Raw genomic sequence first — 56,449 nt, forward strand, 5'->3', positions numbered from 1 at the left:
CCGGGTGGGGGGGGGGGGGGGGGGGGGGGGGGGTGGACGTGCCCTTACGGGGCTGACCTCTTCGCGGTGCCTGCCACTTCGGTGCTGGTTGCCCCGTACTTGGCTCCAGCGGCGAAGAGCTCTTTACGCCCCTACCAGGACCCATCCACCCCACCCCGCCCCCTCACGTCACTACCCGGGGGGCCGGGGCCGCCCCTCAACGCCCGCCCCACCCGCGCCCCTTACCCGGCCAATCCGTGCCGGGCAATCGGGCGGGCGGGTGGGCGAAACCCGCGCCGAAGGCGCGGGCACCCCCACGGCGGGGCAGCCGGAAAGCTACCCTCGCCCTAGGGGCGCCGCTCCGGCTGACGTGCCGGTCACCGTCCGGCGGTGACCGCCGGCTCCGGGTGGTCCGTCCGTTCCGTGGCGCGAGCGCCACGCATGGCGGTAACCGCCACGGCCGCGCCCAGAACCAGGACGGCCGTGGCGCCGACCGCGGCGACATGCATCCCGTGGACGAATGCGTCGCGGGCCGCGGAGGCCAGGACCTCGCCCGTCCGGCCGGGCAGCCCGGCGGCCGTGGAGACGGCTCCCACCAGGGTCTCCCGCGCCGCCTCCAGCGCGCCGTGCGGCAGGCCGGCGGGGGCGTCCCGGGTGACGTCGTGGCGGTAGACGGCCATGCCGACGCTTCCGAAGGCGGCCATGCCCAGGGCGCCGCCGAACTCCTGGCCGGCCTCCACCAGGGAGGCGGCCGAACCGGCCTTCTCCGCCGGGGCGGAGCCGAGCGCCATGTCGGAGACGAGGGCCATCACGGTGACGATGCCGCAGGCGATGACGGCGCAGGCCACCAGCGTCAGGGCCAGTGAGTCCGTACCGGTGCCCAGGAGGACGGCGAAGCCGGCCGCGGCGGTGAGGAAGCCCGTGGCGATCACATAGGCCTTGTTCACCTTCTGGCCCATGACGGTGGCCACCGGGCCGGCGACGCCCACCGCGAGGGAGGGCAGCGTGCCCCACAGCGCCGCCTCCAGCGGGCCCTTGCCCAGCACCGCCTGGAGGTACTGCGTGGTGAAGTAGGTGGAGCCCATCATGCCGAACATCGCCAGGGAGTTGAGCGCGATGCCCGCTCCGAAGGCGCGGTGCCGGAACAGCTCACGGCTGATCATGGCGTCCCGTGTGCGGCGCTGACGGAGGACGAAAGCCGCGCCGACCAGCAGGCCGGCCAGGACGCAGAGCAGCAGGGGGACACTGAAGCCGTCGGCTGCCATGCGCTTGACGCCGTAGATCACGGGGAGCACGGCGCCCATCGACAGCGGCACGCTCAGCAGGTCGAACCGGCCGGGCCGGGGGTCCTTGAACTCGGGCACCAGCAGCGGCACGAAGACGAGCAGCAGAAGCATCGCGGGGACGTTGACCAGGAAGACCGAACCCCACCAGAAGTGCTCCAGCATGACCCCGCCGAGCACCGAACCGAGCGCGATGCCACCGGCCATGGCGCCGGACCAGATGCCGATGGCCTTGGTGCGCTGCGCGTCGTCCCGGAACATGTTGCGGACCAGCCCCATGGTGCTGGGCATCAGCGTCGCGCCGCCTATGCCCAGGACGAAGCGTGCCGCGATGAGCATCTCCGCGTTCTGGGCGTAGGCGGCCGCGATCGAGGCGGCGCCGAAGGCGGTGGCCCCCAGCATCAGGAGCTTGCGGCGGCCGATCCGGTCGCCGAGCGACCCCATCGTGATCAGCAGCCCGGCCAGGGCGAAGGCATAGCTGTCGAAGATCCACAGCTGCTGGGTGCTGGTGGCCGCCAGGTCCTCGGTGATGGCCGGCACGGCGAAGAAGAGGACGGAGACGTCCATCGAGACGAGGAGGAGGGGCAGCAGGAGGACGACGAAGGCCGTCCACTCCTTGCGCCCGGCGCGGGTGCTGGGATGCGTCATGGCAGTGACTATACGAGCGTCTTAAACGCTTGTCTATGACGGTTGTTTAAGACGTGCGTCTGGGACGCGTGTATGGCGGCGCGTTAGGGTGCCCGTATGGGACATCGCGAAGATCTGCTCGAAGGTGCCAAGCGCTGCCTGCTGGAGAAGGGCTGGGTGCGCACGACCGCGCGCGACATCGTGGCGGCCTCCGGCGCCAACCTCGCCTCGATCGGCTATCACTACGGGTCCAAGGACGCGCTGATGATGGAGGGCTTCCTGAGGCTGACCGAGGACTGGGGGGAGAGGATCACCGACACGCTGGCGGGCGCCGTAGGGGCCGCCGCCTCGCGCGAGGAGCGGCTCGCCGCCGTTATCGACAGCATCGTCGCCAACTTCCCGGAGGATCAGCGGTTCTGGTCGGCGCAACTGGAGGTGATGGGTCAGCTGGGCAACCACCCCGAGCTCAAGAAGCGGTTCGCCGAGATGCTGCCGTATGGGCGCGAGGGGCTGGTCGCGGTATTCGAGGGCGTCGACGACACGGAGGTCCCCGACGAGGCCACGCGGACCAGCGGCCACGTGTACTACTCCCTCTTCACCGGGCTGTGGGTGCTGTGGCTGATCGACCCCCGGCAGGTGCCGTCGGGCCGGGACGTCGTCGAGGGTATGAACCGGGTGGTCTCGGGCACCGTGCTGACGCGGAAATAGCGTTGCGTGGAGGGGTGTTGAGGGAGCGTACTGGACGTAACCGGAGGTATCCGCTGTACTGGTTGCCCGAGGATACTAGTTCCCGTCTGGGAGGTCGCCCATGTCCGTGACCAGTTCCCCCGCCACCGCCTTCCCGCAGGCCCGCACCTGTCCGTACCACCCGCCGGCCGCCTACCCGGAGATGGCCGCCCAGGGCCCCCTGGCCCGGGTGACGCTCTACGACGGCCGTGAGGTGTGGGCCGTCACCGGGCACGCCGAGGCCCGGGCCCTGCTGATCGACCCCCGGCTCTCCGCCGACCGGCAGAATCCTTCCTTCCCGGTCCTCGTGCCGCGCGCCGAGCGGCAGGACGATGTCGAGCTGGCCCTCCTCGGGGTCGACGACCCGCGCCACTCCCGGCAGCGCCGGATGCTGATCCCCGCGTTCGGCCTCAAGCGCATCGCCGCGATGCGCCCCTGGATCCAGCGGACCGTGGACGGCCTCCTGGACGCGATGCTCGCCGCGGGGCCGGGCGCCGAGCTCGTCTCCGCGTACGCGCTGCCCGTGCCGTCGATGTCCATCTGCTATCTGCTCGGCCTGCCTTACGCCGACCACGACTTCTTCGAGAGCGCCTCCCGCGAGCTGATCGGCGCGCCGGGCCCGGCGGAGGCCCGTGCCGCCCGGGACAAGCTCACCGCGTATCTCCACGGGCTCGTCGCCGACAAGGAGAACGGGGCGGGCGGCCCCGACGGCCTGCTCGACGAGCTCATCACCGGACCGCTGGCCGAGGACCGGCTCGACCGCGACGAACTCGTCATGCTCACCCTGCTCCTGCTGATCGCCGGGCACGAGACCACGTCCAACATGATCTCCCTCGGCACCTACACCCTGCTCGAACACCCCGACCAGCTCGCCGCGTTGCGCACCGATCCCGCCCTGATCCCCGGCGCCGTCGAGGAACTGATGCGCTATCTGTCCGTGGCGGACGGGATGGTGCGCGTCGCCACGGAGGACATCGAGGTCCACGGCGAGACGATCCGGGCCGGCGAGGGCATCATCTTCCCCGCGTCGGTGGTCAACCGCGACGCCGCCGTCTACGCGGACCCCGACGCCCTCGACGTCCGGCGCTCGGCCCGCCACCACATCGCCTTCGGCTTCGGCGTCCACCAGTGCCTCGGCCAGAACCTCGCCCGCGCCGAGCTGGAGATCGCGCTCGGCACCCTCGTCACCCGTATCCCCACCCTGCGGCTGGCCGTTGCTCCCGACGAGGTGGCCGTGAAGCCCGCGGGCTCCCTGCAAGGCCTCTACGCTCTTCCTGTCACCTGGTGACCGGCCTCCGACTGTCGATGTGACCGAAGAACGGAGCACTGCCATGCGCGTCAGTATCGATTCCGGCATCTGCATCGGTTCGGGCATGTGTGCCCTGACCGCGCCTTCCGTCTTCGAGCAGGACGACGACGGCTTCGGCGTCGTGCGGGACGGCCGCGAGGACGGCGGGGGCGATCCGCTCGTCAAGGAGGCCGTCCGGGGCTGTCCCGTACAGGCCATCCAGATGGATTAGGCGCGCCGCAGCCGGGACGCCTTGAGCGTCATATGGAGCAGCAGCCGGTCCTCGCCGTCGTCCAGGTCGAGGCCCGTCAGCTGCTCCACCCGGCCCAGCCGGTAGTAGAGCGTCTGCCGGTGGATGCCCAGGGCCGCCGCCGCGCGCCCCGCCTGGCCCGCGCAGTCGAGGTACACCTCGGCCGTACGGGCCAGTTCGGTGTGCGCGCGCTCCAGCAGCGGCAGCACCGCCGGATCCGCCGCACTCCCCGGGGCGAGGCCCGTCAGCACCCGGTACGGGCCGATGCCGGTCCACTCCGCCACCGGGCCCAGCCGGCGCTCCGCCGCGGCCGCGCGGGCCGCGGACAGCGCCTCCGACCAGGCCTCCGGCAGTTCCACCAGGCCACGGCGGGGCGTGCCCAGGCCGGCCGCCGCGAGCCCGTGCGGCGTGCCGGCGGCAGCGTCGGCCGGCGCGGGCCGTCCCGCGCGCGGTGAGCGCAGCAGCCGGTCGGCGGCGGCCCGGGCCGGGGCCGGCGAGGAGGTGGCCCGCAGCCGGATCAGGGCCGCGAGGGCCGCCGAGCCGTCGGGGAGCGAGCCCGGCACCGCGCACATCGCGGCCACCCCGGACTGCGCCGCGAGCGCCGAGCCCGAACCCTCCGGGCCCGTTTCGCCGTCACCCGTCTGCCACGGGGCGACCGCGACCACCGCCAGCGGCCCGTCCGCCGCCGGGCCCAGGGCCTCCCGCAGCGCGCCGCGCGCCGCCTCCACCGCCGCCGGCCGGGCGGTCAGCAGATCCCGCAGCAACTCGCCCAGCTCCGCGCCCGCCCGGGCCTCCGCCGCCAGCAGGGCGCCGATCCGGTTGGTCGTCTCCACCGCCTGGGCGAGCCGGGGGTCGGCGAAGGGGACGCCGAGGTCCAGCCCCGCCAGATGCTCGTCGTCCAGCAGCCAGACATAGCCGTGCACCACCCCGCCGTGGCGCACCGGCAGGCAGATGCGGCCGGTGAACACCCCCGCCGCCGGGTCCGGCGGGATGCGCAGCGGGGCCTGCGCGCGGGCGATGCCGAACGCCTCGAACCAGGCCCGTACCGCCGCCGTGGAGCGGCGCTGGAGGATCGAGCGGGTGCGCACCGGGTCCATCATCAGGTCGGCGTCGTCGTCGCCGTGGGCGCCGAAGGCGATGAGGCCGAAGTCGCGGTCCTCCAGCGTCGCGGGCACGCCGAGCGCCGCCGAGATCTCGTCCACGAGGTGCTGATACTCGCCACGCATGCCGCGCCCTGCTCCCTTCGGGTATTCGTCGGCCATCATTGTCATACATCTGTCTGAGATCCCGGCCACGAATGCGTGACAGGTGTCGATGGCCGCAAGATGGCGTGAACTCTACGTTTCACGATGAGTCACTTATGTGCCGTCTCCCCAGGTGGGGACGGCCTTCATCGTGGAGGTGCCCATGCTGGGTCCCGTGATCCTCGCCGCGTCCCGCAGCGACAAGATGCGCCGTTTCGTCTCGGCCGCTCCGGGCACCAAGCAGGTCGTCGACCGGTTCATCGCCGGCGAGACCGTCGGTCAGGTCGTCCCCGTAGTGGAGGACGCCGCGGCGAAGGGCCTTGAGGTCACGCTGGACGTGGTGGGCGAGGACATCACCACGGTCGAGCAGTCGTACGCGGCGCGTGACGCCTATCTGGAGCTGATCGACCGGCTCAAGGAGCTCGGCCTGGGCGCGAAGGCCGAGATGTCGGTCAAGCTCTCCATGTTCGGCCAGGCCCTGGAGAACGGCCATGAGCTGGCCCTCGCCAATGTCCGCCCGGTCGTCGAGGCCGCCGACGCCATAGGCACCACGGTCACCCTCGACGCCGAGGACCACACGACCCTCGACTCGATGTTCGCCATCCACGAGGAGCTGCGGAAGGACTTCCCGAAGACCGGCTGCGTCATCCAGGCGTACCTCTTCCGCACCGAGGACGACGCCCGCCGGCTCGCCGCGGCCGGCAGCCGGGTGCGTATCGTGAAGGGTGCGTACAAGGAGCCCGCCTCCGTCGCGTACCAGGACAAGGCCGAGATCGACAAGGCGTTCGTGCGGATCGTCAAGATCCTCATGGCGGGCTCGGGCTATCCCATGATCGGTTCGCACGACCCCCGTCTGATCGCCATCACCCAGGAGCTGGCCAGGCAGGCAGGTCGCAATCTGGACGAGTACGAATTCCAGATGCTCTACGGCATCCGCAGTGAAGAGCACGTCCGCCTGGCGGCCGAGGGCCACCGTATGCGTGTCTACACCGCGTATGGCACCGACTGGTACGGCTACTTCATGCGCCGCCTCGCCGAGAAGCCGGCCAACCTGCTGTTCTTCGCGCGCTCGATCCTCACCAAGGGCTGAGCCCCCCTACACCCCCGTCACGCCCCGAAGGAGACACGGAATCATGGACGCTGTGACCCAGGTCCCCGCGCCGGTCAACGAGCCGGTGCACGCCTACGCCCCCGGTTCCCCCGAGCGCGCCCGGCTGGAGGCCAAGCTCAAGGAGCTGGCGGCCAACCCCATCGATCTGCCGATGACGATCAACGGCGAGAAGCGGATGGGCGGCGGCGAGGCCTTCAAGGTCGTCCAGCCGCACAACCACGCCGCCGTGATCGGCACCTACAACAACGCCACCGAGCAGGACGCCCAGGACGCGGTCGACGCCGCCCTGGCCGCCGCCCCGGCGTGGCGCGCGATGTCCTTCGACGACCGCGCCGCGATCATCCTCCGCGCCGCCGAGCTGCTGGCCGGCCCCTGGCGCGAGACGCTGGCCGCCTCCACCATGCTCGGCCAGTCCAAGACCGCCCAGCAGGCCGAGATCGACACGCCCTGCGAGCTCGTCGACTTCTGGCGCTTCAACGTGCACTTCGCGCGCCAGATCCTCGCCGAGCAGCCGGTCGCCAACTCCGCCGGCGTGTGGAACCGCAGCGACCACCGGCCGCTGGAGGGCTTCGTCTACGCGATCACGCCCTTCAACTTCACCGCCATCGCCGGCAACCTGCCGACCGCCCCGGCCCTCATGGGCAACGTGGTCGTCTGGAAGCCGTCCCCGACGCAGACCCACTCCGCCGTGCTGCTGATGAAGCTGCTGGAGGAGGCCGGCCTGCCCAAGGGCGTCATCAACCTGGTGACCGGCGACGGCATCGCCGTCTCCGAGGTGGCCCTGAACCACCCCGAGCTCGCGGGCATCCACTTCACCGGCTCGACCAAGACCTTCCAGTACCTCTGGAAGACGGTCGGCACCAACATCGAGAAGTACCGCTCCTACCCGCGCCTGGTCGGCGAGACCGGCGGCAAGGACTTCGTCGTCGCCCACCCGAGCGCCGACCGCGCCATCCTGAAGACCGCGCTGACCCGCGGCTCCTTCGAGTTCCAGGGCCAGAAGTGCTCCGCCTCCTCCCGCGCCTACGTCCCGCGCTCCATCTGGGAGGACGGCTTCAAGGAGGAGTTCGCGGCCGAGGTCGACGGCATCACCATGGGTGACGTCACCGACCTGTCGCACTTCATCGGCGCCGTCATCGACGAGCGTGCCTTCGCCAAGAACAAGGCCGCCATCGACCGTGCCAAGGAGGACGCCTCCTGCACGATCGTCGCCGGTGGCACCTACGACGACTCGGTGGGCTACTTCGTCCGCCCGACCGTCATCGAGTGCACCGACCCGGAGAACGAAGTCTTCACGACCGAGTACTTCGGCCCGATCCTCGCCGTCCACGTCTACGAGGACGCCGACTTCGACGCGATGCTCGCCCAGATGGAGTCCGTCTCGGCCTACGCCCTGACCGGCTCGATCATCGCGCAGGACCGCGCCGCGGCCGCCGACGCGATGGAGAAGCTCCGCTTCGCCGCGGGCAACTTCTACATCAACGACAAGTCGACGGGCGCCGTCGTCGGCCAGCAGCCCTTCGGTGGCGGCCGCGCCTCCGGCACCAACGACAAGGCCGGTGCCGCGAGCAACCTCCAGCGCTGGGTGTCGACCCGGTCGATCAAGGAGACCCTGGTCCCGCCGACCGACTACCGCTACCCGCACATGGGCTGATCCACGGCCCGCGGCTGATCCCCGCCCCCGCCCGGCTCATCGGCCGGACGGGGGCGGTGTCATGTCGCGGGCGGTGTCGCCGTCTCAGATAGTAGGAAGTCCGAGTAATAGTGGAGACACCACGCCGGGCCTGACCTAGCGTGGAGGGAGCCGAACGCCCCGCTCGATCGAGCGACGGCGGACGCGGCCCGGTGCCCCGCGCAGGTGACCCCTGCGGCACCCCGGCCCCCGCCCCTTCTCCCGGCTTCGTTCCTTTCTCGCTTCCCGCTCGCCCGCCCCTGCCCGGGGCCCAGCAGAGGAGACGTGACCCATGGCCGAGACCGCCACCCGCTCCGCCCGCCGGATCCGCCGCGCCGCCCGCGCGGCCGACAGCGCCGCCCGCCAGACCGACCGGGCCAACGCCGCCGCCGCGCTCCAGCGCGCGCTCGACCGCCGCGACAACGGCGGCGTGACCGGTCACTGACCGGGGTCGTCCTCGGTGTCCTGTCCCGGACGGGTGATGACGAAGTGGTCCACCCGGGCGCCGCTCTCCGCCAGCGCCGTCACCGTCAGCCGCGGGCGCCGGCCGGGCTCGGACTCGACCGCCAGGAACGAGTAGCCCGTGAAGCGCACCCGCGACCACTCCACCGTCTCCTTGGCCTTCACCCGGCCCTTGGCCCAGTGATAGCTGGCGACGCCGTCCACGTCCTTCACATGGCCCTCGTAGCTGTCCGGCACCGGGAAGTCGTAGAGCGACTTCCCGGCGCCGCCCGCGGTGACGTACACGATGCCGTCCCGCGAGGAGTCGACGGACTCGCCGATCGGCACCCGCTTCGCCACCTTGCCGTGCTTTATCGCGTCGGTGCGCTCGTAGACGTGGTTGTGGCCGTTGATCACCAGATCGACCCGGTGCTTCTCGAACAGCGGTACCCACAGATCGCGGACCCCGCCGTCCGAGGCGTGGCCGTTGGTCGTGGAGAAGGCGCAGTGGTGGAAGAAGACCACGATGAAGTCGACGTCGCGCCGCTCGCGCAGCTCCCTCAGCCGCCGGTCGAGCCACCGGGTCTGCCGGCCGCCGCTGTAGCCGGTGTTGGCGGTGATCTCGTACGAGACGTCGTTGGCGTCCAGCGCGACGACGCCCACGTTGCCGTAGACGAAGGAGTAGACACCCGGCGAGTTCCGGGCGTCGAAGCCGTTGTCCGGCAGCGTCCAGCGGGCGCTCTGGCCCCCGTAGCCGTTGGGGGAGTACCAGGCCTCCATGTCGTGATTGCCCGTGGTCACCATCCAGGGCACCCGCGAGGCCACGGTCTCGGTCTGGGCGAGGAACTGGTCCCACGTCCGGGCGTCGTAGACGTCCGTGGTCTGGCCGGAGCCGCTGTCGTCGGCGTAGCAGATGTCGCCCGCGTGGAGGTGGAAGACGGGGTTCTGACCGAGGATCAGCTGGTCGTTGGCGAGGGCGTGGTAGCTGACGCCCTGGTCGCCGAAGGCCGTGAAGACGAACCGTTCCGCCCGCTCGGGGGCCGTGCTGAAGGTGCCCACGGTCGCGAAGTGCCGGGTGTCGGCGGGGTCGAAGCCGTCGTGGCCGACGCCGTAGTAGTAGGTCTGGCCGGGGGCCAGACCGTCCAGGGCCGCGTGGAGATAGACCTGGTCGACGGCCGGGAGCTTCTTGCTCAGGGGCGGGGTGTGCAGCGTGCGGACCTCGGCGGGGATGCGCCGGCTGAGGTCCCAGGGCTTGAGGCCGACGCGCAGGAACGGCCGCTTGACCGCGAACGGCACCTGCCAGGAGATCCGCATCTGTGTCCGCGGATCGGCCCCGAAGGCCAGGTGCCGCCCGAACGGGGCGACCAGCGAGCCGTCGACTCTCGCGGTCGCCGGCGTGGTGATCAGCGTAGGGGAGAGGGGCCGCGCGGTGCCACCGCCCCCGGCGTACGCGGCGGGGGCGCCCGCCCCCAGCAGACCCGTTCCGGCGACCGCGCCGGCCGTCACCGCGCTCGCGCGCAGCAGCCCGCGCCGGGTGAATTTGCCGCGCAGGTACTCGTGCTGCTCCGCCATCGTCATATCGCGCGCGAGACGGTCAGGGATGCCTACCCGTGGTGTGTCCATGTCGGAAAAAGTGCCAGGAGTGAGCGGCCAGGACACGTACTTTCGGTGAATGTGGCCTGTCCGGCTGGCAATGTGTCCATATCGCGGACGGAGTGTGTCAACCTGCGGGACACAGGAGTACGGTCCCGGTATGTCTCGCAGCATTCGTCTCGCAGTGATCCCCGGTGACGGCATCGGCCCCGAGGTCGTGGCCCAGGGCCTCAAGGCCCTGACGGCCGCGCTCCCTTCGGACGTCAAGCTGGAGACCCGGGAGTACGACCTCGGCGCCCGCCGCTGGCACGCCACCGGCGAGACCCTGCCGGACGCCGAGCTGGAATCCCTCAAGCAGCACGACGCGATCCTGCTGGGCGCGATCGGCGACCCGTCGGTGCCCTCCGGCGTCCTGGAGCGCGGGCTGCTGCTCAAGCTGCGCTTCGCCTTCGACCACTACGTCAATCTCCGGCCGTCGAAGCTGTTCCCCCACACGGCTAGCCCCCTCGCCGGCCGGCCCGAGATCGACTTCGTCGTCGTCCGCGAGGGCACCGAGGGCCCCTACACCGGCAACGGCGGCTCGCTGCGCACCGGCACCCCCGCCGAGGTCGCCACCGAGGTCAGCGTCAATACGGCCTACGGCGTGGAGCGCGTGGTCCGCGACGCCTACGAGCGCGCCCAGGCCCGCCCCCGCCGGAAGCTGACCCTCGTCCACAAGAACAACGTCCTCGTGCACGCCGGGCACCTCTGGCGACGCGTCTTCGACCGCGTCGGCCGCGAGTACCCCGAGGTCACCACCGACTATCTGCACGTCGACGCCGCGACGATCTTCTTCGTCACCCAGCCGGAGCGCTTCGACGTCATCGTCACCGACAACCTCTTCGGCGACATCCTCACCGACCTGGCCGCCGCCATCACCGGCGGCATCGGCCTCGCCGCCTCCGGCAACATCAACCCCACCGGGGCCTTCCCCTCGATGTTCGAGCCGGTCCACGGCTCCGCGCCCGACATCGCGGGCACCGGCAAGGCCGACCCGACCGCCACGGTCCTCTCGGTGGCGCTCCTGCTGCGCCACCTCGGGTACGAGGCGGAGGCGGCGCGGGTGGAGAAGGCCGTCGCCGAGGACATCACCGGGCGCGGCAGCGCGGTGCGCACCACCGACCAGGTCGGCGACGCGCTGGTATCGCGCGTACTCGCATCCGTACAAACCGGCTGATACCGGTACGCGTTTTCGCGCGCGGCCGGCTGTCACCGTCGAATACCGGCCGCGCGCACGTTTTCCGTCAGGCCCCTCACGAGCGATAATCGAACGTGGGGCCGCGATTGAGGCGAAGAAGCTCGGACGTCCCGATGCCCTCGGGGTGACGTGAGCGCGGTCCGCCACATACCAAGGTGAAGGACACGCATTCATGACGACGCCCACGATCGAGCTCAAGCCCTCCTCGCACCCGCTGTCCGCCGCGGAGCGCGAGCGGATCCTGGCGAATCCCGGATTCGGCCGCCACTTCACCGACCACATGGTCACCATCAAGTGGACCGAGGGCCGCGGCTGGCACGACGCCCAGCTCACCCCGTACGCGCCGCTGTCCATCGACCCGGCCAACATGACCCTCCACTACGCGCAGGAGATCTTCGAGGGGCTCAAGGCCTACCGCCGCCCCGACGGCTCCGTCGCCACCTTCCGCCCCGACGCCAACGCCCGGCGCTTCCAGGCCTCCGCCCGCCGGCTCGCCATGCCCGAGCTGCCGGTCGAGACCTTCATCGAGGCCTGTGACGCCCTGGTCCGGCAGGACAAGGCATGGGTCCCGGAGCACGGCGGCGAGGCCTCCCTCTATCTGCGCCCCTTCATGATCGCGACCGAGGTCGGCCTGGGCGTGAAGCCCGCCAACGAGTACCTCTTCATCGTGATCGCCTCCCCGGCCGGCCCGTACTTCCCCGGCGGCGTCAAGCCCGTCTCCGTGTGGCTGTCCGAGAACTACGTCCGCGCCGTCCCCGGCGGCATGGGCTTCGCCAAGACCGGCGGCAACTACGCGGCCTCGCTGCTCGCCCAGGCCGAGGCGGCCGAGAAGGGCTGCGACCAGGTCGTCTGGCTGGACGCGCTGGAGCACAAGTGGGTCGAGGAAATGGGCGGCATGAACCTGTACTTCGTGTACGGGGGCCGCGACGGCGAGAAGCCCCGGATCGTCACGCCCGAGCTGACCGGTTCGCTGCTGGCCGGCGTCACCCGTGACTCGCTGCTGACCATCGCCAAGGACCTCGGCTATGAGTCCGAGGAGGGCCGGATGTCCACTGACCAGTGGAAGCGCGACACCGAGAACGGCACCCTCACCGAGGTCTTCGCCTGCGGCACGGCGGCGGTGATCACCCCCGTCGGGCATGTGAAGTCCGCGGGCGGCGAGTGGACCCAGTCCGGCGGCGAGCCCGGCGAGGTCACCATGAACCTCCGCAAGGCGCTGCTGGCGGTCCAGACCGGCGTCACCGAGGACGCCCACGGCTGGATGCACCCGCTGGGCTGAGGCCGGCCTGTGTGCGTTGGACACAACGCACGCAAGTCCACGCGATCGTTGCCGGCCGGACCCTTGTCCGAAACCAGGCTGTTCCGCCACCGTGAGCCCTCATGGAACAGGCACAGACACGGCACTGGAAAAAGATCTGGGTCGGTTCGGCCGGCAACATGGTCGAGTGGTTCGACTGGTTCGTCTACGCCAGCTTCGCCACCTACTTCGCGGGCTCCTTCTTCCCGAAGGGCAACGACACCGCGCAGCTCATGAACACCGCCGGCATCTTCGCCGTCGGCTTCTTCATGCGGCCCGTCGGCGGCTGGCTGCTGGGCCGGGTCGGCGACCGGCGCGGCCGCAAGGCGGCGCTCACCCTGACGGTCAGCCTGATGTCGGCGTCCGCCGTGCTCATCGCCGTCGCCCCGACCTACGCGGTCGCCGGCTACGGCGGCGCCTTCGTCCTCCTCGTCGCCCGGCTGCTCCAGGGCCTGTCCGTCGGCGGCGAGTACGCGGCCAGCGCCACCTACCTCACCGAGGCCTCCGCGCCCGGCCGCCGCGGCTTCGCCTCCAGCTTCCAGTACGTCTCCATGACCGCCGGCCAGATCCTGGGCCTGGGGCTGCTGATCCTCCTCCAGCACACCCTCACCGGCGATGAACTCCACAGCTGGGGCTGGCGCATCCCCTTCGCCGTGGGCGCGCTCGGCGCCGCCGTCATCTTCTACCTGCGGCGCAACATGCTGGAGACGGAGGCCTACGCCGAGGAGAGCGACAGCGACACGGGGGCCGACGACCGGGGCACGATCCGGGCGCTGCTGCGGCACAAGCGCGAGGCGTTCCTCGTCATAGCCCTGACCATGGGCGGCACGGTCGCCTACTACACGTACACCACATATCTGACGAAGTACCTCTCCAACAGCGCGGGCCTGCCCAAGCAGACGGCGACGCTCGTCAGCTTCTGCGCGCTGATCGTCTTCGCCGCCCTCCAGCCGCTGGCGGGCGCGCTCTCGGACCGGATCGGCCGCCGGCCGCTGCTGATCACCTTCGCCGTGGGCTCGACCTTCCTGACCGTGCCGATCCTGACGATGCTCAAGCACGCGGGATCCTTCTGGCCGGCCCTCGGCCTGTCCCTGCTGGCGCTGGTGGTGGTCACCGGCTACACCTCGATCAACGCCTGTGTGAAGGCCGAGCTGTTCCCCACGGGCGTACGGTCGCTGGGCGTGGCCCTGCCCTACGCCATCGCCAACGCGCTCTTCGGCGGAACGGCCGAATACGTGGCCCTGTGGTTCAAGAAGGCCGACCTGGAGTCCGGCTTCTACTGGTACGTCGCGGGCTGCGCGGCCGTCTCCCTCGTCGTCTACCTCACCATGCGCGAGACGCGCGACATCGACCTGAAGCGCGTCGGGGCCACGCCCCGGGAGCGTACGGATACGGACACGGTGCCCGCATCCTGAGACTCACCCGCGTCGTGGGCCGGTCCTGTGGCAGTATGCCGCCATGCTCCCGTTCGCCATGATTATGGGCAACAGGCGCGCCGGTCCGCAGTGACCGCTCCCGTACCACCCGTACGAAGCGGACACCGTCGCCTCAGACCCGCGCGCAGACCTCTCGCACCCGCGAGAGGTTTTTGCGTTTTCCGGCCCACCTCTGCCGGAGGCGCAGGGCGCGGGCCCACCGGAGGCGGCGGTACCGGTCATCCCGGCAGACCGACATCCTCACAGGAGTCAGACCAGCAATGACGGACGCAACCGACGGCCGCGAGCCCCTCGAACCCGCCGCCCCCGTCGACGACGCCTTCCACGTCTTCGACACGACGCTGCGCGACGGCGCGCAGCGCGAGGGCATCAATCTCACCGTCGCGGACAAGCTCACCATCGCCCGCCACCTGGACGACTTCGGCGTCGGCTTCATCGAGGGCGGCTGGCCGGGCGCCAACCCCCGCGACACCGAGTTCTTCCAGCGCGCCCGCGCGGAGATCAGCTTCCGGCACGCCCGGCTCGTCGCCTTCGGTGCCACCCGCAAGGCGGGGGTGCGTGCCGAGGACGACCGGCAGGTCGCCGCCCTCCTGGACTCCGGGGCCCCCGTCATCACCCTCGTCGCCAAGTCGCACGACCGGCACGTGGAACTCGCCCTGCGCACCACGCTCGAGGAGAACCTCGCGATGGTGCGCGATACGGTCGCGTACCTGCGCTCGCACGGCCGCCGCGTCTTCGTCGACTGCGAGCACTTCTTCGACGGCTACCGCGCCAACTCCGGCTACGCCACCCAGGTCGTGCGGACCGCCTACGAGGCCGGTGCCGACGTGGTCGTCCTGTGCGACACCAACGGCGGCATGCTGCCCGCCCAGATCGACGCCGTCGTCCGGACCGTGCTCACCGACACCGGCGCGCGCCTGGGCATCCACACCCAGGACGACACGGGCTGCGCCGTCGCCAACACCCTCGCCGCGGTGGACGCCGGCGCCACCCACGTCCAGTGCACGGCCAACGGCTACGGGGAGCGCGTCGGCAACGCCAACCTCTTCCCGGTGGTCGCCGCCCTGGAGATCAAGTACGACCGGCGGGTGCTGCCGCCCGGCAGGCTGGCCGAGACGACCCGGATCTCGCACGCCATCGCCGAGGTCGTCAACCTCACGCCGTCCACGCATCAGCCGTACGTGGGAGTCTCCGCCTTCGCCCACAAGGCCGGGCTGCACGCCTCGGCGATCAAGGTGGATCCGGACCTCTACCAGCACATCGACCCCGAGCGGGTCGGCAACACCATGCGGATGCTCGTCTCCGACATGGCAGGCCGCGCCTCCATCGAGCTCAAGGGCAAGGAGCTCGGCGTCGACCTCGGCGGCGACCGCGAGCTGGTCGGGCGCGTCGTCCAGCGGGTCAAGGAGCGCGAGCTGGCGGGCTACACATACGAGGCCGCCGACGCCTCCTTCGAGCTGCTGCTCCGCGAGGAGATCGAGGGCCGGGCGCGGCGTTACTACCGCGTGGAGTCCTGGCGGGCCATCGCCGAGGACCGCCCTGACGGCACCCACGCCAACGAGGCGACCGTGAAGCTGTGGGCGAAGGGCGAGCGCATCGTCGCCACGGCCGAGGGCAACGGCCCGGTCGACGCCCTCGACCGCGCGCTGCGGGTGGCGCTGGAGCGCATCTACCCCCAGCTGGCCGGCATCCGCCTGACCGACTACAAGGTCCGCATCCTGGAGGGCAACCTGGGCACGGGCTCGACGACCCGGGTCCTGGTCTCCACGAGTGACGAGAGCGGCGACTGGTCCACGGTAGGCGTGGCGGAAAACGTCATCGCGGCGTCGTGGCAGGCCTTGGACGACGCGTACGCGTACGGCTTGCGGAGGGCGGGGGTAGACCCGCAGGAGTAGACGGTGACGGTTTGTGGGCAATCGTTCCGCAGGGCTGGGGGCACCTCCCAGCGGTAGCTGGGGGAGGGTGGGCACAAACCGACCCACGGCCCGCACTGCCCCGGGGGTCCCGGGGCGCAGCCCCGGTCACGGGAAGGGGCGGGTCAGGGGAAAGAAACCCCCAGCCCCGCCCCCAACAGGTCAAAGGCCCGATCCGCATCGCCATGCGCTTCGGGCAACGCATCCGCGATCGCCCGCCCCGACGCAAGCTTCCGCCAATTCTCCTGCGCCAACCGCTGATGCACGGTGATGATCTGCGCCGCCGCGAGCCCGGCGATCAGCGCGTCGCCGCCCGTCTCCAGCAGCACCCCCGCCAGCAGCTCCTCGTCCCGCTCGGAATAGCGGACGAGGCGGGCGAGCAGGCTGGGCGTCCCGTAGAGCATGTCGTTGAACGCCCGTACCACGGCGTGGTCGTTGAGACCCGTGATGGGATCGTGGGCGTCCAGCCGCGCGTGGTAGTGCGCGCGGAGCGCGTCCAGCGGGGACTGGCCGGCTGCCCTGTCGGCGACGACGCGCGCCGCCTCGCCCTGATGGTCCGCGATCCGGTGCAGCGCCAGGTCCTCCTTGGCCGGGAAGTAGCGGAACAGCGTCGGCTTGGACACCTCCACCGCCGCCGCGACGTCCGCGACGGACACCTGGTCGAAGCCGTGCTTCAGGAACAGCTCGATGGCCGTGTCGGACAGCGCCTGGCGCGTGCGCTGCTTCTTCCGTTCCCGCAGTCCCGTCTCATCGGTCACGGGGTCACTCTAGCAGGTGACATTACTCGGAATCTTTTGTTACTCGGTTGCGTTTTCGCTCGGGTGGGTCTTTCATGGGCACATGACTTCGAAAGACGTAACGACCGACCCGCCGGCCGACCCATCGACCGACGTGCTGATCGTGGGCGCCGGCCCCACCGGCCTCACCCTCGCCTGCTCGCTCGCCCGCAGCGGCGTGGCCGTCCGCATCATCGACAAGTCCCCGGAATTCCACCGCTCTTCCCGTGGCAAGGGCCTCAACCAGCGCAGCCGCGAGCTCTTCGACGACCTCGGGGTGGGGGAGCGGGCGGCGGCGTCCGGCACCGAGCACATCGCCCTGCGCAAATACCGCGGCGGCGTCGCCGTGGCGGACCACGTCGCCTTCGAGGACCGGGTCCCCACGCCCGACACCCCCTACGCCAGCGGCCTGCTCATCCCCCAGTGGCGCACGGAGGAGATCCTGCGCGAGGGGCTCGCCGAGCACGGCGTCCAGGTCGAACTCGGCTGTGAGCTGGCCGGGTTCACCCAGGACGCGGACGGCGTCGTGGCGACGCTCGCCGACGGCCGGCGGATCGCGGCGTCCTATCTCGTGGGCTGCGACGGCGGCCACAGCCCCGTGCGCAAGGCGCTGGGTGTGGCCTTCGAGGGGGAGACCGACGCCGAGGAGAGCATGGTGGTCGGCGACGTCCGCGCCGACGGGCTCGATCCCGCCTACTGGCACCAGTGGTTCGACGAGGACGCGGCCCTTCTGCTCTGCCCCTTCCCGGGCAGCTCGCACTGGCAGTTGCAGGGCTCGCCCGAGCGCGACGCCGACGGCCGACCGCTGCCGCCGACGCTCGAATCCTTCCAGCGGCTCTTCGAGCGGTGCGCCCGGATACCGGGCGTGCGGCTGACCGACCCCACCTGGTTCTCCGTCTACCGCGTCAACGTCCGTATGGCCGACCGCTTTCGGGTCGGGAGGGCCCTCCTCGCCGGGGACGCGGCCCACGTCCACTCGATCGCCGGCGGCCTGGGGATGAACACCGGCATCCAGGACGCCTTCAACCTGGGCTGGAAACTGGCCTTCATAGTCCGCGGCCTGGCCGGCCCCGGGCTGCTGGACACCTATGAGGAGGAGCGGCTGCCGGTCGCGGCGTGGACGCTGGACCTCACGAACGAGCGGCTGCGCGCGGTCCTGGAGGGCGTCCGGGAGGCGGGTGTCGGCACCGAGGCCGTGGTCACCGACGACATCACCACGCTGGGCGTCGGCTACCGCTGGAGCTCGCTGGCGTGGGGCGGGCCCAAGGCGGGGGAGCGGGCGCCCGACGCGCCCTGCCGGGACGCCGTGACCGGCGCGGGGATACGGCTCTTCGAGGTCTTCGCCGGGCCGCGCTTCACCCTCATCGGTGTCGGGCCGACGAGCGCGAAGGCTCTCGTGGAGGCGGGGGAGAGGTATGAGGGGATGCTGACCACGTGCCACGTCGACGACCACGAGGGGCATGTGCGGCGGGCGTACGGGATCGAGGGTGACGGGCTCGTGCTCGTACGGCCCGACAATCACATAGCGCTGAGCGTGGCGGCGGACCGAGGCGCGGAGGTCATGGACCGTCTGGCGCGCCTCGGTCGCTGATCCGCACGGGGGTCAGGCCTGGGCGGCGGCGGTCTTCACCGCGGAGATGTCGAAGGTCAGCTTCACCTTGTCGCTGACCATCACACCGCCGGCCTCCAGGGCCGCGTTCCAGGTCAGGCCCCAGTCGGAGCGCAGGATCTCGGCGCTGCCCTCGAAGCCGACGCGCTCGCTGCCGTAGACGTCCGTGGCCGCGCCGTTGAACTCCAGGTCGAGGGAGAGGGGCCGGGTGACGTCCTTGATGGTGAGGTCGCCGGTGAGGCGGTAGCGGTCGCCGCCGACGCGCTCGGCGGCGGTGGAGCGGAAGGTCATCAGGGGGAACGTCCCGGCGTCGAAGAAGTCGCCGCTCAGCAGGTGGGCGTCGCGGTCCTTGATGCCGGTGTCGACGCTGTCGATCCTGACGTCGATGGCGGCGGTGGAACGGGAGGGGTCGGAACCGTCGAGGTGGAGGGTGCCCTCGTGCTGGAGGAAGGAGCCCTTGACGTTGGTGACCATCGCGTGGCGCACGGTGAAGCCGATGCTGCTGTGGGCCGGGTCGATGGTGTAGTCGCCGGTCAGCGCGGCGAGCGCCGGGTCCGCGTCGAGGACGGCGGTGGGGGTCGCGGCGATGGGGGCGGTGGCGGTGTCGCGCTTGCGGGTGAAGAGGCCCATGACTGCTCCTGGGAGTGAGATGGCGGGAAGGGGATCAACCAACATGGTTGAACGTTGAACAAGATTGACGATAGACCTATCTGGTTCAACTTTCAACATGTTGCCCGGGGGGATTTCTCGGAGGGATTTCCGGCCGGTGTCCACGGAGGCCTCATTGCCTCCCACGCGCCCCCGTGCCACCGTGTGCGCCGTGCCGTCGTCCACCCCCGCATGGACCCGCCGCGGCTTCCTCGCCGCCTCCGCCCTCGGCGCCCTCGGACTGGGCGCCGCGCTCCCCGAGGCCGCCGTCGCCGGACCCGCCCCCGCCACCGTCCCCGGCGGCGACGACTTCGCCGGGCCGCGCCGCCGCTGGCGCGAGCTGACGCTCGGCACCGGCTTCGACCCCGCCGCCGAGCCCTACGCCACCGTCCTGCGCCGCACCGGGGACCAGGCCCGCGCCCATCGCGCGAGCATGCGCCCCGCCGCCGGCTCGCTCTGGCCCGACGCCCCCTTCGACCCGCCCGCCGGGATCACCCTCAGCTACGCCCGGCTGTTCACCATGGCCCAGGCCCACGCCCAGCCCGGCACGGGCCTCACCGGGGACCCCGGTCTCGCCGCCGACGTCCTCGCCGGGCTGGACCACCTTCACGAGCGCGTCTACCACCCGGGGACCGTCCGCTACGGGAACTGGTGGGAGTGGCAGATCGGCAGCCCCCGGCTGCTGCTGGACACCGCCGCCCTCCTCCACGACGCGGTGGGCCCGGACCGGCGCGCCCGGCTGCTGGCCGCCGTCGACCACTTCGTCCCCGACTCGGCGATCGGCCCCTACACGGGCACCAGCACCGGCGCCAACCGCGTCGACCTGTGCCGGATCGTGGCCCTGCGGGGCGTCCTGGGGGAGGACGCCGCCAAGGTCGCCCGGGCCCGCGATGCCCTCTCCCCGGTCTTCCCCCACGTCCTCAAGGGGGACGGGCTCTACGCCGACGGCTCGTTCATCCAGCACACCTGGGTCGCCTACTCCGGCACCTACGGCTGTGTGCTCCTCGACGGGCTCGGCCGGCTCTTCGCCCTGCTGCGCGGCTCGCGCTGGGAGGTCACCGACCCCAACCGGCGGATCATCCACGACAGCGTGGAGAACGCCTTCGCGCCACTGATCCACGATGGACTGGTGATGGACTGCGTCTCCGGCCGCGCCATCAGCAGGGGCGTCCGCGCGGCCGACCCGGACGGGCCCGTCCAGAGCGACCACCAGCGCGGCCACGCCCTCATGGCCGCCATCGCCCTGCTCGCGACGGGCGCGAGCCCGGCCGAGCGGGAGCGATGGCACGGCATGGTCAAGGGCTGGATCGCCCGGGACACCACCAGCCCGGTGCTCACCGACCCCCAGTTCGGCGTCGCCGACCTCGCCCGACTCGCCGCGATCGCCGCCGGACCCGCCCCCACCGCGCCCGAGCCCGTGGGCCACCGGCTCTTCCCCGCCATGGACCGGGCCGTCCACCGCCGCCCCGGCTGGGCCGCCGCCATCGCCATGGCCTCCGACCGCGTCACCCACTACGAGAACGGCAACGGCGAGAACCCGCGCGGCTGGCACACCGGCGCCGGAATGCTCACCTGGTGGGCCACCGGCCACGGCGGCGGCCAGGACACCGGCGGCCGGCACACCGGCGATCAGTACACCGACGCCTTCTGGCCCACCGTCGACCCCTACCGGCTGCCCGGCACCACCGTCTCGGCCGTCCCCCTCGCCGACAACCAGGGCGGCGGCTGGGGCGCCCCCAGACCGGCGGCGCGCTGGGTCGGCGGCGTCACCGACGGGGAGTACGCGGCCGTCGGGCAGCACCTCAAAGGGCTCGGCTCCACTTTGGAGGCCCGTAAGTCCTGGTTCTGCGTGGACGACGCCGTCATCTGCCTCGGCGCCGGGATCACCGCCCGGGACGGCACCGACGTCGAGACCGTCGTCGACAACCGCAACCTCGGCACCACCGGCACCCCCGCCCTCACCGTGGACGGCGAGACCCGGCCCGCCCACGACGGCTGGACCGAGTCCTTCGACCGGGCCCACTGGGCCCACCTCGCCGGGCACGGCGGCTATGTCTTCCCCGGCGGGGCCCCGCTCACGGCCCTGCGCGAGGCCCGCACCGGAGCCTGGCGCGACATCAACGCCGACGGCTCGCCCGCCCCCCTCACCCGGCGCTACCTCACCCTCCTACGGCCCCATGGCATCGACCCCGAGGACGCCTGCCACGTCCACCTCCTGATGCCCGGCGCGGGCCCCGGCGCCCTCGCCGACCGCGCCGCCGACACCGGCTGGCTCACCGTCCTCGCCAACACCCGGGACCTCCAGGCCGTCCACGTCCCCTCCCTCGGCCTGACCGCCGCCAACTTCTGGGCCCCCGGCACCGCCGGCCCCCTCACCGCCGACGCCCCCGCCTCCGTACTTCTGCGCCACAATGGCCCCACCGCGACCCTTCACCTCGCGGGCCCGCTGCGCACCGGCGACCCCATCGAGCTCATATGGCATTACCCTGTGAGGAACGTCACATCCCATGACCCCACCGTGGAGGTGCTGGAAACGGGGCCCCTGGTGCGGCTGAGGATCCGGCCGGGCACCGCCTGCGCCCCGCACGGCTGCCGGCTGGCGCTCCGGCCCGCCCGCCGGTCCGGGTGAAGATCCCTGGTCAAGACACCCGGATGACGGTAGGGCCGGGCCATATTTGTGGGGTGTTCACAGCGTGGGACCCGTCCTCGCGCCAGGGGAGCTGATAAGACCCCTGCGGCGTTCTGTGCCGCCTGCCCACGAAAACACGCGCGACGTTGTGTGGAACCGACATGATGTTCCGGGCGGCCCGCCACGTACCGTCTTTCCATGAGCAATCTCGAAGGTGCGCCCGTAGAGGCGAGTGACGTCCGTGGGCGCGTCGCCGAGCTGCACGCCATCCGCGAGCAGGTCCGGCGAGGTCCGAGCGAGCGGGCGACCCAGGCGCAGAAGGCCAAGGGGAAGCTGACCGCCCGCGAGCGCATTGAACTCCTGCTCGACGAGGGCTCCTTCACCGAGGTGGAGCCGCTGCGGCGGCACCGCGCCACCGGGTTCGGGCTGGAGGCCAAGCGCCCGTACACCGATGGTGTGATCACCGGGTGGGGAACCGTGCACGGCCGGACGGTGTTCGTCTACGCGCACGACTTCCGGATCTTCGGCGGCGCGCTGGGCGAGGCCCACGCCACCAAGATCCACAAGATCATGGACAAGGCCATCGCGGCCGGTGCCCCGCTGGTCTCCCTGAACGACGGCGCCGGCGCCCGTATCCAGGAGGGCGTCTCCGCCCTCGCCGGCTACGGCGGCATCTTCCAGCGCAACACCAAGGCCTCCGGCGTCATCCCGCAGATAAGCGTGATGCTCGGCCCCTGCGCGGGCGGCGCCGCCTACTCCCCGGCGCTCACGGACTTCGTCTTCATGGTCCGCGACACCTCCCAGATGTTCATCACCGGTCCCGACGTCGTGCGCGCGGTCACCGGCGAGGAGATCACCCAGAACGGCCTCGGCGGCGCGGACGTCCACGCCGAGACCTCCGGCGTGGCCCACTTCGCCTACGACGACGAGGAGACCTGCCTGGAGGAGGTCCGCTACCTCCTCTCGCTGCTCCCGCAGAACAACCGCGAGAACCCGCCCCGCGTGGAGAGCGAGGACCCCGCCGACCGGCTCGGCGACGCCCTGCTGGACCTGGTCCCCGCCGACGGCAACCGCCCGTACGACATGCGCAAGGTGATCGAGGAGATCGTCGACGACGGCGAGTACCTCGAGATCCACGAGCGCTGGGCGACCAACATCATCTGCGCTCTGTCCCGGCTGGACGGCCGGGTCGTCGGCATCGTCGCCAACCAGCCGCAGTCCCTCGCGGGCGTCCTCGACATCGAGGCGTCGGAGAAGGCCGCACGGTTCATCCAGATGTGCGATGCCTTCAACATCCCGATCATCACTCTTTTGGACGTACCCGGTTTCCTTCCGGGCGTGGATCAGGAGCACGGTGGAATCATCCGGCACGGTGCGAAGCTGCTGTACGCCTACTGCAACGCCACCGTGCCCAGGATCTCGGTGATCCTGCGCAAGGCCTACGGCGGTGCGTACATCGTGATGGACTCGCAGTCGATCGGCGCGGACCTCACCTACGCCTGGCCCACGAACGAGATCGCGGTCATGGGCGCCGAGGGCGCGGCCAACGTCATCTTCCGCAAGCAGATCGCGGAGGCGGACGACCCCGAGGCCATGCGCGCCCGCATGGTCAAGGAGTACAAGGCCGAGCTCATGCACCCGTACTACGCGGCCGAGCGCGGCCTGGTCGACGACGTGATCGACCCCGTCGAGACCCGGTCGGTGCTGATCCGGTCGCTGGCGATGCTCGCGAACAAGCACGCGGACCTGCCGGCGCGCAAGCACGGCAACCCGCCCCAGTAAGCCGTCCCGTACTTCAGCAATCGGAGACATTCGCATGAACGACACGCTCGTACGCGTCGAGAAGGGCACGGCCGACGCCGAGGAACTGGCGGCCGTCACCGCCGTCCTCCTCGCCCGTGCCGCCGCCGGCAACAACGCCGCCGCCCCCGTCCGTCCCCGCCGCAGCACGGCCCCCTGGCGCCGCCTGGAGCGCAGCTCCGGCTTCAGAGCGCCGCACAGCTGGCAGGGCTGACGACGAACACGCGCAAAACGCGACGTAGGGCCCCTCACTGACCGGTGAGGGGCCCTACGCGTTCCGTGAGCGGTGCCGTGGTGCCGCAGTGCCGGGAAAGCGAAGAGGTCCCCGCACTCCCGAGGAGTGCGGGGACCTCTTCGCATCCGAACTAGCGGAGCCGCGCCATCAGCGCGTGCTCGACGAGCGTGATGAGGGCGCTCTTGGCCTCGTTGCGGTGCCGGGCGTCCGTGATGATGATCGGCGCGTCCGGACCGATCTGGAGGGCCTCGCGGACCTCCTCCGGGGTGTACGGCTGGTGCCCGTCGAAGCCGTTGAGGGCGATGACGAAGGGCAGACCGCTGTTCTCGAAGTAGTCGACCGCGGGGAAGCAGTCGGCGAGACGGCGGGTGTCGACGAGGACGACGGCGCCGATGGCACCGCGGACCAGGTCGTCCCACATGAACCAGAAGCGGTCCTGACCCGGCGTACCGAAGAGGTAGAGGATCAGGTCCTGGTCCAGGGTGATACGGCCGAAGTCCATGGCCACGGTGGTCGTGGTCTTGTCCGGCGCGTGGGTCAGGTCGTCGATCCCCGCCGAGGCGGAGGTCATCACGGCTTCGGTTCGCAGCGGGTTGATCTCCGAGACCGCGCCGACGAACGTGGTCTTGCCCACGCCGAAGCCACCCGCGACGACGATCTTCGCGGAGGTGGTGGAGCGGGCTGCCTCGCCGCTAGAGGTTCCGAAGTCCACTGAGCACCCTTTCGAGCAGTGTCACGTCAGGCTGACCGCCGGCGGACGCATCGCCGCCGGGCTGATGAATGGCGACGAGTCCGGCCTCCGCCAGGTCGGCGACGAGGATTCGGGCGACGCCGAGCGGAATGGAGAGGAGTGCCGAGATCTCGGCGACCGACTTGATCTCACGGCACAGATGGCAGATGCGCTGGTGTTCCGGCAACTGCCCCTGGAGCTGGGACGGCTGGGCCGTGGTGTGCACCAGCGCCTCGATGGCGAGCTGGTACCGCGGCCGGGTCCGCCCGCCGGTCATCGCATAGGGACGGACCAGCGGGTTGTGCTTGCCGCCCGAGGGGGACGACGACGCGCGCCGGTGTTGCTGGGGCGGAGGCGGTACGTGCGCGGCGCGCTGCTGCTCCGGCATGGCGCGGTGGCTTGGCGAGGAGGGGAAGTCGAAGCGGTTCAACGGGGGTTGAGCCTGCTGGTCACTGCCGTACGGGTAACCGCCGGGGGGCGTTGCCACGTTTCCTCCTCCAACTTGCCTGTCTGCTGCCGGTCGCGCCACCGCACCCTACGGCGCGGTGGCGCGAAACGCACTGCCTCTTGATTAGTTGAGAAGGCTTCCCTGGAGTTCGGACCGGAGTTCGGGGGTGAGCACATTGCCCGCCCGGTCCACCAGGAGGGCCATCTCGTAGCCCACGAGGCCGATGTCGCACTCCGGGTGTGCCAGCACCGCGAGCGCGGAGCCGTCGGAGACCGACATGATGAAGAGGAAGCCGCGCTCCATCTCCACCACGGTCTGGTTGACCGGGCCGCCCTCGAAGATGCGGGAGGCACCGGCGGTCAGTGAGGTCAGGCCGGAGGCGACAGCCGCCAGCTGGTCGGCGCGGTCCCGCGGAAACCCTTCGGACATCGCCAGAAGGAGTCCGTCGGCGGAGACCACGACGGTGTGGGACACCCCTGGGGTGTTGTCCACGAAACTGGTGATCAACCAGTTCAGGTTCTGCGCCGCCTGGCTCATCGGGCTCACACTAACGCTCCTGATCGTAGGTGCCGCCGGGGCCGAAGCCCTGGTCGTGTTGCTGATGCTGCTGATGCGCGGTGTCCGCCGGGTACTCCGGGGAGTCCGTGCCGCGTTCGCGTCCCTGCTGGATGCCCCGGCGCAGGTTGGCCAACCTGCCGCGGACGTCCTCCGGGGCGCGGGAGACCTGCGGGCCACTCTGCGTGGTCTGTTCCGCCTTGCCCTCGACCAGATTGGCCTTGGGGACCCGGCGGGGGAGACCGGAGGGGGTCACGCCGCCGGCCTTCGGCTCCTTGAGCTGTCCGGCACGCTGCCAGCGCTCGTCGTTGGCCGACTTCCAGTCGGAGTTGTCGCCCTCCGCGGGGCGCGGTGGGACCTCCTGCCGGTACTGCTCCGGTTCTCCGCCGTCCCTCGTGGCCTCCTCGCCCGTCCCGTCCTGCTGCCACCGCTTGTCGCGGCGCGGCAGACCGGACCCGGTCAGCGAGGGGGAGCCGCTCGAGGCGGGGCCCGGACGGTCGAACTCTACGCGCTCCGGCTGGGCCGTGTCAGCGGACGGCTGGGATTCCGGTTCCGCTGCGTAACCCTGTCCGTACTCATGCTGGTACGGACCTGGCTCGGTCCACTGCCCATGGTTATCCGGGGCGTATGTGTCGCCGTAGGTCTGCTGGTTCGGCGCCGCCGGATCCGCGTAGGCGGATTCCGGGTAGCCCGACCCGTCGAACTGCCGCGGAGCCTGGGGCTCCATGGATATCGGCTCCTGCGGCTGCGCGTGCTGCGGCTGCTGGAACGCCTCGGGCTGCTGGAACGCCTCGGGCTGCCCGAACGGGTCCGGCTGCTCGAAGCCCTGCTGCTGCGGCACCTCGTCGCGGAAGAGCGGACGGTTCTCGGCGGCCTGCCCCAGCGTCGCGCGGCGCTGGTCGCGCATCAGCGAACGGCCCACCGGGTCCATGCCCAGGGAGTCGTCGAAGCCGAGCTCGGCCGCGGTCGGGCCGTGGCCCACCGGTGCCTGCTGGACCTGCGGCTGATGCTGCTCGGGCATCATCTGGGAGACCGTGAAGTCGTCCTCGGCCTGGTCCTCGCCACCGCCACCGTGGGTGATGACGTCCGGCAGCATCACCAGCGAGGTGGTGCCCGCCTGCTCGCCCGAGGGGCGCAGCTGGACGCGGACGTCGTGGCGTGCCGCCAGGCGGCCGACCACGAACAGGCCCATGCGCTGGGCGATCGCGACGTCCACGGTCGGCGGGTTGGCCAGCCGGTGGTTGATGTCCGCGAAGTCCTCGGCGGTCAGGCCGATGCCCTTGTCGTGGATCTCGACCATCACCCGGCCGTCGGGGAGACGGGTGGCGGTGACGCGCACCTTGGTGTGCGGGGAGGAGAACGAGGTGGCGTTCTCCAGCAGCTCCGCGAGGAGGTGCACGAGGTCGGTCACGGCCCGGCCGTGGATCTCGGCCTCGGGCAGCCCGCTGAGCTCGATGCGCTCGTAGGCCTCCACCTCGGAGGTGGCGGCCCGCAGGACGTCCACCAGCGGGATGGGCTGGTCCCAGCGGCGGCCCGGCTCCTCGCCCGCGAGAATGAGGAGGTTCTCGCCGTTGCGCCGCATACGGGTGGCCAGGTGGTCCAGGCGGAAGAGGTTCTCCAGCTGGTCCGGGTCGGCCTCGTTGTTCTCCAGGTCGGTGATGAGGTCCAGCTGGCCCTCGATCAGCTTCTGGTTGCGGCGCGAGAGGTTGGTGAAGATCGCGTTGACGTTGCCCCGAAGGCCGGCCTGCTCGGCGGCGAGTCGCACGGCCTCGCGGTGGACCTGGTCGAAGGCGCGGGCGACCTCGCCGATCTCGTCACGGGTGGTGATCGGGATCGGCTCGACCCGGGTGTCGACCTGACCGGGGTCGGTCCGCGAGAGCTGGTCGACCAGCGCCGGCAGGCGCTGCTCGGCCACGTCGAAGGCGGCGGTGCGGAGCCTGCGCATGTTGCGGCTCATCGAGCGGGCCATCCGGCCGGCGACGAAGAACGCGATCAGCAGGGCGAGGACCATGACCGAGGAGTTGACGATCGCGTCCTGCGTGGCCTGGGAGGCGATGCTCTCCGCCTCGTCCACGGCCTTGTCGATCTGGTGCTCCTCGACCGTGCGGTACGCGCTGAACTTCGCGGTGGAGGCCTGGAGCCACGCGTCGGGCGTGACGCCCTTGGCCTTCAGCTGTGCCGGGGTGGCGCCGGACATGATGGCGGCGGCCATCTTGTCCTGCTCCTCCACCTGGGCCTCGGTGGTCAGCGCGGCCTGGAGACGCTTGATGTCGTCGTCGGTGCCGCCCTGCTCGTACTCGCCGCGGGCGATGTACTCGAGGAAGTTGTAGGAGGAGAAGGCCGTCTGGAGGGTCTTCTGGTTGGCGGCGTCACCGGGCTTGATCAGCAGATGGGCGCCGATGGAGCGCTGGAGCGACTCGGCGGCCTTCGCCAGGGAGACCGCGTAGACCATGCGGCCGTACGAGGTGACGTTGCCGGTGCCCAGGCCCAGCTCATTGGTGAAGGCCATGAGGGGACGCTGGATGGCGCCGTAGCCGTCCTCGGTCTTCGCGCCTTCCAGGGCAGGCGTGTACGCGGCCGAACGCAGCTTGGGCAGCGTCGGCTCGGCGTCCCGCACGGCCTTCAGACGGCGCTTGAGGCTCGGGGTGTCCGGCATCTTCTTCACGGCCGTGTCGAACTCGGCGCGCGCGTCGTCCGTCGCGGCCCGGGCCTTCTTGACGTTCGCGTCGTCGGTCTCGCCCGCGAGCAGCGGCTTGGCGCTGATGTCGCGCTCGTCGATCACGGCGTGCGCATAGGTGGCCGCCGCCCGCACCAGACGCGCGGTGTTCGCCGCGTCCGCCGCCTCGCTCCAGGTGTCGACGCGGCTCTTCACATCGAGCCCGCCGAAGACCAGGGCCACCAGGACCGGGATCAGGAGGATCGCGTTCAGGCGCACCGGCACACGCCAGTTGCGGGGCGAGAATCTGCTGCCGCTGCCCTTGGGCTCGGCGGGGGAATCGGGCATGTCGGAAGGCGGCACCGCTGTGCGCGACGGCGGGGTGAAGTTGCCCCGCGCGTCCCGCGTCTGCTGCGCGGCGCCCGTCTTTCTTCGCCTCACTCGACCAACAACCTCTCGGCGTCGGCACCTGATGCTGTGCCGTTCATCTGCTGAGCCGTGACTGCTCAGTCCGGGAATTCCAGCACGTTGGACAGGTGCAATCCAAACAACGGACAGAGCCCGTGAAGGCCGCGATTTGCCCGACATAAAACGGGCATTAAGGCCGAGCCACGCCAAATGGCGGGCGGGCCGTGCGCGGAGCGCAATCGGCCGGACGCGACGAGTGGTCGCGTCCGGCCGATTCTCTGTCGAAACGTTATGAACTCCGAAGTGCGCGCGTGGTCAATGCCACAACTTACGCACCGTCATAACCGGGTACCGGGACGGCGCTATTTCAGCCGTGCCATCAGCGCGTGCTCCACGAGCGTGATCAGAGTGCTCTTCGCCTCGTGCCGGTGACGCGCGTCGGTCGTGATGATCGGCGTGTCCGGGCCGATCTGGAGGGCCTCACGGACCTCCTCGGGACCGTAGGGCTGATGTCCCTCGAAGCCGTTGAGGGCGACGACGAAAGGCAGACCGCTGTTCTCGAAGTAGTCGACCGCGGGGAAGCAGTCGGCGAGACGGCGGGTGTCCACCAGGACGACGGCGCCGATGGCGCCGCGGACCAGGTCGTCCCACATGAACCAGAAACGGTCCTGACCCGGCGTACCGAACAGATACAGGATCAGGTCGTCATCGAGGGTGATTCGACCGAAATCCATCGCCACGGTGGTCGTGGTCTTGTCCTGGACGTGGCTCAGGTCGTCGATCCCCGCCGAGGCGGAGGTCATCACGGCTTCGGTGCGCAGCGGACTGATCTCCGAGACCGCTCCGACGAATGTGGTCTTGCCGACGCCGAAGCCGCCCGCCACCACGATCTTCGCGGACGTGGTGGAGCGGCCGACGCCTCCGCTAGAGCTTCCGAAGTCCACTGAGAACCCTTTCGAGCAGTGTCACATCCGGCGTACCGCCGGATTCCCCGCCGCCCGGCTGGTGGATCGCCACCATGCCGGCCTCCGCCAGGTCCGCCACCAGGATGCGGGCCACACCGAGCGGCATGTTCAGCAGCGCGGAGACCTCCGCGACCGACTTCACCTCACGGCACAGGTGGCAGATCCGCTGGTGCTCGGGGAGCAGCCCGCCGAGGTGCGCCGGGTCGGCCGTGGAGCTGACCAGCGCCTCGATGGCGAGCTGGTAGCGCGGCCGGGTCCGGCCTCCCGTCATGGCGTACGGGCGGATCAGCGGCTGGTCGTCTTCTTCTTCCCCGTACGGCGCGTGGTGTGAAGCACCGTACGGGCCGGGCGAGACGGGCGGGGTCATGAATCCTCCGGACGGGACAGCAGGATGGCAATGATGCCGTCGTGTGGCGGCCGGTGGGGGGTTTTCGGCCGTACGGTCGGACGGAAATCGCGGTGTGCGGTGGTCAGTTCAGCAGGCTTCCCTGGAGTTCGGACCGGAGTTCGGGGGTGAGCACATTGCCCGCCCGGTCCACCAGGAGGGCCATCTCGTAGCCCACGAGGCCGATGTCGCACTCCGGGTGTGCCAGCACCGCCAGTGCGGAGCCGTCGGAGACCGACATGATGAAGAGGAAGCCGCGCTCCATCTCCACCACGGTCTGGTTGACCGGGCCGCCCTCGAAGATGCGGGAGGCGCCGGCCGTCAGCGAGGTCAGGCCGGAGGCCACCGCCGCCAGCTGGTCGGCACGGTCGCGCGGAAACCCTTCGGACATCGCCAGAAGGAGTCCATCGGCGGAGACCACCACGGTGTGGGACACCCCCGGGGTGTTGCCCACGAAGTTGGTGATCAACCAGTTCAGATTCTGCGCCGCCTGGCTCATCGGACTCAACTAACGCTCCTGCTGATAGGTGGGGCCAACATTGGTACTGCCGGTGGCCGGGCCGTTGCCGGCCTGACGTCCCTGCTGGATGCCCCGGCGGAGATTGGTCAGCCGGCCGCGCACGTCGTCGGGCGAGCGCGAGACCTGCGGACCGGTCGTCGAAGGGGACTGCTGCTCGGCGGTGCCCTCGACGAGGTTGGCGCGCGGCACGCGCCGCGGCAGCCCCGAAGTGGTGGTCCCGCCCGCCGCCGGTTCCCGGACCGCCTCGGCCCGGCGCCAGCGCTCGTCATTGGGGGAGTCCCAGGCGCCCTGGGAGGCTCCGTCGCCCCGCTCGGTCTGCGGCCGCGCGGAGTCGGCCGGCTGGACGGGCACGCCCGCCGCCGGGGTCTCGCCGCGGAACCAGTTCGACTCCAGCTCCTCGAAGAGCGGGGACGGACCGGAGGCCGGCAGCTCGAACTGACCGGTCGTGCTGGTCAGCGGGTCCTCGGCGGCCGGCAGGGCGTACTGGCCGGTCGTGCCCGACAGGTCCTCGCGAGAGGCGGCCGGCTGCGGGAACTGGCCGGTGCCACCGGTCGCCAGGGCGTCCGGGGCGGGGCGATCGTACTCGCCGCTCGTGCTGCCCGGAGCCTCACCGGGTCCGCCGGCGCCCGGGAGCGCGAACTGGCCCGTGCCCGACTGCGGCCGGCCCGAGGGGTCGAGCGCGGCGAACTGCGAGGTGTCACCGGGACCGGCGGCCGGTGCCCGGCCGGCGTCGGCCGGCGCGGGGAACTGGCCGGTGTGTCCGTCCGGACGGCCGCCACGGGGCGTGTCCGTCGCGGGGACCGGCGGGAACTGCGAGGTGTCGCCGGGGCCGCCGCCGGGGCGCGGGGCGTTCGGGGCCGGCACGGAGAACCCGCCCGTGGCCTCGACGTCCTCGTGACCGCGCGGGGTCTCCTGGCCGGGGCGCCGCTCGCCGTCGGTGGACAGCGGCCAGTCGTCGACCGGGCCCTTCTTCGGCTTGCCCTTGCGGGTCAGGCCCGACAGACCGTTCTTGGGGCCCGTCTGCGCGGCCGGACCGGCGGCCGGGGGCTGCTCGGTGCTCCAGCCCGGCGCCTGCCGCCCGGCGTCACCGGGGGCGGCGGCACCACGGGCCGGCAGCTGCGGACGCCCACCGGAGGCCGGGGGCGGCACGGCGGCGGGACCGCCGTTGCCGCGCGGCGGCAGCGCGGGGCGGCCGTCGGCGCCCGGGGCACCGGTGCGCGGAGAGGTGTCGAAGAGGCTGCCCGCGGCGGCACCACCGCTGGGGCCGCCGGGACCACCGGGGCCGCCGTTGCCGCGCGGCACGATCGCCGGGCGCGGGCCGCCGCCGGGCGGCGGCACCTGGCGGCGCTGCTGGCCCGCACCGGCGGCCGGGGCGCCACCGGGCACGCCCGGGGTGCCGGGGGCCGGCTGCTTGTGGCCCTGGGCGACGTCGACCGGGAGCATGACGAGCGCGGTCGTACCGCCGGAGTCGGACGGGCGGAGCTGGATGCGGATGCCGTGTCGCAGGGACAGACGGCCGACCACGAACAGACCCATGCGCCGGGAGACGGAGACGTCCACGGTGGGCGGGGAGGCCAGCCGCTCGTTGATCGCCGCGAGGTCCTCGGGCGAGAGGCCGATGCCGGTGTCGTGGATCTCGACCAGCACCCGGCCGTCGGGCAGGGCGTGACCGGTGACCTTGACCTTGGTCTGCGGGGAGGAGAACGACGTCGCGTTCTCCAGCAGCTCGGCGAGGAGGTGGACGAGGTCGTTGACGACGCGGCCGGCGACCTCGGTCGGCGGCACGCCGCTGAGCTCGATGCGCTCGTACTGCTCCACCTCGGACGCGGCGGCGCGGAGGACGTCGACGAGGGGCACGGGCCGGGTCCACCGGCGGCCGGGCTCCTCACCCGCGAGGACGAGGAGGTTCTCACCGTTACGGCGCATACGGGTCGCGAGGTGGTCCAGGCGGAACAGCGAGGAGAGCTGGTCCGGGTCGGCCTCGCGGCTCTCGAGCTCGGAGATCAGGGACAGCTGACGCTGGATGAGGCCCTGGCTTCGGCGCGAGAGGTTGGTGAACATCGCGTTGACGTTGCCACGGAGCAGGGCCTGCTCGGCGGCGAGGCGGACGGCCTCCTGGTGCACGTGGTCGAAGGCCTTGGCCACCTGGCCGATCTCGTCCCGGCTGTGCACACCGACGGACTCCACGGACGTGTCGACGTCCTGCGGGTCGGTCTCGGACAGCTGCTTGACGAGCTCGGGCAGACGCTCCTGGGCGACCTTCTGGGCGGTGTCCTGGAGTCGCCGCAGCGACCGCACCATGGACCGGGCCACGACGAAGGCGCCGACGAGGGAGATGCCCAGAACGAGGACGATGAGGGCACCGTTGAGGATGGCTTCCTGGTTGGCCTCGTCGCGAAGCTCCAGGGCCTTCTGGTCCATCTCGGACAGCAGCGTCTGCTCGATCTTCGCCATCTCTTCGAGCTTGACGCTGTCCTGGTCGTACCAGTCGCGGTAACTGGTCTTCTCGCCCTTCAGCGCCTCGGCGTTGTTGCCGAAGGCGTGCTCGGCGAACGTGTTGGCCGCGGTGACGTTGGTGTCGCCACCGTTGAGGGCCTTCAGCAGGTCGGCGGAGTCACCGGCGCGGATGGCGGTGAAGCGACGCAGGGACTCTTCCTCGTTGTCCAGCGCCGTCTTGCCGTAGAGGTGGTCGTTGGCCGACAGGCCCGCGCCCTTGGGGTTGGCGAGCGCGGCGCTGAGGACCGCTCGCTGGATGGAGGCGTACTCCTTGGCGGAGGAGAACGACGCCAGCGCACGGGTCGAGGTGATCATGTCGCTGTTGCTGGTGGCCTGGGCCATGTCCTGGGACAGCGACAGCAGCGAGGTGATCAGCGCGTTGTAGTTGTTGACCGTCTGCGAGATGGACGCGTCCTGGTACGCGGTGCCGCGAATGGCCTTGATCTTGTCGAGCTGCTTGCTGATGTCGACAAGGGTGGTGCGGACACCGGTCATCGTCGGGTCGTTCGGCTTGACCTTCGCGGTCGTGCTCTTGAACGCGTCGATGGCCCGGTCGGCCTTCAGCCGCGTCGCGACGATCTGGTCGTCCTTGGCGTTGTTGCTGACGATCGGGCCGGCCGACCGGTCGCGCTCCTCCTGGAGGGCGTCGGCGAGCTGGGTCGCCTTGCCCGTCATCTCCGTGAGGAGCTTCATGTGGTCGAGCTGGTCGACGTTGATGAGAGCGTCGTCGATACGCAGGGCGCCCAGCGTGGTCGCCGCGACGACGGGAAGGGCGAGCAGCGAGATCAGACGGGTGCTGATTCGCCAGTTGCGCAGGGCTATTCGTGAGCCCGGCCCCGTGGGCCCATCCTTCTTCGGCTGTTCGGCGGCATCGCCGCCGTTCGCCGTGTCGACCGGCGTGCCGGCGGGCGTGCCGCGGTCGGTCGCACCGCGCGGCTCCTGCTCCGCCGCAGCGCTGCCATCCCTCTTGAAACGTCCCTGCACTAGCGTCGCAACCTCTGGACCAGGCGTCCCGCCGGGTGAGCGGAGGGACGGTGTCGAGTCGTGGGGGGACCGCGGTGCCCCCCTGGCGGTCCCCGGAATTCCAGCACAGTGCCGGATCTCCCAACAAGGCCGGTGGGGCGGGTGGCACAGTCCGTGACCCAGGGTGGGGGGAGCGGTGACGGATCGTAGAAGATTGCGCCCTTTATGTCGGACTTATTGCCATGAGTCATACGGCTGACCTCGGAAGGGTCCGGCTGTCCCAGTCGCCATGATCAGGAGCGGAACGTCAGGTTCAGCACGGCAATGTCCGTTTCGTGGGGGCGAAACCGCTGTCCGCTATGCCGTATTTTTCGGTTGCTTCGTGAGCAAACTCACAAGGAGCTCATGACTTGTCCGGCCAGCGCCTGGGGATAGGCGCGCCGTAGCCTGGTCCTTTGCACAGGCGGCGAAAACGTCCAGTCAACGCCCCAGAGATCGATAACGCGAGGCCCCCAAGTGAAGACCGCACCGTCGGCGCGTCCGTCCCTGAAGACCGCCAACCCCCGTCGCACCACGCTCGCGCACCTGGCGGACGCCGAGTCGCTGCGCGTCTCCGACGGCGACCGCCGCGAGCACGTCCTGGAGCTCCCCGCCGTCACCGCCAACCCGCGCCGCACGGTCCTGATGACCGCGCCCGTGATGGCCGTCCCCGCCGAGTGACCCCGTCCGGCGGCTGACCCCGCCCGGACCACGGCGGCGCACGGGACGCGCACGCCCCCCGCGATAGCCTGGGGCGTCAGACTCCGGCTCATCACGACACAAAGGGGAAGAAGCTTCCCGTGCGCATCGCCAGGTTCTCCATCGACGGAAACGTCGCTTTCGGCGTCGTCGAGGGGGACGCCTCCACTGAAGGCGGCCCTGTTCTCGACATCATCAAGGGGCACCCCTTCGCGGAATTCGAGCGCTCTGGGCAGAAGATCCCGCTGAGCAAGGTGCGGCTGCTGCCGCCCGTCCTGCCCAACAAGGTCGTCGCCGTAGGCCGCAACTACGCCGAGCACGCCGCGGAGCTGGGCAACGCGGTCCCCGAGGCGCCCCTGACCTTCTTCAAGCCCTCGACGGCCGTCATCGGCCCCGGCGACGCCATCGCCTACCCCTCCTTCTCCAGCGAGGTCCACCACGAGGCCGAGCTCGCCGTCGTCATCGGCCGCATGTGCCGGGAGGTCCCGCGGGAGCGCGTCAAGGACGTCATCCTCGGCTACACCTGCGCCAACGACATCACCGCGCGCGACGTCCAGGAGCGCGAGAAGCAGTGGGCCCGGGCCAAGGGCTTCGACACCTCCTGCCCGCTCGGCCCCTGGGTCGAGACCGAGCTCGACCCGAGCGACCTCGGGATCATGTGCACGGTCAACGGCCAGCAGCGCCAGCTGGGCCGCACGAGCGACATGGTCCGCTCCATCGAGGACCTGATCGTCCACATCACCGAGGCGATGACGCTGCTCCCCGGCGACGTCGTCCTCACGGGCACCCCGGCCGGAGTCGGACCGCTCAACGTCGGCGACGAGGTCGCCGTCACCATCGAAGGCATCGGCACTCTCACCAACAAGGTGATCAAGCGTGGCTAACGCGAACGTCCGCGTACGTTTCTGTCCCTCGCCGACCGGCAACCCCCACGTGGGCCTGGTCCGCACCGCCCTCTTCAACTGGGCGTTCGCCCGCCACCACGGCGGCACCCTGGTCTTCCGCATCGAGGACACCGACGCGGCGCGCGACTCGGAGGAGTCGTACCAGCAGCTGCTCGACGCCATGCGCTGGCTGGGCCTCGACTGGGACGAGGGCCCCGAGGTGGGCGGCCCCCACGCGCCGTACCGCCAGTCGCAGCGCATGGACCTCTACAAGGACGTCGCGAAGAAGCTGCTCGACGCCGGCCACGCGTACCACTGCTACTGCACCACCGAGGAGCTGGACGCCCGCCGCGAGGCCGCCCGCGCCGCCGGCAAGCCCTCCGGCTACGACGGCACCTGCCGCGAGCTGACGGCCGGGCAGAAGGAGGCGTACGAGCGCGAGGGCCGCGAGCCCATCGTCCGCTTCCGGATGCCCGACGAGCCGATCACCTTCAACGACCTGGTGCGCGGCGAGCTGACCTTCACCCCGGAGAACGTTCCGGACTACGGCATCGTCCGCGCCAACGGCGCCCCCCTCTACACGCTCGTCAACCCCGTCGACGACGCGCTGATGGAGATCACGCACGTGCTGCGCGGCGAGGACCTGCTGTCCTCCACCCCGCGCCAGATCGCCCTCTACAAGGCGCTCGCCGAGATCGGCGTCGGCAACGGCACCACCCCGTCCTTCGGCCACCTGCCGTATGTGATGGGCGAGGGCAACAAGAAGCTCTCCAAGCGCGACCCGCAGGCCTCCCTCAACCTCTACCGGGAGCGCGGCTTCCTCCGCGAGGGCCTGCTCAACTACCTCTCGCTGCTCGGCTGGTCCCTCTCGGCCGACCAGGACATCTTCACGATGGACGAGATGGTCGCCGCGTTCGACATCGAGGACGTCAACGCCAACCCGGCGCGCTTCGACCTCAAGAAGTGCGAGGCGATCAACGCCGACCACATCCGCCGCCTCGACGTGAAGGCGTTCGCCGAGGCCTGTGAGCCCTGGCTGAACGCGCCGCACGCCAACTGGGCCCCCGAGAACTTCGACCGGGCGGCCTGGGAGGCCATCGCCCCGCACGCCCAGACCCGGCTGACCGTCCTCTCGGACATCACGGCCAACGTCGACTTCCTCTTCCTGGACGAGCCCGTCGAGGACGAGGCGTCCTGGACCAAGGCCATGAAGGAGGGCTCGGACGCCCTGCTGCGCACGGCCCGCGAGAAGCTGGCCGAGGCGGAGTGGAACACGGACGCCCTCAAGGCCGCCGTCGTCGCTGCGGGCGAGGAGCACGGCCTGAAGCTCGGCAAGGCCCAGGCGCCCGTCCGCGTGGCCGTCACGGGCCGCACGGTGGGCCTCCCGCTCTTCGAGTCCCTTGAGATCCTGGGCCGCGAGCGCACCCTGGCCCGCGTGGACGCTGCCCTGGCCAAGCTGGCCGGCTGACGCCCGTTCGCCCCGCCGCGAGGGGCCCGGCAGCCTTCGACGAAGGGTGCCGGGCCCCTCGCGTACGGGGTACGTACGGCCGCACGGGCACCAGGCGGCTTATCGATTTTGGACCCCAGTCCACCTTCGGGTAATGTTCTTCCTGCGCCGCCCGAGAGGGCCGAGAGGCCGGAGCGGACGGCGCAAGCCGAACAAGACCCCTTCCGAGGGGTGGAGTTACGGTGGGGTATGGTGTAATTGGCAGCACGAGGGTTTCTGGTTCCCTTAGTCTAGGTTCGAGTCCTGGTACCCCAGCAAAGAATTCTGAATTCTGAGAATTCTTTCTTCGAAATTCTCTCGAAAACCACTGATAAGGTGGGGAGCGAGTGAATAAGCAGAAGCGCAGTGCGAGCCCCCGTTGTGTAGCGGCCTAGCACGCCGCCCTCTCAAGGCGGTAGCGCCGGTTCGAATCCGGTCGGGGGTACTGATTCCTGGAAGGGCAATCCCGGACAGGAGTCGCTAGGGCCCCCGTTGTGTAGCGGCCTAGCACGCCGCCCTCTCAAGGCGGTAGCGCCGGTTCGAATCCGGTCGGGGGTACTGATTCCTGGAAGGGGAAACCCGGACAGGAGTCGCTAGGGCCCCCGTTGTGTAGCGGCCTAGCACGCCGCCCTCTCAAGGCGGTAGCGCCGGTTCGAATCCGGTCGGGGGTACTGGGTAAAACCACCATGGGGTATGGTGTAATTGGCAGCACGAGGGTTTCTGGTTCCCTTAGTCTAGGTTCGAGTCCTGGTACCCCAGCGCAGTAGTAAAACAGGCCCCCGTTGTGTAGCGGCCTAGCACGCCGCCCTCTCAAGGCGGTAGCGCCGGTTCGAATCCGGTCGGGGGTACAACGAAACAAAAGAAATGCCCTCCGCTTCGGCGGGGGGCATTTTTTGTGCGTCCTTCCGTCCCTCACGGGGCGGCGGGATAATCCCGGCATGGTCCACGTCGGTGATCTGCGGCCCGGTGACCACGCGTGCCTGCTCTTCGGCTCGGACGAGGAGCGGGCCTTGATTCTGCGGGACTTCGTCCGCGGGGCCCTGGACGCCGAGGACAAGATCCTCTACCTGAGCGGTACCGGGGACACGGCCGGCCCCCCGGGGCTGACCGAGGTGCCGGCGGGCCGGGTCGAGGTCGTACGGCTCGGGGAAATCCTCTCCGGCCGGGGGCGGTTGGAGCCCGCCGCCCTGCTGCGGAGGCTGCGGAGCGCCGCCGAGCGCTCCCGCCGGGAGGGCTATCGCGCCCTGCGGGTCGCCGGGGACCTGTGCGCCGCCGTCCACGACGAACGGGACGTCCGCCGGCTGCTGCGGTACGAGGCGCTGCTGGCCGAGGAGTTCAGGACGGGCCAGGCCCTGGCCGTCTGTCAGTACGACATCCGCCGCTGCGAGCCCGCCGCCCTCGCCGCCCTGGCCTCCGCCCACGCCGGGAGCGTCGAGGCGGATCCGCTGGTGCGCACCCCCGAACTGGTCGTCGCCCGGACCCACCGCCCCCAGGGGCTGCGACTGGAGGGCCTCGTCGACGAGGGGGCACGCCGCTGTCTGCGGGACGCCCTGCGGTCCGTGGCGGCGGTCCGGGGCGACGTCAGCCTGGAGATGTCCCGGGTGGAGTTCCTCGACCTCGGCGGGCTGCGGCTGCTGATGACCTTCGCCCGCGCCCGGGCCGCCCGCCACTGCACCGTGGAGCTCACCGGGCTGCGGCCGCACCTGCGGCAGGTCATCACGCTCGTGGGCTGGGACCGGACCCCCGGCCTCCGGCTGGGGGCCGGGCATGGGCGGGACTGACCCGGGCGTCGAACCGGGCATTGATCCGGGCGTCGATCCGGGCTTCGTCCACCACGCCTGCCTCTACGGCACGGACGAGGAGTTCCTGGCGACGGCGCTGCCCTTCGCCCTCGACGGGCTGGCGGCGGGGGAGCCCGTCCTCGCCGCCACGACGCCCGCCAACATCGAGCTGCTGCGGCGGGCGCTGGGGGAGCGGGCGGGGGAACTGGGCACGGCCGAGACGGCGTACTTCGGTCGCCGGCCCGTGGAGCGGGTGTCCGCGTTCCTCCGCTACCACGACCGCCGCTCCCGCCCCGGGCGGCGGCTGCGGATCCTGGCCGAGCCCGTGTGGGCCGGGAAGTCCGCGCGCCAGATCGCCGAGTGGAAGCGGATGGAGTCGGGGCTCAATGTGCTGCTGGCCGGGCTGCCGGTCCGGATGATCTGCCCGTACGACACCAGGGCCGTCCCCGGTGACATCGCTCACGCCGCCCGGGCCACCCACCCGGCGCGGGTGGACGGGCGCCTGGTGACGCCCTGCGCCGAATTCACGGATCCGGAGGCGTATGCGGCCGCCGTGCCGCCACCGCGCCTCCCCGCGCCGCCGGGGGCGGCCCGGACGGGGCCCACGGGGCGGCTCGCGGAGATCCGGTCCTTCGCCCGCGACCGGGCGGGGGCGGCCGGGCTACGGGGGGAGCGGCTGGGGCTGGCGGTGCTGGGGGTGTGCGAGGCGGCGGGGTATCTGCTGGCGGGCGGGGGCGTGCGCCTTGGCGTACGGGCCTGGGAGGAGCCGGGGACGCTGGTGTACGAGCTGCTGGGCGCCCCCGTGGCGCCGGTGCCCGCCTTCGCGGGCTTCCGCCCGCCGGGGGCGGAGCCGCATCCGGAGGACGGGCTGTGGCTGGCGCGGACGATCGGTGAGTCGCTGGACGTCCACGTCCTGGGCGACCTGGTGCGGCTCACGCTGTGCGTGGCGGGCCCCCGCGCCTCAAACGCCGGCGAGGCTGAATTCAGCCCGTCCGGCGCTTGGGGACCGGGGTCCGGGGCCGGAGCCCCGGAAAGAGTCACCCGTTGCGCCGCAAGGCCTCCGTGAGGCGGATCGCCGCGTCCAGGACGGCCTGGGCGTGCATCCGCCCGGGGTGGCGCGTGAGCCGCTCGATCGGTCCGGAGACCGAGACCGCGGCGACGACACGGTTGGACGGCCCCCGCACCGGCGCCGAGACCGACGCCACACCCGGCTCGCGCTCGCCGATCGACTGGGCCCAGCCACGCCGCCGTACGCCCGAGAGCGCGGTCGCCGTGAAGCGGGCGCCCTGGAGGCCGCGGTGCAGCCGCTCCGGCTCCTCCCAGGCCATGAGGACCTGGGCCGCCGAGCCGGCCTTCATCGGCAGCGTGGAGCCCACGGGCACCGTGTCCCGCAATCCGGACAGTCGTTCTGCTGCGGCCACGCAGATCCGCATGTCGCCCTGGCGCCGGTAGAGCTGCGCGCTCTCGCCCGTGACGTCGCGCAGGTGCGTGAGGACGGGGCCCGCCGTGGCCAGGAGCCGGTCCTCGCCCGCCGCGGCGGCGAGCTCGCTCAGCCGGGGTCCGAGGATGAAACGGCCCTGCATGTCGCGCGCCACCATCCGGTGGTGCTCCAGGGCCACCGCGAGCCGGTGTGCCGTCGGACGCGCGAGTCCCGTCGCCGTGACCAGCCCGGCGAGGGTCGCCGGGCCGGACTCCAGAGCGCTCAGAACCAGAGCCGCCTTGTCGAGTACGCCCACACCGCTAGAGCCGCCACTACTGTTGTCCATGCAACGATACTCGCGTCTCACACTATGAAACGCAAGTTCATATTCTCCCAAGAAGCGCCACTCTGGAACGGACATCACCCACCCCACAGGAGAGACAGCGATGGGACGGACACTCGCGGAGAAGGTCTGGGACGACCATGTCGTGACGCGCGCCGAGGGCGAGCCCGACCTCCTCTTCATCGATCTCCACCTGCTCCACGAGGTGACCAGCCCGCAGGCCTTCGACGGCCTGCGAAAGGCGGGACGACCGGTCCGCAGGCTGGACCTGACCATCGCCACCGAGGACCACAACACCCCCACCCTCGACATCGACAAGCCCATCGCGGACCCCGTCTCCCGCACCCAGCTGGAGACCCTGCGCCGCAACTGCGCCGAGTTCGGGGTGCGCCTCCATCCGCTGGGCGACATCGAGCAGGGCGTCGTCCACGTGGTGGGCCCGCAGCTGGGGCTGACGCAGCCGGGCACCACCGTGGTCTGCGGTGACAGCCACACCTCCACCCACGGCGCGTTCGGCGCGCTCGCGTTCGGCATCGGCACCAGCCAGGTCGAGCACGTGCTGGCCACCCAGACCCTGCCGCTGGCGCCGTTCAAGACCATGGCCGTCACGGTCGAGGGCGAACTGCCCGAGGGCGTCACCGCCAAGGACCTGATCCTCGCGGTCATCGCCAGGATCGGCACGGGCGGCGGCCAGGGCTATGTCATCGAGTACCGCGGCTCCGCCATCGAGAACCTCTCGATGGAGGCCCGGATGACCGTGTGCAACATGTCCATCGAGGCGGGCGCCCGGGCGGGCATGATCGCGCCCGACGAGACCACCTTCGCCTACCTCGAGGGCCGCGCCCACGCCCCCCGCGGCGCGGACTGGGACGACGCCGTCGCCTACTGGCGCACCCTGCGCACCGACGACGACGCGGTCTTCGACCACGAGGTGGTCATCGACGCCGCCGCGCTCTCCCCGTTCGTCACCTGGGGCACCAACCCGGGCCAGGGCGCGCCGCTCTCCTCCGCGGTTCCCGACCCCGCCTCGTACACCGACCCGTCCGAGCGGTTCGCCGCCGAAAAGGCGCTGGAGTACATGGACTTGACGCCGGGTCAGGAGCTGCGCGACATCCGTGTCGACACGGTCTTCGTGGGCTCCTGCACCAACGGCCGCATCGAGGACCTGCGCGCCGCCGCGTCGGTCATCGAGGGCCGGGGCGTCGCCGACGGAGTCCGGATGCTGGTGGTCCCCGGGTCCGTCCGGGTGGCGCTCCAGGCGGTCGAGGAGGGGCTGGACAAGGTGTTCACCGCGGCCGGCGCCGAATGGCGGCACGCGGGCTGCTCCATGTGCCTGGGGATGAACCCCGACCAACTCGCGCCGGGCGAGCGCTCCGCGTCCACCTCCAACCGCAACTTCGAGGGCAGGCAGGGCAAGGGCGGCCGCACCCATCTGGTCTCTCCCCAGGTGGCCGCCGCCACCGCCGTGCTGGGACACCTCGCCGCCCCGGGCGACCTGCCCGGCCTCGCCACCGACGTACCCACTCCCGTGGAGGCCTGACCGATGGAAGCGTTCACCACCCACACCGGCCGGGCCGTCCCGCTGCGCCGCAGCAACGTCGACACCGACCAGATCATCCCCGCGCACTGGCTGAAGAAGGTCACTCGCGACGGCTTCGAGGACGGGCTCTTCGAGGCGTGGCGCAAGGACCCGGAGTTCGTGCTGAACCGCCCCGAGCGCGCGGGCGCCAGCGTGCTGATCGCCGGCCCCGACTTCGGCACCGGCTCCTCCCGTGAACACGCCGTCTGGGCGCTGCAGAACTACGGTTTCAAAACCGTCGTGTCGTCCCGCTTCGCCGACATCTTCCGCGGCAACTCGCTCAAGAACGGACTGCTCACCGTCGTTCTGCCACAGGAGACGGTGGAAGCGCTGTGGGAGCTGACCGAGAAGGACCCCACGGCCCAGGTGACGGTCGACCTGGTGGCGCGCGAGGTGCGGGCCGGTGGACTGACGGCCGGTTTCGACCTTGACGAGAACGCCCGGTGGCGACTCCTGGAGGGGCTGGACGACATCGACCTGACCCTCCGGAACGCCTCCGACATCGACGCGTACGAGGCCCGCAGGCCCTCGTTCAAGCCCTCCACGGCAAGAATCTGAGACCAATTCCGGCTCGTTTGGCCCAGTGTCGGACGGCCTTCGCGGACCCCGGATTACCGCTGCTCACCCAGGGTTTGGCATGATGCGCCCCCTGTCTTCGGACAGGGGGCGCATCGCATTGTTGAGGGCCTGTGGAGCGACAACTCGCCTCAGATGGCACAATCGGTGCATGGAACGCGACAGCCAACTCAAGCTTTACCGGCTCGTCGCCGACCAACTCAAGGAAGCGCACACAAGGGTGCGCGCACTGCAAGTCCCGGAGGGCGTACGGATGGCGCTGTCCCGGCAGCTGCTGGCCATCACGGCCTCGGCGAAGCACGATCTATCAGGCGCGGCAAGGCGTCTGGACCGGCTGATGAACGACCTCGACGAGGGCCGTTTCCCCGAAGATCCCGGCACGCACGGAACTCCGTGATGCGTCGGGTTCGTTGCGGCACAAGGGTGATTAGACCGTTTCGTGTTTGATTTGCGGTATATATCTGCCTAACGTGCGAAAAGCTGGAGCACTTTCCAGCCAATGTCTCCGAAGGGGAAGACGTGAACAAGGCGCAGCTCGTTGAAGCGATTGCCGACAAGCTCGGCGGCCGTCAGCAGGCCGCGGACGCCGTCGACGCAGTGCTCGACGCGATTGTCCGTGCGGTTGTCAGCGGTGACCGTGTCTCGGTGACCGGCTTCGGTTCGTTCGAGAAGGTCGACCGCCCGGCCCGTTACGCCCGTAACCCGCAGACGGGTGAGCGCGTCCGGGTCAAGAAGACCTCGGTGCCGCGCTTCCGTGCGGGTCAGGGCTTCAAGGACCTGGTGAGCGGCACGAAGAAGCTCCCGAAGGCCGGCGAGGTCTCCGTCAAGAAGGCGCCCAAGGGCAGCCTGACCGCCGGCAAGGCCACCACCAAGGCCGCGGCCAAGAAGGCCACCGCCAAGAAGGCGGCCGCGAAGAAGACCGCCGTCAAGAAGACGACCGCGGCGAAGACCACGGCCGCGAAGAAGACGACGGCCGCCAAGAAGGCGACCGCGGTCAAGAAGACCACGGCGGCCAAGAAGGCGACCCCCGCCACCAAGGCCACCGCCGCGAAGAAGGCGGCGCCCGCCAAGAAGGCGGCCGTGGCGAAGAAGGCGGCTCCGGCGAAGAAGGCGGCCGCGGCGAAGAAGACCGCGCCCGCGAAGAAGGCCACCACCCGCACCACCGCCGCGCGCAAGACCACCGCCAAGAAGACCACTGCCAAGAAGAAGTAAGGCAGCGGACGTACGGCGTAACGCGCCGGGCCGGGCTCCCCGTCAGGGAGCCCGGCCCGCGGCGTGTCCGGCCCTGCCGGCCGGACGGGACGTCCATGGCGCCGCCGCGCGCTACGGGCGACGCCTCGCGGCGCGCCCGGCGGCGGCTCCGGACCGTCCTCAGAAAGTCTGGAGCGTCACCAGGGTCACCCGGCGCTCCGCATGCGGCACCTCCGGGGCCCCCTCGGCCGGCGCCGCGAACTCGATCCGCACCCGCTGGCCGGGCCGCAGCATCAGCAGACCCCCGGCGTCGAACGCCGCCCCGTCGAAGGGCACGGGCGTGCCGTCGTCCAGGAGGACGCTCCCGGCACGGGTCTGGGGATCGAAGGTGTACGCGGTGGCCTGCATGCCCGAAAGCCTAGTCCGCCCGCGCGGGCGAGGGCGCCCCGGCGGTTCGCGCCCGGCCGGCGACCGCCGCCGTGCGCGGCCCCACGCCCAGCGCCAGCGCGGCCCGCAGATCCTGCTCGGTGTCCACGTCCCGGCGCACGGAGTCCACACCCGCCAGGGTTATCTCCCGGGCCCCCGAGGCCCGGTGCCGGGCACGCGAGGCGCCCTCGAACGCCGGGGACAATTCCCTTCCGGGGGCCGCCGCCAACAGCGTCGTACCGATTCCGGCGGCGTCCGCGAGAAATGCGCGGGGAAATCCGCCCGCGAATTCGAGCACCCGCCCGAGTTCGATGGGGCGCAATGCCGGCAGATCCGCGTTGAGCGTGGCCACGGCCGCGTCCGGGCGTACCCGGCGCACCTCGCGCGCACCGTGCGCCAGGGCCGCGTTCAGCCCGCCGCCCGGCGGCTCGGGCAGCACCCGGGCGCCGAGGGCCGCCAGGTGGGCCCCCGCCAGCGGATCGGCCGTGACGACCGCCACATCCCGCACGGCGCCGCAGGCCAGCGCGGCACCCACCGTGTCCAGGGCGAAGGCCAGGGCCAGCGCGGGCCCCGGCAGTCGCGCCGCGCCCGCCACGAGGCGGCTCTTGGCCCCCGCCAGCGGTTTCACCGGTACCACCAGCGTCCACAGCACGGCCCCGGTCCCCTCTCCTCGCGTCGTCCCCCATTGTCACCCGCTGCCGCAGCCCGGCAGCGGGGGCGGGGTTACGGTGTTCCGAGAAGTCCGGGCCCCCGGGGCGTTCTCGACAGACCGGGTACCCGGGGCGACACTTGTCCGGCCCCCGGGTGAGCAGCACGCCCGAAGCACGTCCAGGTTCCAACAGAAGGGTGTCCGAGTGTCCCGCCACAGAATCGGCTTCTGGTACCGCTTTGCGGCGGTGTTGGCGAAACCGCCGCTCGTGGTTCTGTTCAAGCGGGACTGGCGCGGAATGGAGCACATTCCCGCCGACGGCGGCTTCATCACCGCCGTCAACCACAACTCGTATCTCGACCCGCTGTCCTACGCCCATTACCAGTACAACACCGGGCGCGTCCCGCGCTTCCTCGCCAAGGCCGGGCTGTTCAAGGGCAGCTTCGTCGGCGCGATCCTGCGCGGCACCGGGCAGATTCCCGTCTACCGCGAGTCCGCCGACGCGGCCACCGCCTTCCGGGCCGCCGTGGACGCCATCAACAACGGCGAGTGCGTGGCCTTCTACCCCGAGGGCACCCTCACCCGCGACCCCGACATGTGGCCCATGGAGGGCAAGACCGGCGCCGCCCGCGTCGCCCTGCTCACCCGCGCGCCCGTGATCCCCATCGCCCAGTGGGGCGCCAACGAGGCGATGCCGCCGTACGCCAAGGAGAAGAAGCTGCGGCTCTTCCCCCGCAAGACCCTCCGGGTGCTGGCCGGCCCGCCCGTCGACCTGTCCGCGTACCACGGCCAGGAGCCCACCGCCGAGGTGCTGCGCGAGGTCACCGAGGCCATCATGAGGGCCATCACCGAACTCCTCGCCGAACTGCGCGGCGAGCCCGCCCCGGCCGAGCCGTACAACCTCAAGAAGGCCCGTGCCACGGCCGCCGCCCGCCGCGCGGCGAACACGTCCGGGAAGAGCCCGTCGGGGAACGCCCCGTCCGAGGAGGAGAACGACAAGTGACGCGCGTCGCCGTCTACGGCACCGGTTCCTGGGGCACCGCCTTCGCGATGATCCTCGCCGACGCCGGCTGCGAGGTCACCATGTGGGGCCGCCGCGCCGCCCTCGTGGACGCCATCAACACCGGCCGCACCAACCCCGACTACCTCCCCGGAGTCGAGCTCCCCGCCGCCGTACGGGCCACCACCGACCCCGCCGAGGCCGCCCGCGACGCCGCGTTCACCGTGCTCGCCGTGCCCTCCCAGACCCTGCGCGGCAACCTCGCCGAGTGGACGCCCCTGCTGGCCGACGGCACCGTGCTGGTCTCCCTGATGAAGGGCATCGAGCTCGGCACCGCGAAGCGGATGAGCGAGGTGATCGAGGAGGTCGCCAAGGTCTCCCCGGACCGGGTCGCCGTGCTCACCGGCCCCAACCTCGCCAAGGAGATCGCGGCCCGGCAGCCCGCCGCCGCCGTCGTCGCCTGCCCCGACGAGTCCGTCGCCCGGCGGCTCCAGGCCGCCTCCCACACCGCGTACTTCCGCCCGTACACCAACACCGACGTGGTGGGCTGCGAGCTGGGCGGCGCGGTGAAGAACGTCATCGCGCTGGCCGTGGGCATCGCCGACGGCATGGGACTGGGCGACAACGCCAAGGCGTCCCTGATCACCCGGGGCCTCGCCGAGACCACCCGGCTGGGCCTGGCCATGGGCGCCGACGCCCACACCTTCGCGGGCCTGGCCGGCATGGGCGACCTCGTCGCCACCTGCGCCTCGCCGCTCTCCCGCAACCGTACCTTCGGCGCCTGCCTCGGCCGGGGCATGACCCTGGAGGAGACCGTCGCCGCCACCGAGCAGACGGCGGAGGGCGTCAAGTCCTGCGAGTCCGTGCTCGATCTGGCCCGTCGTCACCATGTCGACATGCCGATCACGGAGACGGTCGTCGGCATCGTCCACGAGGGCAAGCCGCCCATGGTGGCGCTCAAGGAGCTGATGTCGCGCAGCGCCAAGGCCGAGCGACACTGAAGCACCCGCGGTCACCAGGTACTCTCGACGCGATATGAGCAGCGAGACCTCCCCCCAGAGCCCTCAGCGGAAGCCGCGTGTCGCGGTCGTCTTCGGCGGCCGCAGTTCCGAACACGCCATTTCCGTGGTGACCGCAGGCGCGGTGCTGCGCGCCATCGACCGCGCCAAGTACGACGTGCTGCCGATCGGCATTACCACCGACGGCCGTTGGGCGCTGACCGCCGACGACCCGGAGCGGATGACGATCGCCGACCGCTCGCTGCCGAGCGTCGAGCAGCTCGTCGACTCCGCCGAAGGCGGGGTGCTGCTGCCCGTCACCACGCCCGCCAGCCGTGAGGTCGTCTACACCGAGCCCGGCGCCGTACCCAAGGCGCTGGGCGAGGTCGACGTCGTCTTCCCCGTGCTGCACGGCCCCTACGGCGAGGACGGCACCCTCCAGGGCATGCTGGAACTGGCCGGCATCCCCTACGTGGGCGCGGGCGTCCTCGCCTCCGCCGTCGGCCAGGACAAGGAGTACATGAAGCGCGTCTTCATCTCCTTCGGCCTGCCCGTCGGCCCGTACGCGGTCATCCGCCCGCGCGAGTGGGAAAACGATCCGGCCGCCGCCCGCAAGAAGATCGTGGACTTCGCGGGCGAGCACGGCTGGCCGCTCTTCGTGAAGCCCGCACGCGCCGGCTCCTCCATGGGCATCACCAAGGTCGACGACCTCTCCGGTCTGGACGAGGCCATCGAAGAAGCCCGCCGCCACGACCCGAAGATCCTGGTCGAATCGTTGCTGCGCGGCCGTGAGATCGAGTGCGGCGTCCTGGAGTTCGAGGACGGCCCGCGCGCCAGCGTGCCCGCCGAGATCCCCCCGGTCTCCGCGCACGACTTCTACGACTTCGAGGCCAAGTACATCGACTCCGCCTCCGGCATCGTCCCCGCCCCGCTGAGCGAGGAGGAGACCCGCCGGGTCCAGGAGCTGGCCGTCGAGGCCTTCGAGGCCGCCTCCTGCGAGGGGCTGGTCCGCGCGGACTTCTTCCTCACCGAGGACGGCGAGTTCGTGATCAACGAGATCAACACCATGCCCGGCTTCACGCCCATCTCCATGTACCCGCGGATGTGGCAGGAGACCGGCGTCGAGTACCCGGAACTGGTCGACCGGCTCGTCCAGGCCGCCCTGCGCCGCTCCACGGGCCTGCGCTAGCCGCTCGGGACACTCCGGAAGGGATCCCCTACGGGAGGATTCCTTCCGGAACCGTCTTCTTCACGGCGTCGGCGAGATCGGTCAGCGCGCTGATGTCGCCGACGTCCCCCACCACCCGCTTGGGCAGCGTCACCTCGACCCAGGCCTCCCGCTGCACGGTCGTGCAGCGGACGCTGCCGTCCGGCTGCCGCTCCGGCAGCCAGGTGACCCCGTCGAGATCCGCCGAGTCCGCGCCGGGGTTGTAGTGTTCGGTCCCGGGCGTAAGGATCTTGGGACGCGCCACCCCGCAGCGCAGCGTGATCGCGGGATCGCCCCACAGTGCCGTGAAGTCCGAGACGGGCTCCGCGGTACGCCGCTTCCGCCCGTCCAGGACCTCCGGCAACGCACGGTGGAGCGCCCGGCAGGGCCCGGCCTGCCGCGCGTCCGGCGTGGGCACCGCCGGACCCGCCGACGGGTCCGGCGCCGAGCAGCCCACGGCCGCGAGCAGCAGGGCGGCGGCGGGCAGGCCGAGGGGCCGGCGGAGCGAAGACTTCACCGGCCGAGCATACGGGGGAGCTAGATATGGACCACCGGGCAGGTCAGGGTGCGGGTGATGCCCTCCACCTTCTGGACCTTGGCGACCACCATGCGACCGAGCTCGTCCACGGTGTCCGCCTGGGCGCGCACGATCACGTCGTACGGCCCGGTCACGTCTTCGGCCTGGATCACTCCCGAGATCTTTCCGATGACTTCGGCCACGGTCGACGCCTTGCCGACCTCGGTCTGGATCAGGATGTACGCCTGTACCACGGAACCTCCAGGGCGGCTTCGAGGATCATGTGGGGAGAAGAGACGCCACGGTACCGCGTCGCCGCACGGTGCGGGGAGACCCGCGCGGCCTGCGCGGCGCGGGACACGTCAGGATCAGGGCAACCGACACCACAACCGACACCACTCCGAGGAGGAGCTCAGTGAAAGGCACCGTGGGCGAGTTGGGGGAGTTCGGCCTCATCAGAGAGCTGACCTCCCGGCTCACCACCACCCCGGCGGTCCGGCTCGGGCCGGGTGACGACGCCGCGGTGGTCGCGGCGCCCGACCGCCGGGTCGTCGCGAGTACGGACGTACTCCTGGAGGGACGGCACTTCCGCCGCGACTGGTCCACCGCCTACGACGTCGGGCGCAAGGCCACCGCGCAGAACCTCGCCGACATCGCCGCCATGGGCGCGGTGCCCACGGCCGTGCTGCTGGGCCTCGTCGTACCCGCCGAGCTCGCCGCCACCTGGCCGACCGAGCTGATGGACGGCATCCGCGACGAGTGCCAGGTCGCCGGCGCGGCCGTGGTCGGCGGGGACGTGGTGCGCGGTGACACCATCACCGTCGCCATCACGGCCCTGGGCGACCTGCGCAACCACGAGCCGGTCACCCGCTCCGGGGCCCGCGCGGGCGACGTCGTGGCCGTCACCGGCTGGCTGGGCTGGTCCGCCGCCGGGCTCGCCGTGCTCTCCCGCGGCTTCCGCTCCCCGCGCGCCTTCGTCGAGGCCCACCGCCGGCCGGAGCCCCCGTACCACGCGGGGCCCGCCGCCGCCGCGCTCGGCGCCACCGCCATGACGGACGTCAGCGACGGCCTCATCGCCGACCTCGGCCACATCGCCGAGGCCAGCAAGGTCCGTATCGACCTGCGCACCGCCGCCATCGACGTGCCCACGCAGATGCTGGACATCGGCCAGGCCGTCGGCGTCGACCCGCTCCAGTGGGTGCTGACCGGGGGAGAGGACCACGCCATCGTGGCGACCTTCCCGCCGGACGTGAAGCTCCCCGCCCGCTGGAAGATCATCGGCGAGGTCGTCAACCCCTCCGCCCTCCCGCAGGTCACCGTCGACGGCGCGCCCTGGGACAAGGCGGGCGGCTGGGACCACTTCGGCGACGACGGCCTGGAGCCGGGCGAATGATCCCCGGCATCCCCGGCGAGTAGATTGCGCGCATGCGCATACCTCCGCCCCGCGTGCTGACCGTCGCCGGATCCGACTCCGGCGGCGGTGCGGGCATCCAGGCCGACCTGAAGACGATGCTCGCCCTCGGCACCCACGGCATGAGCGTGGTCACAGCGGTGACCGCGCAGAACTCCCTCGGCGTCCAGGGCGCCTGGCCACTGCCCGCCGAGGCGGTACGGGCCCAGTTCCGCAGCGTCGTGGACGACATCGGCGTGGAGGCCGTGAAGACCGGCATGCTCGCCTCGGCGGAGCTCGTGGAGACCGTGGCCGCCCTCCTGGACGAGGTGACCGCCCCCGTCGTCGTCGACCCCGTCGGCATCTCCAAGCACGGCGACGCCCTGCTGGCCGCCTCCGCGCGCGACGCGGTCCGCACGAAGCTCCTGCCGGCCGCGACGGTCGCCACCCCCAACCTGGACGAGGTCGCCTGGCTGACGGGCGTCCAGGTGTCCTCCGAGACGGGCCTGCGCAGGGCGGCGGAGGCGGTGCTGTCGTACGGGCCGCGCTGGGCGCTGATCAAGGGCGGCCACCTGGAGGGCGACGCGGTGGATTTCCTGACGGACGGGGTGGAGGAGCACTGGTTCCGTGCCCCACGTCACGACAACCGGCACACGCACGGGACGGGGTGCACGCTGGCGAGCGCGATCGCGGCGGGCCTCGCGAAGGGGCGCTCCGTGCCGGAGGCGGCCGCGGAGGCGAAATCGTACGTCACCGGCGCGATCGCGGCGGGGTTCGCGCTGGGCGCGGGAATCGGACCGGTGGACCACGGCTGGATGAGCGCGCGCTGACGCGCGGTGAGAACGGCAAAAAGCCGGCCCCCCGAAGGGGACCGGCTTTCAAGGAACGGCGAGGCTGCCGCGCTACTAGCTAGTTAGCGCGAGACCTTGCCGGCCTTGATGCACGAGGTGCAGACATTGAGGCGCTTCGGCGTCCGACCGACCACGGCACGCACACGCTGGATGTTCGGGTTCCAGCGACGGGACGTACGGCGGTGCGAGTGCGAAATGTTGTTGCCGAAGCCCGGCCCCTTGCCGCAGACGTCGCAGTTGGCAGCCACGGGTCACTCCAAAGACTTCAGATGCACTTACGGGAAATCCCGGCATTGCCGGGTCGTAGGTGACTTGGCTTGCCAGGGGGATGGCCTGATTCTCATCAGGCAACCGGAGCAGCATACAACGACCGCTCCTGGACAACGAAACTACCATGACCGGCCCCGAACCCGCCCGGCTCACCCCCCGGGCCCCCGCGCGGGACTAGTCTGCTCCAGCGCTCCCCCCACCCCCGCCGTCCGAGGAGGACCCACGTGCCGCACCAGCTCGACGCCGATGCGGTACGCGCCTGGTGCGGCCTGGCGCTCGATGCCCTCGGCGGGGCCCGCGAGGAGATCGACGCGATCAACGTCTATCCCGTCGCGGACGGCGACACCGGCACCAACCTCTACCTGACCGTCGAGTCGGCGGCACGCGCCGTCGACGCCGTCTTCGACGGCCACGCCACCGGCGGCCCCGGCTCCCGCCCGGGCCTGGCCGAGGCCGTCCGGGCGATGGCCCACGGCGCGCTCATAGGGGCCCGCGGAAACTCCGGGACGATCCTGGCGCAGCTGCTGCGCGGCATGGCCGAGGTCCTGGCCGCCCCCGCCGGCGAGGAGCGGCGCGACGACGCCGCCCTGCTGCGCCGCGCCCTGCGCCGTGCGGTCGAGTCGGCGTACGAGGGCGTCGCCCGCCCCGTCGAGGGCACCGTGCTGTCGGTGGCCACGGCCGCCGCCGAGGCCGCCGAGGTCACCCCGGGCGACGGCCCGGCAGTCGCCCGCGCCGCGTACGAGGGCGCCCTGACGGCCCTGGCGGCCACCCCGTGCCAGCTGGAGGTCCTCGGGCGGGCGGGAGTGGTCGACGCGGGTGGCAAGGGCCTCGTGGAGGTGCTGGGCGCGCTCGTGACCGCCCTGACGGGCGGCCCCGGCGCCGCCCGGGCCGCCGCCGCGCCCGCCCACGCCGCCCACGACTGGCTCGCCGAGGGCTGCCCGGCCGAGACCGGCGGCGCGGACGTCCCGGCGGGCGACGGGCCCGCCTTCGAGGTGATCTACCTGCTGGAGGCGGACGACGCGGCCGTCGCCCGGCTGCGGACCCGCCTCGACGGGCTGGGGGAGTCCCTCGTCGTCGTCGGCGGGGACGGTCTGTGGAACGTCCATGTGCACGTGGACGACGCCGGTGCCGCCGTCGAGGCGGGCATCGACGCCGGACGCCCGTACCGCGTCCGCATCACCCACTTCGGCTCCGCCGCCGTCGAGCGCACCCGGGTCCACGAGCCCGTCCAGCGGGCCGTCGTCGCGGTCGTACCGGGCGAGGGCCTGGCGGCGCTGTGCGCCGAGGCCGGCGCGACCGTCGTGACCGTACGGCCGGGGGAGCCGCCCGCGAGCGGCGAGCTGGTGCAGGCCGTCCGGCGCGCCCACGCGCGCGAGGTGGTGCTGCTGCCCAACGACGCGGACCTGCGGCACACCGCCGCCGCGGCCGCCGAGCAGGCCCGTGCCGAGGGCGTCCGGGTCGCCCTCATCCCCACCCGCTCCCCGGTCCAGGGCATCGCCGCCCTCGCCGTCCACGAGTCCGGCCGCCGCTTCGACGAGGACGTCGTGGCCATGACCTCCGCCGCCGGGGCCACCCGGCACGCGGAGCTCGTCGTCGCCGAACGGCAGTCGTGGACCATGGCGGGCGTCTGCCAGGCCGGGGACGTCCTCGGCCTGATCGACGGCGACGTGGCCGTCATCGGCGCGGAGCTCGCCGCCACCGCCGAGACCGTCCTGGACCGGATGCTCGCGGCGGGCGGCGAGATGGTCACGCTCGTCCTCGGCGCGGACGTCCCCGACGCCGTCGCCGACCGCCTCCAGCGGCATGTGCGCGGCGGCCACCTGGCCGTGGACACCGTGGTCTACCGGGGCGGGCAGCACGCCGCCCGGCTGATCATCGGCGTCGAATGAGCGGCGCCGGCGGCGCCGCGCGGGTCCCGTTGTCAGCGGCGTGGTGTGCAATGGACCCGTGCCCGCCTTGGACGAACCCCTGAAGAAGACGCTCGGCGGCACCACCGCGAAGGTGATGGCCGAGCACCTCGATCTGCACACGGTCGGCGACCTGCTGCACCACTACCCGCGCCGCTACGCCGAGCGCGGCGAGCTCACCCGGCTCGCCGACCTGCCGCTCGACGAGCACGTCACGGTCGTCGCGCAGGTCTCCGACGCCCGGGTGCACAAGTTCAACCAGGGCCGGGGCCAGCGGCTGGAGGTGACCGTCACCGACGGCAGCGGCCGGCTCCAGCTGGTCTTCTTCGGCCGGTCGATCTACCACCACCAAAAAGAGCTGGTCCCCGGCCGGCGCGGCATGTTCGCCGGCAAGGTCGGCACGTTCCGTAACATCCGCCAGCTCTCCCACCCTGCCTACGAGATGCTCGGCGGCGACAGCGACGCGAGCACCGCCAAGGCCTGGGCCGACCAGCTGATCCCGCTCTACCCGGCCTGCTCCAAGATGGAGTCCTGGAAGATCTCCAACGCGGTCGACGTCGTGCTCGCCTCGATGGAGGCCACCGGCTGGGAGTCCGTCGTGGACCCGCTGCCGCCCGCGCTGCGCGAGGGCCGCGGCCTGGTCCGGCTCCCGGAGGCCCTCCGCAAGATCCACCGGCCCCGGGCCAAGGCGGACATCGAGGACGCCCGCTCCCGGCTGAAGTGGGACGAGGCGTTCGTCCTCCAGGTCGCCCTCGCCCGTCGTCGCCACGCCGACTCCCAGCTGCCCGCCGTGGCCCGCAAGCCCACGCCCGGCGGCCTGCTCGACGCCTTCGACGCCAAGCTGCCCTTCACCCTCACCGACGGCCAGCGGAAGGTCTCCGCCGAGATCTTCGACGACCTGGCCACCGAGCACCCCATGCACCGGCTGCTCCAGGGCGAGGTGGGCTCCGGCAAGACGATGGTCGCCCTGCGCGCGATGCTCGCCGTCGTGGACGCGGGCGGCCAGGCGGCCATGCTCGCCCCCACCGAGGTCCTCGCCCAGCAGCACCACCGGTCGATCACCGAGATGATGGGCGAGCTGGCCGAGGGCGGGATGCTCGGCGGCGCCGAGCGGGGCACCAAGGTCGTCCTGCTGACCGGCTCCATGGGCACGGCCGCGCGCCGGGCGGCGCTGCTCGACCTGGTCACCGGCGAGGCGGGCGTAGTCGTCGGGACCCACGCCCTGATCGAGGACAAGGTCCAGTTCCACGACCTGGGCCTGGTCGTCGTCGACGAACAGCACCGCTTCGGCGTCGAGCAGCGCGACGCCCTGCGCTCCAAGGGCAAGCAACCGCCGCATCTGCTGGTGATGACCGCCACACCCATCCCGCGCACCGTCGCCATGACCGTCTTCGGCGACCTGGAGACGTCCGTCCTGGACCAGCTGCCCGCCGGGCGCTCGCCCATCGCCACCCATGTGGTGCCCGCCAAGGACAAGCCGCACTTCCTGTCCCGCGCCTGGGAACGGGTCCGCGAGGAGGTCCAGGGCGGCCACCAGGCGTACGTCGTCTGCCCCCGCATCGGCGACGAGGAGGACGCCCCGAAGAAGAAGTCCGCCGAGGACGACGCGGAGCGTCGCCCTCCGCTGGCCGTGCTCGACGTCGCCGAGGAGCTCTCCCGGGGGCCCCTGGCCGGGCTGCGCGTGGAGGTGCTCCACGGGCGGATGCAGCCCGACGCCAAGGACGAGGTGATGCGCCGCTTCGCGGCGGGCGAGGCCGACGTCCTGGTCGCCACCACCGTCATCGAGGTCGGGGTGAACGTGCCCAACTCCACCGCGATGGTGATCATGGACGCCGACCGGTTCGGCGTCTCCCAGCTCCACCAGCTGCGCGGCCGCGTCGGCCGTGGCTCGGCCCCCGGGCTCTGCCTGCTGGTCAGCGAGATGCCGGAGGCCAGCCCGGCCCGGGCCCGGCTCGGCGCGGTCGCCGCCACCCTCGACGGCTTCGAGCTCTCCCGCATCGACCTGGAGCAGCGCCGCGAGGGCGACGTCCTCGGCCAGGCGCAGTCCGGCGTCCGCTCCTCCCTGCGGATGCTCACCGTCATCGACGACGAGGAGATCATCGCGGCCGCCCGCGAGGAGGCCGCCGCGGTCGTGGCCGCCGACCCCGAGCTCGCCCGGCTGCCCGAGCTGCGCACCGCGCTCGACGCCCTGCTGGACAAGGACCGGGAGGAGTTCCTGGACAAGGGCTGACGGCCCCGGGCCGACGCCGTGGCGCCGACGCCATACGCTGTCGGTGCGGCCACCGCCGCACCGTGTCACCCACCGCCGAAGGACTCCGAGACCATGACCCGCGTGATCGCCGGCCGCGCCGGCGGACGCCGCCTGGCCGTACCGCCCGGCACCGGCACCCGCCCCACCTCCGACCGGGCGCGCGAGGGCCTGTTCTCCACCTGGACGTCCTTCCTGGGGACCCTCGACGGCGCGCGCGTGCTGGACCTCTACGGCGGCTCCGGCGCCGTAGGCCTGGAGGCGCTCTCCCGGGGCGCCGCCCACACCCTCCTCGTCGAGGCGGACGCCCGCGCCCTGCGCGTCATCCAGGACAACGTCCGCGTGGTCGGCCTGCCGGGCGCCGAGGTGCGCGGCGGCAAGGCCGAGCAGGTCGTGGCCGGGGCGCCGCCCGCCCGGCCGTACGACGTGGTCTTCCTCGACCCGCCCTACGTGGTCACCGACGACGATCTCCGGGAGATCCTGCTCACACTCAGGGACAGGGGCTGGCTGGCCGAGGACGCGCTCGTCACTGTGGAGCGCAGCACCAGGGGCGGGGAATTCCGCTGGCCGGAGGGTTTCGACGCACTGAGGGCCCGTCGCTACGGCGAGGGGACGCTTTGGTACGGTCACGCCGCTTCGGCGTGCACTGCCGACACCACGGGATCAGGCACGTCATGAATGGACCGGAGAGCGAGGAAACACCGTTGCGCCGCGCCGTCTGTCCGGGGTCGTTCGACCCCGTCACCAATGGGCACCTCGACATCATCGCCCGCGCTTCGAAGCTGTACGACGTCGTGCACGTCGCCGTGATGGTCAACAAGTCCAAGGAGGGCCTGTTCACCATCGACGAGCGGATAGAACTCCTCCGCCAGGTCACGGCCGAGTACGGCAACGTCCGGGTGGAGTCCCATCACGGCCTGCTCGTCGACTTCTGCAAGGACCGCGACATCCCGGCCATCGTCAAGGGTCTGCGGGCGGTCAGCGACTTCGACTACGAGCTCCAGATGGCCCAGATGAACAATGGCCTCTCGGGCGTGGAGACTCTCTTCGTCCCCACCAACCCCACCT

51 protein-coding genes and 6 tRNA genes (1 of these 57 cut by a window edge) are annotated in these 56,449 nt (G+C 71.4%); 38 read left to right on the forward strand and 19 right to left on the reverse strand.

Translation table 11 applies throughout. The features are described 5' to 3' along the window. Positions 1–356: 356 nt before the first annotated feature. Positions 357–1,910 carry an MFS transporter gene (locus tag RM609_RS31165; RefSeq protein WP_311615461.1) on the reverse strand — a complete coding sequence of 518 codons (1,554 nt, stop codon included), beginning with the start codon at positions 1,908–1,910 and terminating at the stop codon, positions 357–359. A gap of 96 nt (positions 1,911–2,006) precedes the next feature. Here RM609_RS31165 and RM609_RS31170 point away from each other — a divergent pair, with 96 nt between their 5' ends. The 3 genes from RM609_RS31170 (at position 2,007) to RM609_RS31180 (ending at position 4,135) form a co-directional block, all read left to right on the forward strand. After that, positions 2,007–2,597, forward strand: a complete 591-nt coding sequence (locus RM609_RS31170) for a TetR/AcrR family transcriptional regulator (protein ID WP_311615463.1) — start codon at positions 2,007–2,009, stop codon at positions 2,595–2,597. Between the two features lie 100 nt (positions 2,598–2,697). Beyond that, a complete protein-coding gene (locus RM609_RS31175) occupies positions 2,698–3,903 on the forward strand; it encodes a cytochrome P450 (protein WP_311615465.1) in 1,206 nt (401 codons plus the stop codon). A 43-nt stretch (positions 3,904–3,946) separates the two neighbouring features. Further along, complete coding sequence (locus RM609_RS31180; protein ID WP_311615467.1) at positions 3,947–4,135, forward strand: ferredoxin; 189 nt, start codon at positions 3,947–3,949, stop codon at positions 4,133–4,135. Here RM609_RS31180 and RM609_RS31185 read toward each other — a convergent pair. Further along, the gene (locus tag RM609_RS31185; protein WP_311615469.1) at positions 4,132–5,379 is read right to left on the reverse strand and encodes a PucR family transcriptional regulator; all 1,248 of its coding nucleotides are present in this window, start codon (positions 5,377–5,379) and stop codon (positions 4,132–4,134) included. The two genes, RM609_RS31180 and RM609_RS31185, sit on opposite strands and share 4 nt — an antisense overlap. A 181-nt stretch (positions 5,380–5,560) precedes the next feature. On the opposite strand from RM609_RS31185, the gene RM609_RS31190 reads away from it, so the two are divergent. From RM609_RS31190 to RM609_RS31200, 3 genes are all read left to right on the forward strand, one after another. Then, complete coding sequence (locus RM609_RS31190; protein ID WP_311615471.1) at positions 5,561–6,487, forward strand: proline dehydrogenase family protein; 927 nt, start codon at positions 5,561–5,563, stop codon at positions 6,485–6,487. Between the two features lie 43 nt (positions 6,488–6,530). Beyond that, the gene (pruA, locus tag RM609_RS31195; RefSeq protein WP_311615473.1) at positions 6,531–8,162 is read left to right on the forward strand and encodes an L-glutamate gamma-semialdehyde dehydrogenase; all 1,632 of its coding nucleotides are present in this window, start codon (positions 6,531–6,533) and stop codon (positions 8,160–8,162) included. A 310-nt stretch (positions 8,163–8,472) separates the two neighbouring features. Continuing rightward, positions 8,473–8,625 (forward strand): hypothetical protein, encoded by a 153-nt coding sequence (locus RM609_RS31200; protein WP_311615475.1) that lies wholly within the window; start codon positions 8,473–8,475, stop codon positions 8,623–8,625. On the opposite strand, the gene RM609_RS31205 is transcribed toward RM609_RS31200, so the two are convergent. Then, positions 8,619–10,244, reverse strand: a complete 1,626-nt coding sequence (locus tag RM609_RS31205; protein ID WP_311615477.1) for a purple acid phosphatase family protein — start codon at positions 10,242–10,244, stop codon at positions 8,619–8,621. The genes RM609_RS31200 and RM609_RS31205 overlap by 7 nt on opposite strands. A 130-nt stretch (positions 10,245–10,374) precedes the next feature. Between RM609_RS31205 and RM609_RS31210 the strand changes: the two genes are divergently transcribed. From RM609_RS31210 to cimA, 4 genes are all read left to right on the forward strand, one after another. Next, complete coding sequence (locus RM609_RS31210) at positions 10,375–11,430, forward strand: 3-isopropylmalate dehydrogenase (RefSeq protein WP_311615478.1); 1,056 nt, start codon at positions 10,375–10,377, stop codon at positions 11,428–11,430. A 193-nt stretch (positions 11,431–11,623) separates the two neighbouring features. Next, positions 11,624–12,730, forward strand: coding sequence for a branched-chain amino acid aminotransferase (locus RM609_RS31215; RefSeq protein WP_311615481.1), 1,107 nt, complete (start codon positions 11,624–11,626; stop codon positions 12,728–12,730). 101 nt (positions 12,731–12,831) lie between these two features. After that, positions 12,832–14,163, forward strand: a complete 1,332-nt coding sequence (locus RM609_RS31220) for an MFS transporter (RefSeq protein ID WP_311615483.1) — start codon at positions 12,832–12,834, stop codon at positions 14,161–14,163. A gap of 281 nt (positions 14,164–14,444) precedes the next feature. Continuing rightward, complete coding sequence (cimA, locus tag RM609_RS31225) at positions 14,445–16,079, forward strand: citramalate synthase (RefSeq protein WP_311615486.1); 1,635 nt, start codon at positions 14,445–14,447, stop codon at positions 16,077–16,079. Between the two features lie 143 nt (positions 16,080–16,222). On the opposite strand, the gene RM609_RS31230 is transcribed toward cimA, so the two are convergent. Further along, positions 16,223–16,855 (reverse strand): TetR/AcrR family transcriptional regulator, encoded by a 633-nt coding sequence (locus tag RM609_RS31230; RefSeq protein ID WP_311615488.1) that lies wholly within the window; start codon positions 16,853–16,855, stop codon positions 16,223–16,225. 82 nt (positions 16,856–16,937) lie between these two features. Between RM609_RS31230 and RM609_RS31235 the strand changes: the two genes are divergently transcribed. Beyond that, positions 16,938–18,464 carry an FAD-dependent monooxygenase gene (locus RM609_RS31235; RefSeq protein ID WP_311615490.1) on the forward strand — a complete coding sequence of 509 codons (1,527 nt, stop codon included), beginning with the start codon at positions 16,938–16,940 and terminating at the stop codon, positions 18,462–18,464. 12 nt (positions 18,465–18,476) lie between these two features. On the opposite strand, the gene RM609_RS31240 is transcribed toward RM609_RS31235, so the two are convergent. Continuing rightward, on the reverse strand, positions 18,477–19,112 hold the full coding sequence (locus tag RM609_RS31240) for a YceI family protein (RefSeq protein ID WP_311615491.1): 636 nt from the start codon (positions 19,110–19,112) through the stop codon (positions 18,477–18,479). Between the two features lie 97 nt (positions 19,113–19,209). On the opposite strand from RM609_RS31240, the gene RM609_RS31245 reads away from it, so the two are divergent. From RM609_RS31245 to RM609_RS31255, 3 genes are all read left to right on the forward strand, one after another. Continuing rightward, complete coding sequence (locus tag RM609_RS31245) at positions 19,210–21,759, forward strand: polysaccharide lyase 8 family protein (RefSeq protein ID WP_438828581.1); 2,550 nt, start codon at positions 19,210–19,212, stop codon at positions 21,757–21,759. Positions 21,760–21,957: 198 nt separating this feature from the next. Then, complete coding sequence (locus RM609_RS31250; RefSeq protein WP_311615493.1) at positions 21,958–23,541, forward strand: acyl-CoA carboxylase subunit beta; 1,584 nt, start codon at positions 21,958–21,960, stop codon at positions 23,539–23,541. 34 nt (positions 23,542–23,575) lie between these two features. Next, the gene (locus tag RM609_RS31255) at positions 23,576–23,773 is read left to right on the forward strand and encodes an acyl-CoA carboxylase subunit epsilon (protein ID WP_311615494.1); all 198 of its coding nucleotides are present in this window, start codon (positions 23,576–23,578) and stop codon (positions 23,771–23,773) included. Positions 23,774–23,924: 151 nt separating this feature from the next. Here the strand turns inward: RM609_RS31255 and RM609_RS31260 are convergent, their stop codons facing one another. The 8 genes from RM609_RS31260 to RM609_RS31295 all read right to left on the reverse strand — a co-directional run bounded on the left by RM609_RS31260 (position 23,925) and on the right by RM609_RS31295 (position 33,941). Further along, positions 23,925–24,506: a GTP-binding protein gene (locus tag RM609_RS31260; RefSeq protein WP_311615495.1), complete on the reverse strand. Its 582-nt coding sequence runs from the start codon at positions 24,504–24,506 to the stop codon at positions 23,925–23,927. After that, positions 24,487–25,011, reverse strand: a complete 525-nt coding sequence (locus tag RM609_RS31265; protein WP_311615496.1) for a DUF742 domain-containing protein — start codon at positions 25,009–25,011, stop codon at positions 24,487–24,489. The genes RM609_RS31260 and RM609_RS31265 overlap by 20 nt, the downstream gene beginning before the upstream one ends. Positions 25,012–25,095: 84 nt before the next feature. After that, positions 25,096–25,509, reverse strand: a complete 414-nt coding sequence (locus RM609_RS31270; protein WP_126918236.1) for a roadblock/LC7 domain-containing protein — start codon at positions 25,507–25,509, stop codon at positions 25,096–25,098. Positions 25,510–25,519: 10 nt separating this feature from the next. Then, positions 25,520–28,624, reverse strand: a complete 3,105-nt coding sequence (locus RM609_RS31275; protein ID WP_438828582.1) for a sensor histidine kinase — start codon at positions 28,622–28,624, stop codon at positions 25,520–25,522. A 329-nt stretch (positions 28,625–28,953) separates the two neighbouring features. Beyond that, entirely contained in the window at positions 28,954–29,535 is a 582-nt protein-coding gene (locus RM609_RS31280) for a GTP-binding protein (RefSeq protein WP_311615498.1), read from the reverse strand. Further along, entirely contained in the window at positions 29,516–29,923 is a 408-nt protein-coding gene (locus RM609_RS31285) for a DUF742 domain-containing protein (RefSeq protein ID WP_126916258.1), read from the reverse strand. The genes RM609_RS31280 and RM609_RS31285 overlap by 20 nt, the downstream gene beginning before the upstream one ends. A gap of 103 nt (positions 29,924–30,026) precedes the next feature. Continuing rightward, the gene (locus tag RM609_RS31290) at positions 30,027–30,440 is read right to left on the reverse strand and encodes a roadblock/LC7 domain-containing protein (RefSeq protein WP_126918237.1); all 414 of its coding nucleotides are present in this window, start codon (positions 30,438–30,440) and stop codon (positions 30,027–30,029) included. A gap of 9 nt (positions 30,441–30,449) precedes the next feature. Continuing rightward, positions 30,450–33,941, reverse strand: a complete 3,492-nt coding sequence (locus tag RM609_RS31295; RefSeq protein ID WP_311615501.1) for a sensor histidine kinase — start codon at positions 33,939–33,941, stop codon at positions 30,450–30,452. A 495-nt stretch (positions 33,942–34,436) separates the two neighbouring features. On the opposite strand from RM609_RS31295, the gene RM609_RS31300 reads away from it, so the two are divergent. The 11 genes from RM609_RS31300 (at position 34,437) to RM609_RS31350 (ending at position 39,875) form a co-directional block, all read left to right on the forward strand. Further along, a complete protein-coding gene (locus RM609_RS31300; RefSeq protein ID WP_311615504.1) occupies positions 34,437–34,640 on the forward strand; it encodes a hypothetical protein in 204 nt (67 codons plus the stop codon). A gap of 119 nt (positions 34,641–34,759) precedes the next feature. After that, positions 34,760–35,542 carry a fumarylacetoacetate hydrolase family protein gene (locus RM609_RS31305; RefSeq protein ID WP_311615506.1) on the forward strand — a complete coding sequence of 261 codons (783 nt, stop codon included), beginning with the start codon at positions 34,760–34,762 and terminating at the stop codon, positions 35,540–35,542. Continuing rightward, a complete protein-coding gene (gene gltX, locus RM609_RS31310) occupies positions 35,535–37,010 on the forward strand; it encodes a glutamate--tRNA ligase (RefSeq protein WP_311615507.1) in 1,476 nt (491 codons plus the stop codon). Before RM609_RS31305 ends, gltX begins: the two co-directional genes overlap by 8 nt. A 222-nt stretch (positions 37,011–37,232) precedes the next feature. Beyond that, positions 37,233–37,304 (forward strand) — tRNA-Gln (locus RM609_RS31315). 96 nt (positions 37,305–37,400) lie between these two features. Next, a tRNA-Glu gene (locus RM609_RS31320) sits at positions 37,401–37,473 on the forward strand. Positions 37,474–37,513: 40 nt separating this feature from the next. Beyond that, positions 37,514–37,586 (forward strand) — tRNA-Glu (locus RM609_RS31325). Between the two features lie 40 nt (positions 37,587–37,626). Then, a tRNA-Glu gene (locus RM609_RS31330) sits at positions 37,627–37,699 on the forward strand. Between the two features lie 16 nt (positions 37,700–37,715). Continuing rightward, positions 37,716–37,787: transfer RNA gene (locus RM609_RS31335), tRNA-Gln, on the forward strand. A 16-nt stretch (positions 37,788–37,803) separates the two neighbouring features. Then, positions 37,804–37,876 (forward strand) — tRNA-Glu (locus RM609_RS31340). A gap of 90 nt (positions 37,877–37,966) precedes the next feature. Continuing rightward, positions 37,967–38,809 carry an MEDS domain-containing protein gene (locus tag RM609_RS31345; protein ID WP_311615509.1) on the forward strand — a complete coding sequence of 281 codons (843 nt, stop codon included), beginning with the start codon at positions 37,967–37,969 and terminating at the stop codon, positions 38,807–38,809. Next, positions 38,796–39,875 carry an anti-sigma factor RsbA family regulatory protein gene (locus RM609_RS31350; RefSeq protein WP_311615510.1) on the forward strand — a complete coding sequence of 360 codons (1,080 nt, stop codon included), beginning with the start codon at positions 38,796–38,798 and terminating at the stop codon, positions 39,873–39,875. The genes RM609_RS31345 and RM609_RS31350 overlap by 14 nt, the downstream gene beginning before the upstream one ends. Here RM609_RS31350 and ndgR read toward each other — a convergent pair. Then, the gene (ndgR, locus tag RM609_RS31355; RefSeq protein ID WP_126916265.1) at positions 39,847–40,575 is read right to left on the reverse strand and encodes an IclR family transcriptional regulator NdgR; all 729 of its coding nucleotides are present in this window, start codon (positions 40,573–40,575) and stop codon (positions 39,847–39,849) included. The genes RM609_RS31350 and ndgR overlap by 29 nt on opposite strands. A gap of 100 nt (positions 40,576–40,675) precedes the next feature. Here ndgR and leuC point away from each other — a divergent pair, with 100 nt between their 5' ends. The 4 genes from leuC (at position 40,676) to RM609_RS31375 (ending at position 43,939) form a co-directional block, all read left to right on the forward strand. Continuing rightward, positions 40,676–42,112, forward strand: coding sequence for a 3-isopropylmalate dehydratase large subunit (gene leuC, locus RM609_RS31360; protein ID WP_311615512.1), 1,437 nt, complete (start codon positions 40,676–40,678; stop codon positions 42,110–42,112). A gap of 3 nt (positions 42,113–42,115) precedes the next feature. Next, the gene (leuD, locus tag RM609_RS31365; protein WP_311615513.1) at positions 42,116–42,709 is read left to right on the forward strand and encodes a 3-isopropylmalate dehydratase small subunit; all 594 of its coding nucleotides are present in this window, start codon (positions 42,116–42,118) and stop codon (positions 42,707–42,709) included. 169 nt (positions 42,710–42,878) lie between these two features. Next, positions 42,879–43,124 carry an SCO5555 family protein gene (locus RM609_RS31370; protein ID WP_311615514.1) on the forward strand — a complete coding sequence of 82 codons (246 nt, stop codon included), beginning with the start codon at positions 42,879–42,881 and terminating at the stop codon, positions 43,122–43,124. Between the two features lie 122 nt (positions 43,125–43,246). Continuing rightward, positions 43,247–43,939, forward strand: coding sequence for an HU family DNA-binding protein (locus RM609_RS31375; RefSeq protein ID WP_311615516.1), 693 nt, complete (start codon positions 43,247–43,249; stop codon positions 43,937–43,939). A 159-nt stretch (positions 43,940–44,098) separates the two neighbouring features. On the opposite strand, the gene RM609_RS31380 is transcribed toward RM609_RS31375, so the two are convergent. Beyond that, positions 44,099–44,326 (reverse strand): hypothetical protein, encoded by a 228-nt coding sequence (locus RM609_RS31380; protein WP_311615518.1) that lies wholly within the window; start codon positions 44,324–44,326, stop codon positions 44,099–44,101. 10 nt (positions 44,327–44,336) lie between these two features. Next, positions 44,337–44,996 (reverse strand): 2-phospho-L-lactate guanylyltransferase, encoded by a 660-nt coding sequence (gene cofC, locus RM609_RS31385; protein WP_311615520.1) that lies wholly within the window; start codon positions 44,994–44,996, stop codon positions 44,337–44,339. A 202-nt stretch (positions 44,997–45,198) separates the two neighbouring features. Between cofC and RM609_RS31390 the strand changes: the two genes are divergently transcribed. Genes RM609_RS31390 through RM609_RS31400 form a run of 3 tightly spaced genes read left to right on the forward strand, consistent with a single transcriptional unit; the run spans position 45,199 to position 48,180 of the window. Next, the gene (locus RM609_RS31390) at positions 45,199–45,996 is read left to right on the forward strand and encodes a lysophospholipid acyltransferase family protein (protein WP_311615522.1); all 798 of its coding nucleotides are present in this window, start codon (positions 45,199–45,201) and stop codon (positions 45,994–45,996) included. Continuing rightward, positions 45,993–46,994: an NAD(P)H-dependent glycerol-3-phosphate dehydrogenase gene (locus RM609_RS31395; RefSeq protein ID WP_311615524.1), complete on the forward strand. Its 1,002-nt coding sequence runs from the start codon at positions 45,993–45,995 to the stop codon at positions 46,992–46,994. The genes RM609_RS31390 and RM609_RS31395 overlap by 4 nt, the downstream gene beginning before the upstream one ends. A gap of 34 nt (positions 46,995–47,028) precedes the next feature. Continuing rightward, complete coding sequence (locus RM609_RS31400) at positions 47,029–48,180, forward strand: D-alanine--D-alanine ligase family protein (protein WP_311615526.1); 1,152 nt, start codon at positions 47,029–47,031, stop codon at positions 48,178–48,180. A gap of 28 nt (positions 48,181–48,208) precedes the next feature. Here the strand turns inward: RM609_RS31400 and RM609_RS31405 are convergent, their stop codons facing one another. Both RM609_RS31405 and RM609_RS31410 read right to left on the reverse strand, forming a co-directional pair. Next, positions 48,209–48,715: a DUF3515 domain-containing protein gene (locus RM609_RS31405; protein WP_311615528.1), complete on the reverse strand. Its 507-nt coding sequence runs from the start codon at positions 48,713–48,715 to the stop codon at positions 48,209–48,211. A 20-nt stretch (positions 48,716–48,735) separates the two neighbouring features. Next, positions 48,736–48,969, reverse strand: a complete 234-nt coding sequence (locus RM609_RS31410) for an Lrp/AsnC ligand binding domain-containing protein (protein ID WP_126916274.1) — start codon at positions 48,967–48,969, stop codon at positions 48,736–48,738. Positions 48,970–49,130: 161 nt separating this feature from the next. Here RM609_RS31410 and RM609_RS31415 point away from each other — a divergent pair, with 161 nt between their 5' ends. After that, the gene (locus RM609_RS31415) at positions 49,131–50,108 is read left to right on the forward strand and encodes a thiamine-phosphate kinase (protein WP_311615531.1); all 978 of its coding nucleotides are present in this window, start codon (positions 49,131–49,133) and stop codon (positions 50,106–50,108) included. 32 nt (positions 50,109–50,140) lie between these two features. Continuing rightward, positions 50,141–50,935 (forward strand): bifunctional hydroxymethylpyrimidine kinase/phosphomethylpyrimidine kinase, encoded by a 795-nt coding sequence (thiD, locus tag RM609_RS31420; RefSeq protein WP_311615533.1) that lies wholly within the window; start codon positions 50,141–50,143, stop codon positions 50,933–50,935. Between the two features lie 83 nt (positions 50,936–51,018). Here the strand turns inward: thiD and rpmB are convergent, their stop codons facing one another. Then, a complete protein-coding gene (gene rpmB / locus RM609_RS31425) occupies positions 51,019–51,204 on the reverse strand; it encodes a 50S ribosomal protein L28 (protein ID WP_003957616.1) in 186 nt (61 codons plus the stop codon). A gap of 246 nt (positions 51,205–51,450) precedes the next feature. Between rpmB and RM609_RS31430 the strand changes: the two genes are divergently transcribed. The 4 genes from RM609_RS31430 to coaD form a co-directional block, all read left to right on the forward strand. Beyond that, on the forward strand, positions 51,451–53,115 hold the full coding sequence (locus RM609_RS31430; protein WP_311615545.1) for a DAK2 domain-containing protein: 1,665 nt from the start codon (positions 51,451–51,453) through the stop codon (positions 53,113–53,115). A gap of 115 nt (positions 53,116–53,230) precedes the next feature. Further along, the gene (recG, locus tag RM609_RS31435) at positions 53,231–55,363 is read left to right on the forward strand and encodes an ATP-dependent DNA helicase RecG (protein ID WP_311615577.1); all 2,133 of its coding nucleotides are present in this window, start codon (positions 53,231–53,233) and stop codon (positions 55,361–55,363) included. A 93-nt stretch (positions 55,364–55,456) separates the two neighbouring features. Further along, the gene (gene rsmD, locus RM609_RS31440) at positions 55,457–56,059 is read left to right on the forward strand and encodes a 16S rRNA (guanine(966)-N(2))-methyltransferase RsmD (RefSeq protein ID WP_311615547.1); all 603 of its coding nucleotides are present in this window, start codon (positions 55,457–55,459) and stop codon (positions 56,057–56,059) included. After that, positions 56,056–56,449, forward strand: partial view of a pantetheine-phosphate adenylyltransferase gene (coaD, locus tag RM609_RS31445; protein ID WP_311615549.1) — the 5' portion only. 128 nt of this gene lie beyond the right edge of the window; the window shows 394 of its 522 coding nt (coding positions 1–394); the start codon lies at positions 56,056–56,058; the stop codon falls past the right edge of the window. Before rsmD ends, coaD begins: the two co-directional genes overlap by 4 nt.

The organism is Streptomyces hesseae (genome assembly GCF_031845785.1).
Taxonomy (GTDB): domain Bacteria; phylum Actinomycetota; class Actinomycetes; order Streptomycetales; family Streptomycetaceae; genus Streptomyces; species Streptomyces hesseae.

What these genes read in the sequence shown, in the direction of transcription:
- RM609_RS31200 (WP_311615475.1), top strand. Translation starts at nt 8,473, where the DNA reads ATGGCCGAGACCGCCACCCGCTCCGCCCGCCGGATCCGCCGCGCCGCC.
- RM609_RS31285 (WP_126916258.1), bottom strand. Translation starts at nt 29,923, where the DNA reads ATGACCCCGCCCGTCTCGCCCGGCCCGTACGGTGCTTCACACCACGCG.
- RM609_RS31185 (WP_311615469.1), bottom strand. Translation starts at nt 5,379, where the DNA reads ATGCGTGGCGAGTATCAGCACCTCGTGGACGAGATCTCGGCGGCGCTC.
- RM609_RS31250 (WP_311615493.1), top strand. Translation starts at nt 21,958, where the DNA reads ATGAGCAATCTCGAAGGTGCGCCCGTAGAGGCGAGTGACGTCCGTGGG.
- RM609_RS31180 (WP_311615467.1), top strand. Translation starts at nt 3,947, where the DNA reads ATGCGCGTCAGTATCGATTCCGGCATCTGCATCGGTTCGGGCATGTGT.
- RM609_RS31400 (WP_311615526.1), top strand. Translation starts at nt 47,029, where the DNA reads ATGAGCAGCGAGACCTCCCCCCAGAGCCCTCAGCGGAAGCCGCGTGTC.
- RM609_RS31215 (WP_311615481.1), top strand. Translation starts at nt 11,624, where the DNA reads ATGACGACGCCCACGATCGAGCTCAAGCCCTCCTCGCACCCGCTGTCC.
- RM609_RS31380 (WP_311615518.1), bottom strand. Translation starts at nt 44,326, where the DNA reads ATGCAGGCCACCGCGTACACCTTCGATCCCCAGACCCGTGCCGGGAGC.
- RM609_RS31235 (WP_311615490.1), top strand. Translation starts at nt 16,938, where the DNA reads ATGACTTCGAAAGACGTAACGACCGACCCGCCGGCCGACCCATCGACC.
- RM609_RS31220 (WP_311615483.1), top strand. Translation starts at nt 12,832, where the DNA reads ATGGAACAGGCACAGACACGGCACTGGAAAAAGATCTGGGTCGGTTCG.
- RM609_RS31350 (WP_311615510.1), top strand. Translation starts at nt 38,796, where the DNA reads ATGGGCGGGACTGACCCGGGCGTCGAACCGGGCATTGATCCGGGCGTC.
- RM609_RS31345 (WP_311615509.1), top strand. Translation starts at nt 37,967, where the DNA reads ATGGTCCACGTCGGTGATCTGCGGCCCGGTGACCACGCGTGCCTGCTC.
- leuC (WP_311615512.1), top strand. Translation starts at nt 40,676, where the DNA reads ATGGGACGGACACTCGCGGAGAAGGTCTGGGACGACCATGTCGTGACG.
- RM609_RS31170 (WP_311615463.1), top strand. Translation starts at nt 2,007, where the DNA reads ATGGGACATCGCGAAGATCTGCTCGAAGGTGCCAAGCGCTGCCTGCTG.
- RM609_RS31255 (WP_311615494.1), top strand. Translation starts at nt 23,576, where the DNA reads ATGAACGACACGCTCGTACGCGTCGAGAAGGGCACGGCCGACGCCGAG.
- RM609_RS31175 (WP_311615465.1), top strand. Translation starts at nt 2,698, where the DNA reads ATGTCCGTGACCAGTTCCCCCGCCACCGCCTTCCCGCAGGCCCGCACC.
- pruA (WP_311615473.1), top strand. Translation starts at nt 6,531, where the DNA reads ATGGACGCTGTGACCCAGGTCCCCGCGCCGGTCAACGAGCCGGTGCAC.
- ndgR (WP_126916265.1), bottom strand. Translation starts at nt 40,575, where the DNA reads ATGGACAACAGTAGTGGCGGCTCTAGCGGTGTGGGCGTACTCGACAAG.
- RM609_RS31165 (WP_311615461.1), bottom strand. Translation starts at nt 1,910, where the DNA reads ATGACGCATCCCAGCACCCGCGCCGGGCGCAAGGAGTGGACGGCCTTC.
- RM609_RS31245 (WP_438828581.1), top strand. Translation starts at nt 19,210, where the DNA reads ATGTTGCCCGGGGGGATTTCTCGGAGGGATTTCCGGCCGGTGTCCACG.
- thiD (WP_311615533.1), top strand. Translation starts at nt 50,141, where the DNA reads ATGCGCATACCTCCGCCCCGCGTGCTGACCGTCGCCGGATCCGACTCC.
- RM609_RS31190 (WP_311615471.1), top strand. Translation starts at nt 5,561, where the DNA reads ATGCTGGGTCCCGTGATCCTCGCCGCGTCCCGCAGCGACAAGATGCGC.
- RM609_RS31290 (WP_126918237.1), bottom strand. Translation starts at nt 30,440, where the DNA reads ATGAGCCAGGCGGCGCAGAATCTGAACTGGTTGATCACCAACTTCGTG.
- RM609_RS31205 (WP_311615477.1), bottom strand. Translation starts at nt 10,244, where the DNA reads ATGGACACACCACGGGTAGGCATCCCTGACCGTCTCGCGCGCGATATG.
- recG (WP_311615577.1), top strand. Translation starts at nt 53,231, where the DNA reads ATGGCCGAGCACCTCGATCTGCACACGGTCGGCGACCTGCTGCACCAC.
- RM609_RS31370 (WP_311615514.1), top strand. Translation starts at nt 42,879, where the DNA reads ATGGAACGCGACAGCCAACTCAAGCTTTACCGGCTCGTCGCCGACCAA.
- RM609_RS31270 (WP_126918236.1), bottom strand. Translation starts at nt 25,509, where the DNA reads ATGAGCCAGGCGGCGCAGAACCTGAACTGGTTGATCACCAGTTTCGTG.
- RM609_RS31210 (WP_311615478.1), top strand. Translation starts at nt 10,375, where the DNA reads ATGTCTCGCAGCATTCGTCTCGCAGTGATCCCCGGTGACGGCATCGGC.
- RM609_RS31240 (WP_311615491.1), bottom strand. Translation starts at nt 19,112, where the DNA reads ATGGGCCTCTTCACCCGCAAGCGCGACACCGCCACCGCCCCCATCGCC.
- leuD (WP_311615513.1), top strand. Translation starts at nt 42,116, where the DNA reads ATGGAAGCGTTCACCACCCACACCGGCCGGGCCGTCCCGCTGCGCCGC.
- cimA (WP_311615486.1), top strand. Translation starts at nt 14,445, where the DNA reads ATGACGGACGCAACCGACGGCCGCGAGCCCCTCGAACCCGCCGCCCCC.
- rsmD (WP_311615547.1), top strand. Translation starts at nt 55,457, where the DNA reads ATGACCCGCGTGATCGCCGGCCGCGCCGGCGGACGCCGCCTGGCCGTA.